Here is a 41289-nt window from a genome sequence, read left to right on the forward strand (position 1 = left end):
ATCGAAGCCAGCATCCAGCACACTCCCTACCCGAAGAATAAGCAGAATAGCAATTACCGGCAGGATCGAAGGAATGGTGATAAATAACGTTTGTTTCCAGCGATTAGCACCGTCCAGAACTGCAGCTTCGTACATTTGGGAATCGATGCTTGCTAATGCAGCTAAGTATATAATCGTTCCCCAGCCGATTTCCTTCCATATTCCTGACATAACGAGCGTAAAGCGGAAATATTTCTCGCTGCCTAAAAAGTAAATGGGATCAAAGCCGAGCCACTGAATAATATAATTGACCACACCCGAATTCGGAGATAACAAAGTGATCAATATCCCTCCAATAACGATCCAGGATAAGAAATGGGGTAAATAGGATATCGTCTGTGCAACCTTCTTGAAGAAGGAAAACCTAAGTTCGTTAAATAACAGCGCCAATATAATCGGTGCAGGAAAACCAAAAATGATATGGTAAAAACTGATAATAAGCGTGTTCTTAATAATTTTCCAAAAGTCGGGTGAAGCTGTGAACAAATATTCGAAATGCTTAAAGCCGACCCAAGGACTTCCCCAAATTCCATCACGAATAAAATAATCTTTAAAAGCCAGTTGAATGCCATACATCGGGCCATAAGCAAATACGGTATACCAGATGATCACGGGAGCTAGTAATAAGAATAAATATTTGTTTTTTTTGTATTGGCGCCAAGTATGTGTCCACCTCGAGACTTTCGGCTTAAGATTCTCTCCCTGTTTTTGAATGCCAGCAGTGCTTGCCGGGTTCATAGTTGTTTTCTCCTTCCGAATACGATTTTGCGTTAAGACTGTGTCTGAACACCCCTTACGTTAGGGCATTGTAAGCGCTTTTTCTATTGTAAATTCATTAAAATCAGTAAATTATCTTCGTATTGGGGCTATAATTTTTCGAACAAAAGAAAAGACAATCGCGAGACGATTGCCTTTTCCACATGGATTAGAGAATTATGCACTTGAATGACTCGATTTGTTTGCATTGCCTGCGTTCCTATACTGGACCGGTGTAACTCCGTAACGTGTTTTGAATTTGTTGTGAAAATATTGCGGGTTACGATAACCCACCTGAGCAGAAATCTCAGCCACGGACAGCTGCTTATTTTCTCTTAATAAATCAGCCGCCTTTTCCAACCGCACTCGGGTTACATATTCAGTGAATGATTCATTCATAACGGTTCCGAACAAGGTAGAAATATACGAGGGCGCCAACGAAGCAACCTCAGATAATTTATTTAGCGATAAATCCTCTTGAATATTATCATCGATAAAGATTTTTAATTTATGAATGATCTCTGTATGTGCGTGATTACCTGACTCTTGAATATAAGCTGTAATTTGTGCTGATAAATCACGAATGGAATCAAGTGTTTCGGCCAACGTCTCCTTTTTGAACTCATCGAACAGACTGGAAGGTGAAACGATTTGTTGCAGATCAAGCTCAATAATGGTCTGATACAGGACCGTAACCAACTGAAGCAGGCCTAACTCAACCGTCTCCAATTGGACATCACCTTTCTCCATGACCCTCTGGAAATCATCCATAAACCTGTTCATCGTAACGTCATTGCCTGCCTTTAATGCATTTTTATAAAGATCAAAAGAGAATAAGTGTGGCGTAACATCATTAAGCGGGATATGTGAATACAGCACAATAGCTTCCGAACCATAGATAAACCGATATCGATAGGCATGTAAGGCATTTTGATACGAAAAGGGGATTTCTTCAGGTGCCTGAACCTTCGATCCAAGCGCCGCTCCAAAGTGTATTTGCTCGGGTAACCCATTTTTTATAAGCTCCAGCTCCTTCAATAATAAAAGCTCCAGCTCATCGTGATCCTTATTCAACTCACTGAAATAGATAAGCGCCGCTTCCTGGGTATTTAAGCTGACGAATTTATAAAAGCTATAGGCAGCATGCTGTTCATAAAAAGCCCTGAATTGCTCGCAATCTCCCTTGGTTATACGAATATAGCTAGTCATATAATGACATTGCAAAGGTAAATAATCGTAGTAATCCGAGCCAATGCCTGCACCTAATACCAGATTTTTTAGTTCATTCACTTTAGCTTTAGATTCTAAGGTTTCGATTTTTTGACCTAGCTTTGAGATAGTACTATCAATAATAGCGAACTCATTTTGCTCATAGTTTACGGTGCCTGGATGATAAAAGCTGCGAACATTGTTTACAAGCTTCTTCATCGGAACATATACACGTTTGGAGATCAAATAAGCGAATAGAAGCCCAATTAACAATACTAGAATACAGCTGACAAATATTTGACTCTTCAGCTGCTTTGATGAGGATACAAATGAATTCATAGGCCGTATTAATACGTATTTCCATTGATTATTCGAGGTTTGGTCATTTTTAAAAGACAACACATATTTGTCGCGTTTATTATAATGAATTTCCTTATTGTTCCCCGCTGACTCCATCCATTGCTTAGCAGTCTTAAGCCCCTCTTCGACGTTCGAGCCCGTATGGATAATAGGGCTGCCCTTTTCATCAAAAGCATACAGCTTTTCCATCGGCGAGCTCATCGTGCTGGAAATCATTTTATTGATGTATTCTAAGCTAACGTCAATATACATAGTGCCGGTTGATGACTTTGATAAAGCACCATAGGGAAGGGCGATTGCGTAAGTCAATACCTCTTCTTCATCTGATAACGTTCTATAAGTCCAGCGGTTTAAGGCTGGTGCCACTGAAGTTTTCAAGAAGGAAGCATCTGGAGAATTGTCCAGCTTCGAATAAAATTGGCTGTTATCGATGATATAATTTCCTTTCTCGAAGTATGCGGATATTTTGTAAACGCCTTCATTAGTAAGCTTGAAAATTTCGAGATCCTTGCGAAAAGCTAATATTCTGCTCGTATTTCCTTCCCATTCACTGTCCAGTAAATAATTCAGCATAGACTGATTCTCTAACGACAAGGTAGACACTGCGCGGTTGCGGATACTATTTTCGTATTTTTGCAGCAGCGTATTCTCCACAAAATCACTTGAGGTCATCAGTCGTTGCTTACTGTCTCTGGCAATCTCATCCACCATTAAGCGATTAGCCTGAACATACAGATAACTGCCCACAAGTCCGATTAAAACAACGGCTAATAATGTGAATGAAAAAATCAGATGGGTAAACCATGTGCCTCCATTTCTTAGTCTGCCGCCGATCTTCATCACAAGCCCCCCTTTAGTTCATAACCCTATCTCTGTAACGTTCTAAATTGAAAGCATTTATAATTAAAGATACTAAAATGCACCAACTTTAGCCATTATAAAATCTTCTGTTTAAAGATAACGCATCTTATAAAACCGAAAAAAAACAGGCTTCCCCGAAATTAATCGCTGGAAACCTGTTTATTAAACCTATACGAAACATCTATCACGATGAAGTAAGTAACTTCAATGCCCCCGCTCTCTTTTTAAATATTCCTTCACCCATGCAATCCATTCTAACCTGTGCGTATATACTAGGATCACAAAGCTCCCAAGCCATACCCACAGGATAGGAGCAGACCACTTACTGATGCACAAATAGACAAAAAGGAGCAGCATTCCGCTAACCACTTGCACACCATCCGAGACAGGTGAATTTCCTCTGCTTTTGTACCCGCTGCTGAGCACTTTCAACACTGCCAGGATGACTGCTAACGCTAAAGAGGCTTTGAATCCTGTCAACGCACTCCATACCCCAAAGGTTACGGCGATCGCCTTCCCTCCTTTTCCTTTAAGAAATGGGGAGAAGGCATGACCGGCAATAGGAGCTAAGGCTAGCGGAATAATGAAATAACCCTGACTATAATGACTTTCCATTACCCATAAAAGAGGCAGATATCCTTTTAAAAAATCCAACAACACCCCAAAAATTCCGAATTTATAGCCAGATGACTTCCATAGATTCAAAGCCCCCGGATTACCATCGCCTATGACCTTTAAATTCTTTTTACGCGCCAGCCCAAGCCAATAGGAAAACATAAGAGATCCCGACAAGAATAAACCCGCGACCCACAATATGATCATTAGTCCCTATGGCCTCCCACCTGGATTTGCCTTCCTTTCCAGCTTACATGCCTCAGAAAAACGACCTGATATATCGAATAAAGCATAATCAAGATAAAGAAAAGAGTAGCAACCACGTGAAATACTGGAATGACGATGCCAAAAACCCCTACATATTTAATAAAATAAAAGAGCTGGAACATATAAAGGAGATAACCAAAAAGTAACGGCAATCCCCAGGAAGTATTCGCAAAAATAAACACGGTTTCTGAGATGATGAGCCCGACCACCCAAAGTGCAATTGGAATAATCGTCCGCGGGCTTAACGTTGAGGTGCTTAAGACAGCCCCTTTACTGAAGCCTTCAATTTCACTTTTTATCCCCTTCGGATACATACGAAAAGATACTAAGCCATAACCGATAAAATTTCTAATGGGAACACCTGCCGCGATAAACTTCTCTCCTAAAGACAAATCATCCAGCACTTCAGATCTAATGCTTTGATGGCCATTAACCTTTTCATAATCCTGCCTTAAAGCTAGAATACACGAACCGTATAAACCTTTTTTGGCGTTATTCTTTTCAAAAACAGAGGTGAATGTGAAGATCCCCAGCATATTCATGATTAAGGCAAGTTTCTCAAACAGCTTTTCTGTATGATGAAAAGGAACTACCGAAATGACGCCTTTCGCTAGCTCCCTTGCTTTTAATAATGAGGCCAGAGCGTTAGGTTTTAACCGGATATCTGCATCCAGAAAAGCAAAAATATCGCCCGAGGCTTGTAAATACCCATTCCATACTGCCCAGCTCTTGCCCGTCCATCCCTCAGGGAGACTGCTGTTCGCAATAACCTTAACTCCATAGCTTTCGGCAATTTCCTTGGTCCGATCCTCTGAGAAGTCATCCACAACAATAATTTCATAGGGAGTAACGGTTTGGAGCTGGAGTGAGTCGAGCAGAAAACGCAGATTATATTCTTCATTTCTTGCGGGGATGATGATGGACAATTTCTCCGGTCCTTGAAAATGTTCGTGATCAGCGGCCAATATATTCTTTCTAAACAATATAAAACCGGAGAGACATCCAACACCTATAATAATTAACAACCACATTTACAGCTCCCCCCTCCTATAGCTATATATATGAAGGGTTAGTCCGTAATATATTCAATTCAAATTTAACCGACATTTACTTTTGCTGAGTATTGATTAAGCTTTTCTGTACACAAGAGCATAACGATGGCGAAAAAAACGATCATCGCAGGAAAAATACCGAGCGTGAATTTCGAAGCTAATAAGCCGATAAAAGGCGGCATCAGCGTGGTGCCGGTATAAGCAGTTGCCATCTGAAAGCCCATAATCGACTGAGCATGTTTCTTCCCGAATCGTACAGGGGTTTCATGTAGCATACACGGAAAAATGGGGGCTAACCCTAAACCTATGATCATAAATCCTACAAGTGAAACTATAGTTGGAAGCGGCAATACTAACAGCACCGTACCAATTAAAGCAATGAGCTGACCATATCGAATTAGCTGTTTATTACTCATTTTAAAAGTAATGAAACCCGTCACCATTCTACCAAAGGTAATCCCTAGATAAAAAAACGATACCCATGTCGCTGCAGTTGATGCAGGAATGTCTTTAATGTTTACAAGAAAGCTGCTCCCCCATAACCCCATACTCGTTTCGATGGCAGAATAAAATAAAAAGGTTAACATTGCTAGCTTTACCCCTCTTAATTTCCATGGTTTTGTGTTCTCTGCGACATGCTCTTGCTCCGGATGATTGAACTCAAGATCACTTTCAGCATGCTGGTGGTTATTACTCCCAGCCACTCTATCCCATAAAGGCAGTGTAACGAATAGAATAATAACTAAGCTCAATTGTATGTAAGCAACCGTAAGATAACCTTGCCGCCATAGCCCTTCTCCAGAGATAAAAGAGCCCATAATAATAGGACCCAGCGTGGCGCCCACTCCCCAGAAGCAGTGTAACCAACTCATATGATGGGCTTTATAGTGCGTAGCCACATAACTATTTAATCCGGCATCTACAGATCCCGCACCTAAACCGAGTGGAATTGCAGCAATAATTAACCAGACTAACGAAGGTGACCCTGCAAAACCAAACAACGCTACAGCTGTCATGATACAACTAATAAGAGTCACTTTCCCTGTACCAAAACGTTTAAGGATAACACCACTCATTAAACTGGAAACAATTGTCCCTACTGCAATAACCATCGAAAGAATTCCAGCCGTACCTAATGAAGCATTTAAGTCCATTCTCATCACTGGCCAAGCGGAGCCAAGCAATGAATCCGGCAATCCCAAGCTAATAAATGCTAAATAAATAATAATAAGAAAAAAAGTTGCCATAGTTATCTCCTTAATTGTTCTCATCTATTTGTTGTGAAACTAATAAGCCTAATCCAAGACTTTGTAATCCATTCAGATAATCACGCTTCAAGTGACTTACCGCTAACGCTGGAAGATGCTCCTTCGGAACGTATGTGGCACTTCGTTCATAGATTTGATTAAGCATGGCTGGAGCTAATTCATCCTCACAAAAAATAATATAATGCGGATTCAAAATAGAAGTCATAGTAGCCACTAATCGACTAATCGCATCCACACTATGATTCGATTGCATATTTGATCCACTAGAATCTTCAGTTAATGCCTCTATGAAATTTTTATGATCATACTGTGGCAAAAATTGAACTTCTCCTGAAAAAAACGTCTTTCCTCGCACGATTTCACCATTGACCGCGATCCCAGCCCCCGGACCATTTTTCCCTAAATACAGATACATTAGAGATATATTTTCTTTCAAATTTCGTTGCGTCATATAGCCGATTACAGCAGCATTCATATCATTTTCCACGATTGTCGGAATAGATAGTTGATCTTCTATGTGTCTTTTCAAATCTAAATTCTGATATTTCTCATAACCCGGAATCAGAAAAATCTGCCCATGATTCACCGCACCTGGAACTCCAATAGCCACAGAATGAATTTTAGGATTGGCCTTTTTTTCATCTTCAATAAGCATGACCAGTTTACTAACATCTTCCTCAAGAATACTGGGCAAACTCCCTTCTTTGATTACCTCACCAATGCAATTATAGATGGTATAATTGGTTTCATTTTTTTCCAAAAAAATAGCCATCCCTAACCGATAATTCGGATTATAGGTGTATCTTATTGCCCTTCTTCCCCCACTTGACTCATCCAGACCGCTGACCGTTATTTCCCCTGCCTCTTCCATCTGCATTAGAAATTTACTTATCGTTGGGAAACTGTATTGCAATTTATGGCTTAACTCTGCCTTCGTTGCTTTTCCTAGTTCTACTAATGCTGTTCGAATATTTCGGATAATTTCAGATTTCATTTGCTGTGAAGGAAGTCGTTTCTCACTCGCCATGGCTCTCCCACCTCTCACCTATAGTCATACTGACTTATTAAACGCGTTTAATAAGTCAGTATGACTATAGCAGCAATTAAACCAACCGACAAGTTAATTCTTGAATCAAGTTTCTTCCGTAGGTGCCAGAATGAAATAAGGAGGCGTATAGCCCCCCTAATCCCTAGCATTTATCATTATCAAAATCAAAGCCTTTGTAGGATTCGTTCCCACCTTCCAGGATGACTATCGTCTAAGTACACCGGCTGAAATCCTAATTTCAAATAAATACGGATGGCGGGCAGTCTGAAATCATCGGTTTCTAAAGAGGCTGCCGCTCCACCTGATTCTCTTATTTTGTGCAAAACAGCAAGACTTACAGCATAACCGAGACCTTTGCCAGAATATTCCGGAAGCACTCCAACCATATGCAAGTACCAGCTCTTATGGTCTCCACTGCTTAATTCCCAGGCCGTAGCTGTCGCTACAGGCTGATCCCCGCGGCAAATGAACAACAAGCGATCAGAATAAAACGGCACATGAGCACTGATTTTATCTGCAAATTTAACTTCTCTTGTAAAAGAATGACGGATAAGATCCTCCCAATTTCGCTCATCCTCCGGCTGGAAGGACGTAAGTTGATACCCGGCAGGACATTGAAAAGCAGGCAAGTCCGACAGTGTTTCTTTTTTCATTACAAGTTTGGAAAGCGCCTGTTCCACCGTCAAATTCTCACCTTCGATCTAAAATCAGGAAAAGCTACAACTTTCCCACCCATCTCTACTGATTCCATAGACAATGTAAACACAGAGCTCCAAGTAACGGCATCATATACGTCCACCGAAGGGGTTCGATCCTCCTGAATCGCGGAAATGAATTCTTCAAGCACCATAAAATCACCTCCGCCATGTTTCGTCCCAGCAGCGTATTCGCCCCATTTTTTCCATGTTGGATGATCATAAAGTGGCTGATAGCTGCTTAGCGGCTCCCACAATTCCTCTCCATCTTCTATATTTTTGGGCGAAAGATTCCTGAACCAGATCAAATCTTCTTCTTGCTGATGGCGGCCCGTATTATACGCCCCTTCAGTTCCTTGCAGCAAATAATGAGTTTTGTTATGAGGTCGTACAGAGCTCCAATCTACACGCAGCTCAATCAGTACACCCTTTTCCGTTTGGATGACCGCAACCGCACTGTCACCTTGCCGCCAGAAACCTTCACGCGCTGCCGGATGATCTTTTCCATAATGCTCTCCAAAATAATATTGTAAAGATCTTGATTTAGAAACAAAAGTCGAGATGCTCTTTAACCGATCTCCATCAGGCTTATTGAGATTAATCCATTGGGCAACTGGACCTATAGAATGCGTCGGATAATTGATCCCGTTATACTGCTGATGTAATTGCCCCCGCCAAGTCAGAGATCCATCCGGATGATGAGTCAAATGACGCAAATCATGGATGTATCCGCCTTCCAGATAAGTAATTTCACCGAACATGCCTTGATCCGCCATATGTTTAATCGTCAGATTGGAGCGCGAGAAGCAGTAATTTTCAGACATCATATATTTAAGTCCAGTTTGTTCAACAGTTTCGATAAGCTCCCAAGCTTCCTCTAAAGATTGGATCGAAATCACTTCGCTTAGGACATGCTTACCCGCTTTTAAAGCATCAATAGATTGTCTGGCATGCAAATGCATGGGGCTTAAGATAAACACCGCATCGATTGCCGAATCTTTTAACATTTCATGATAATCCCGATATGTTCGGATGTCCGGAAATTTCTCTTTCCATTGATTAAGAACCCACTCATTCAAGTCACAAGTGGCGGTCAGATGTATCCGATCCGATAGAGAGTATAGTGCATTCATAAAACTGGCCCCACGATTCCCGCCTACGATAGCTAATCTTACTGGCTGGCGATTCATTGCTGGTCCACCTGCTTTCTGTCCCTTTGAAGTCGATTTATGATTAGTTCCTGATCTCTCGCCTCCCCTTCAGCCTGCGGATATTTTTCATAATCAAAAATGCTGAAGGTAAATAATGAAGACCATTTACTCAATTGCTCACTCGCCAGACTCACCATTTCTAACCGGATCTCATCTTCAAGCACAGTGAGAATTCGAGCAGCAGGAATATCCAGAATGGAGGCCGTTTGAATGAAATGCCAGTTGTCTTGTCTAACGATGGAATGTACGTGATTATGGCCGTTAAAATAAAAACCCACACCTTGCCACTGCTTCAATATCGGCCAAATATCCAAACTGGGATCCAGTGACATCATCGGTTCGGTTGATCTAGCGGTCGTATTATACAGGGGATGATGGCCAAAGACGAATAGTGGCTTATCTGTAGTCCGCTTCATTTGTGCTTCGAGCCAGGCTAGCTGTTCATCATCAAGTGTTCCGCTCCAATCGTCACGATTTTCCCGTGCGGTATCCAGCAAAATAATGATCGCATTCGTCTCTTCAATAACACTGTATCGCTGCTGCCGGGTGACGGAAAGGATTTCTTGCTTAGGATAAGTGTACGTATCATGATTGCCAAGAACATGTAGAAACCGCCTAGGATACTTGCTGTCCTTAATCTTACCCAGAATATAATTAAATTCGCTAAATTCTCCTGCATGCACCATATCTCCTACAGAAATATGATAATCGGCTGGGATGGACAAAAACAGATTCATAAATTGCTCATAAAAAGCATCTCGTGCTTCTTTAATCAAAACCTTGTTGTTTAACAATTCGTCCGGATAATGTAAGTCTCCGATAATCGCCAGCCTCATAAATGCCTCCTCCTAACCTTTAATGCCAGAGCTCATAAAACTTCCTATCACTTGCCGCTGGAACAATAAGAATCCAATCATTAAGGGTGCCGAAACAATTAGCGTAGCCGCGCAGACATCCGACCACTGTGCACCAGCTTCCGTGGCTTTTGCGAACATCGCCAAACCTACGGTTAATAAGCGATTCTCCTCCGAATTGGTTACAATAAGGGGCCACAAGAAATCATTCCAATGAAAGCTGACCGACACGATAGCAAAGGACACATAAATCGGGCGTGACAGTGGGACATAGATTCTGGAAAGAATATGCAGCCGTGAGGCGCCTTCCACCCGGGCAGCTTCATCGAGCTCATAGGGTAATTGCTTAAAGGATTGTCTTAAGAGAAACACTCCAAAGGAGGAAGCAAAGTAAGGCAGCATAATCCCTAGCTTGGTATCCAGCAGACCCATTTCATTCAACACCTGATAGTTGGAAAAGATAAGAACATCCGGTGGCACCATAATTTGCACTAAAAATAACATGAATAGCAGATCTTTTCCGAAGAAACGTACCCGCGCGAACGCATAAGCAGCCATCGTCATCGTAACCAGCTGCACAGCAAGAACAACACCGCACACCAGCAATGTATTCATTAAAAACCGTCCAAAAGGTGCTCCATTCCAGACATGAATCAGATTCTCAAACGTCCAGCTCCAAGACCAGCCCGAACCGATAGCAACGTCTTTGGGTAAAAAGGCCGTTCTGACCACCCATAGGAAGGGAATGATCCAGACCGCGGCAAAAGTAAATCCAACCGCATGCCACAGTATCTGCTGGATTCGGCGCTTCGTTTTTTCTGAGTTCAACATGCGCTCCTCTTCTATAGCTTTACGTGTATTCTGCCTTAATACTAAGGGCAGCTTTAATGGATTATCCTCCACGGATTCCACCTCCTATTCATAATGAATTTTCCGATCCCAGCCAAAAAACTGCAAAGAGGAAATCAGAAGCAACAGCACAATCATGATTACCGTCATCGATGCAGCCATTCCTTGATCGTAGAAATTAAAGGTTGTCTCGTAGATATAATAAAGCAACAGGTTGCTTGCATTGTTCGGGCCGCCTTTTGTCATAATCCAGAGATGGTCAACCAGCTTAAAGGAATTCGTTATCGCCACAACAGCCACGAACAATGTAGTCGGCATCGTGAGTGGAATTGTGATTCTACGAATGGAAGTAAACGTACCGACTCCGCTTACAGCAGCCGCTTCATATAAATCCTTAGGAATCTGCTGCATTCCTGCTAAATAAAAAATCATAAAATATCCGGCTTCTTTCCAAATCATCATGATCACTAATGCGCCCATCACCGTATCAGGTGTTCCCAGTAAATTCACAGGCTGATCTGCAATCCAAGAAGCCAATCTGGCGAAAAGCCCAAAATGAGGGGTATACAGAAACAACCAAATGTTCGCCACCGCGATCATTGGGATCATATTCGGATAGAAAAAGGAAAGACGTGCCAGTCCCCGCCCTTTTATCGCCTTGTCGGCAAACAGTGCCATCAAGAAAGCCAAAACTATTGAGGTTGGTACTGTACCAAGGGCGAACCATATATTATTACTGAACACCTTCAAAAAAACATGGTCATGCAATAGATTAGCGTAATTGTCAAAACCTACGAACAAAGGCTCAGGAGTCGCTAAGTTTTTCTCATAAAAGCTGAGCCAAAGGGATTTAAACATAGGGTAATAAGTAAACAAGCAAAGAAAGAGCAGCGAAGGCAACACAAGTCCCCAGCCGAATCCGTTTCGTCTAAGCCTCTCAGTCCATCCGGCATTCATACCATTCAATCCTTCCCTGTTAAAGGTTGTTACGATTATTGAATAAAGGAATGACGCCAGAACAAGTTACCAGTCTGTTCTGGCGTACCCTATACCTTAATAATTACTTATTGAAGGGAGCTAATGCCTGATCTGCTTCTGCTTGCGCTTTTTTGAGCGCACCCGCTGCATCAATCTCTCCTGCCAATGCCGCTTGAATTTGATTCGTTATTGCCGTCGATACTTTACCATGATTATGAGTGGATAATTCCCGGAAAGCATATTCCAGCTGGTCTCTTGCAACCAATGCTTGCGGGAAATCCGCCGTATATTTCTTCATTTCATCTGTATCATAAGCGGACTTTCTTACGCCAACATAACCGGATGAGCTGCTGAAGAGGGCCGCCTGTTCCGAAGCCGTCATGTATTTGGCGAATTCCCAAGCTGCTGCTTGTTTTTCAGGAGATGTGTCCTTGAAAATATACAGATTGCCGCCACCAGTGGGTGATCCATATTGCTTTTGTGCAGGTGGGAACGCTACGCCGAATTCGAATTTCGCATTATTTTTTACGTTGGTTAAGTTGCCGCTTGTATGCATCATCATGGCTGTTTTACCTTGAATGAAATCCGTTGGAACCGTGGCCCAATCAATAACACCTTCCGGCATCGCCCTATATTTATGGGACAAATCCAACCAGAATTGCAATGCCTCCACATTCTCCGGTGTATCAAACATCGCTTTTTTGCCATCGGAGGACATTATGTTTTGCTTCGGATCAGACGCATTTTGCCGAGCAAGCATTTGAAACATCCAATACGAATCATCATTGCCCGGAATTTCCAGCCCCACGTGACCGTCTTTGTTCAGCTTCTCAGCATAAGTTACAAGCTCATCCCATGTAGCAGGTGGCTTCTCTGGATCAAGTCCTGCGGCTTTGAACATTTCTTTGTTGTAATACATAACAATCGTGCTTCGCTGAAAGGGCAGGCTGTACGTTTTACCTTCAGACTGAGTATCCTCCACAAAGGCGGGATAAAAGTCTTCCATTTGAATGTCCTTGTCCTTCGCAATATAATCATCCAGCGGAATAATCGCATTCATATCGAGCATGCTGTATAGCTCTGTTGACATCATGACCGCTACATCCGGTGGCTGCTTAGCTTGTACACCCGCTTGAATTTTTACGGTATTATCACCGTAATTGCCTGTGTACACGGGATTAACTTTAATCTCTGGGTGCTGTTCCATGAATGTATTAGCCATCCCATCGATTACTTTAGTAAGAGGACCACCCACATTAACCGGATAATAAAATGTAATCTCCACCGGCTTAGTAGCTGGAGTCTCGGTGGATTCAGGAGTTGCTGCGATTGCTGTAGGCTGAGCGTTATTAGCTTCCGCTTTGGCTTCAACTGAACTGTTATTAGCTTGACCGCAGCCCGCTACTGCCAGCATAGAAACGGATAATAACGTTAGAATGGTTTTGGATTGCTTTAGCATTTCTGTTAGCCCCTTTTTTCGCTTGGATTTGAATTAGAATGCATAATGGCGAAAGTTCACACTAATACGATTTGAGCCTACATCAAGAATATGAAGCTGTGCACCATCTGCGGTGGGCAATACAGCAATTCCTTGAGCTTCAGTACCACTAGGCAGATTGCGATCAAAGGCCACAGATACGTTTCCAGTCTCCGGATCAATCCGGTAAACCGTTTGGGTCGCGTTATCCGTAGAGGCATATAGAACACCGTTGTACACTTCGGCACCTTGAATTCGATCAATGCTTTGGGAAAGTGGAACGGTTGTGATTACATGCATATCGTCGAGGCTAAGCACATTCAAGACGCTGGCATTACTCCACTGAGCTGTATAAACCTGACCGCGAGCGGCATCCACCGCTACCCATGGTACACCGCCAATATGCAAATTCAGCGGCAAAGCATAGGATGTGCCCGTATATTTCAAAGTGTTCACATCATAAAGGGCGATGTAAGGATGCTGATAGTTTTTGCCGTCTTCAATAGGAGCGTATATTTTACCGTTATAGTAGGAAATATCACCGATATGGTCTCCACCTTGGGAAGCAATCTCCAGAGGAATAGCCAATTCATTCCGTGCTTTTACGGATTTGCCATCAAGTCCAGTCCGCAAGAGTCCGTACGAGGAACTAAAGATCCAAGAATTTCCGTCTGTAGCCACCCCTTGTCCTCTTTCAAGAGCATCAAGTAACCAAAAGGTTTGCTTGGAAACTTCATGCCATCCAGCAGTGATCCCTGAAGCTGAAGTTGACTCTGCACTGGATTCTACCTCGGTGTTTACTAGGTTATCCGGTCCGACAGGTGTGGCAGATGCTACTAAAGATAAAGAACTGGTCGTAAGTACCCCCGCGCAAATCAGACTGAATAATCTTTTTAATCTCATGTTTTCTCTCCTCCTAATAAGGTTGTAGTCCGGCATTTGTTCGCCTTACTTCAACCTTATTATAGAAGCTGGCTCCAGCTCACTAATTGAACAAAACACTTCATTCCTTGAATAAAACTCTCATTTACAAGAATAAAATTAATAAACCATATGATTAGGCTTGGAGGAGCTTTGATTCGCATACAGCTTTGGGGTTAGGCCAGTTTCTCGTTTGAACAATCTAGTAAAATGTCCTTGATCGGCGAAACCCACCTGAGATGCAATTTCCTTCAACCCAATTTTCCCGGAACGAATAAGAAATTTAGAGCGTTCGATTCGCAGCCGGATTAAATAGTTATGGGGGGTATATCCTGTCTGTTGTTTAAAAATCCGAATAAAATGTGATTGGCTCATATTAGCCATAGTTGCGAGATCAGTCAGTTGAATCTCATCTTCCAACCGTTCACGCATAAATTGGATGACCTGAAATATCTCTTGGTTGGCGGGAGTTTTACTATTTGAGTGCTGGGGGATCACAGAAGAATAGTGTTGTAACAAGTGAATAATTAACATATTCGATAAAGAGTCGCTGTATATTTTCCCTTTGGCACCGCCATTCTGCAATTCCTCTAGCATCCAAAGTCCTAATTGCAGCAGCTTGGAATCCTTCACATGAAATTTGCGGTCCAATTGGATATGGCCTTCCTTCAGATAACCTGATTCACGAGCAATCTCTTCGATGACCGCTGGTGTAATTTCAATTTTCAAAAAATAGAGCGAGGTTCTGCCCCAAGGGCAAAGAAGGCTCTCATTACAAGGGGTAATATGAATGGTGTAATAGTTTTCGTAGTAGGCTGTGCAGTGAATCCCAATTAAATATTTTGACTCCGAGGACGGGGTGAAAGCTTGCTGCGGACTATACCATTGTGAAACCTGAAGCTTATCCCAACCATAAGTATCGCTTGCAAGAACAGGCTGGGTAGCGGTAAAGGACGATTCTTCCATTTCTCTCATATTTCATCCCCCTTTTCCCCTCAATATAACAAGCCTATATACGCTCCGCGTCAATGAGCTGTAAAAGCTATATTAATTTCCTCTCAGATTCGAAAGTTTTATACGTCGAAACAGCAAAAAAGAGGGGTAGCCCCCCTCTTAGTATTTTTGCATATTCCGTTTCTACTTATTGAAATTATCTACTCTTATTTCTCATCCAACCACAAAATCGCTGTAACGCCACGCGGATAATATTTACTGCCTGTGATCTCACCGGAAATAATCTGATCGCTCCAGCTCCAAATCGACAACTCCGGATGGGTAAGCCAAGCTACGTGAGCACGATCCGCTGCTGCTCCACGTTCCTCCCATTCCAGTCCCAGAATGCAACGAGCGATGAATTGGGAGAGATAGATTTTACTGAGCCAGCTATTATTGCTGGTTGAAGAGATTTTCCAGCCTCCGTCTTCGAATAAACACACTCCCGGCTGTAATACCGCATGCAAGTGCTTGTCGAGTGCACCAATATAGGCGGCGAACCGCCCACTACGATCAAGTGCTTCCTTGCAGCCTGTAAAGTAAGGGAACACAAGGCCTTCGATAGCCGGAATGATCTTGGAGTCATTGCCTTCTCCAATGACAGCCGGAATATACCCGTCTGCTGTAACACTTGCCACCATTGTTGCGGCGCATTTTTCAGCCTGATCACCTGCTGTTTTGGACTGTTCCGCACGCCCATGCTCTGCAAATATTTTCTCCATAGCCAAGTAAGCAGCCCAGCATTTTCCTGCCAGATAAATATTGTTACGAGCCTGACCTAAAGACACATCCAGACTGTCATACGTAGTAATTTCTGCTCCGCCCATCGTACGTGAGCTATCAAGCCCCATGACACCATTTCTTTGTTCAGGATCTGGATGATCACGATTTACCATGCTATCCAGGCATTTCTCCATAATACTGAGATTACGTTCCATCCAGCCCCGGTCGCCTGTATGCTCTACATAAGTTGCTGCACTCAGCACCCAGTTAACCAATTGTTCATGTGTCATATGTGAGAAACAACCATCAATGCCATAGACCTCATAAGCAGAATATCCCGGGCGTGAAACTACATTGGCTACCCCCATATCATGTGTGAAGCTAATTCCACCTGGATACTCTGTATCCTCACCCGGGAAACGCACCGTATCTTCGTAGCTGAATCTTTCCACGAACATATCTAGTTCATTACGTACCGTCCAAGGATTCAAACGCAGCTCATAAAATAACTGATCGACGGTAAGATCAAAGGTATTCATCATCCGGTATTCGCCTTCGTTGACGATCCAAAATGGCTTATTCTTGTAGTCCAGTAATTGCGTGGAGCCGTAATAACTACGAATCGCATGCGCTAACATAAAGGTTTGATCTGCGGATAGGTCATCATGAGTAAATCTATCGTTAGCTTGCTCCGCTTCTTGCTTAAGGATATCAAATCTGGATAATGCATATTCAGCCACTGCCTCTATATTGTTGAAATAATGATTGTAGTAATAGGAAGCATCAATTCCTGAGGTGACATAACCTGAACGGTGAAAACAAATAGCAAAACGGTAAGTTTCTTTTACTCCGGCTGGAACATCCATGATCAAAGCGCCGACGCGCCCCAGTCCAAAGGTCCAATTCTCCTGCAGCTCCTCCGTTAGAATATCCTCCATCGTAAAATGCAGTGCGGACTTTGCAGTTCCTTTTTCCGCAGCAATCGCAATAAATCTCCCTTGGCCAACGCCTGTAATCTCCGATGATACATCATCCAGTCTTCTCATTCCGCTATACACATCTGTTCCCTGAAAACCAAAGAATGCACGGCGCGAGGTGGCGGATGAGGTATTGTCCACTTCGAGTTCAACCAGCACTGCAGGCAGCAGCACATCCTTCATTTCTTCTATAGAAGCAGTTTCTGGATCCGGTACAGAACGAACGGGGGACAGAATCCGGAAGGTCAAATCACCCGCACTCCAGCTGTCTGTGGTTACATGAAAATCTCTGGAAATCTCACGCTCTTGAAAAGGGAACAGAATATTCTCCTTGTCAGGATTAGGATCCGGATTCTCAATATCATAACGTTTACTTTCGTCCTCTCCCCCGATTTCATGAAATGGCAGGGTATCATATCCCTTTCCGTCAGCACGTTCTAATCCTATGAATATATTTTGTCTAGGTGGTTTTCCAATCTCCAGATCGAAACCTCCACTAGCTCCTTTGAATCCTAAAGTGAAACTCGCAAATGCACCAATCGGTGAATGATGGGCATTAAAAAATTGATTATGCGCCATAAATAATAACACTCCTTCCAGCATGGTCCCGGATACCTCCGGGCTATATCTCCATGTTATCGATCTTTCCGGAAGTACAACAGGGTTAAAGCCTTCTTTTATTTGGGCAAATCAAACATCGATAAAAACCTATGTTATAATGAAGCCAAACTTTACAGTAAAAGAGGATTGAAATGATCTCGAATGATCCCGCTTTTCATAATTCTATTGATGGCCAGATGTCTCCAGACATCCAAGCGGCTTTCCATATCTTCGCCGCGCATTGGAGAAAAGTAAATCCGGATTGGCAATATCCCGTACACACTCATCCCATGTTTGAGATTAACGTTGTACTGCAGGGTGAGCAACATATGACGGTCGGCAATAAATCTTTTATCCAGCAAAGCGGTGATATTTTGTTTATTCGTCCCGGTGTAGAACATAGCAGCCTCGGTTCGAATGCTAGTCGTGACATGACTTATTACTGCCTGCATTTCGATATTGATGATCTGATTTTACGGCGAGCTTTACTAACAGCAGACGCTGTTAGTCTAAGTGGGAATACCCCGGAGCTGCGAGCCATTCGTTCCGCTCTAGATGTAATCATAAATTCTTCCATCTTGTCAGAGTCAAAGGACACACACAGAAATCGCCTGATTACATTGCATGCTTCGCTGCAACTTCTAACCGCACTCAGCGGCTGGGTACTTTCGGAAATGCCCCTCCTGGCAGATACAGAAGCTACGGAAAATACCGTCGCCTTAGCTAACGCCATCGAAGGATTGCTGCAGGAATCTGTCGCCTCCGCTGCAAGCACAGGCGAAAGAGGCGGCGGTATTGAGCACATTGCGGCAAAACTCGGATACAGTACAACTCACTGCAATCGTGTTTTCCACCAAATTTATGGCATGTCGCCAAGACAATATTTATCCCGCTTGATCATTCGTCACGCCAAACTGCTGCTAATGGATAATAGTCTATCTGTCGAATCGGTCGCCCACCGGCTAGGATACCGGGATGTGTCCCATTTCAGCAAGCAATTCAAACGCTGGACAGGTCTCCCGCCAATGGGCTACCGCCGTTTAACCGCGAATCCAAATACGCTTTAGTGATTGTTTCGCTTACAAAAAAAGGGATGTACCCTGCAGCCCACTAAGTGGTTACAGGATATATCCCTTTTTATGAATTAACCCTTCGTTGCACCAGACGCAATCCCCTTAACAAAATACTTCTGCAAGGCAATAAACACAATCAGCACAGGCACAACCGACATTGCTGTTCCTGCAAAAATCATATCCCAACGTGAGGAGAATTCTCCGATATAACGGTAAATTTCCACGACCATAGTTTTAGCCTGTCCAGAAGGCAATACCAGCATCGGCATCAGGAAATCGTTCCAGATTCCAAGTCCGTTTAAGACCACCATACTGGCTGTGACGGGTCCTAGCAGCGGGAAAACAATTTTCCAGAATATCGCATAACGAGAACATCCGTCGATCTCCGCCGCTTCTTCAATTTCTCTAGGAATGCCTTTGACAAAGCTTGTATACAACAGGCATCCAAAGCCCACCGCACCGGCTACATAAATTAGAATTGGACCGGCAAGGCTGCCGTATAACCCCAGCATTCTAAGCTCTTTAAATAGAGGAATCATATACGCCTGAAAAGGGATCATCATTCCTGCTAAAAAATAAACGAACATGAACCGAGTCCATCTGGCATTTCTGCGTTCAATTGCGTAGCCCGCCATCGGAATAATCAAGACCTGTGCCGCAATAGAAAATGCTGTCAAAATCAGACTATTCAGAATAGCCCGTGGAAACTCTGTTTCGGTTAACAGATATTTGAAGCTGTCCAGATAAAGAGTTTTCGGAAAAGCGATGGCATCCTTCATAATCTCTGCATTACTCTTGAAGGCTGACATTAAATTAAAGAATATAGGAAAGAAAAAGATAATAGCTACTAATAATGTAACAATGAAAAGTGCGATTTGCCCAACTCTTTTACGTGTCTGCATCGTCATTTTAGAGCTGCACCTCCCGCTTCTGGAGAACCTTCACTTGGAAGACTGTAATGATGAGTATGATTAAGAACAAGACCATCGCCAGTGCAGTACCAAAACCTTGTCTTAATTCACCAAACCCGACCTTATAAATAATATAAGTTAATGTCTCCGTCTCAAAGCCCGGACCACCATCGGTCATGACAGCAATCTGATCAAAAATCTTCAAGGCGCTGATCATCGATAATACCATACATACTGTCATTGACCCCGCAAGCAGCGGAAAGGTAATATGCCGAAACTGTTGCCAGCCCCCTGCTCCATCAATACTGGCCGCCTCATTCAATTCCTGCGGAATACCTTGCAATCCAGCGAGATAAATGATCATATAATAACCCGCGCCTTTCCAAACGGTAGACAAAATAATCGACAGCATTGCATATTTAGGATTGCCCAACCAATCCACAATCCAGGTTCCAAGCCCAACAGACTCCAGAATCTGATTAAATACACCAAAGTTGTAATTCAGGATCATCGCCCAGACGAAACCCATTACGATCCCACTAAGCAACGTAGGGAAATAAAATACACTTCTGAATAAATTCCGGAACCAGCGTACCTTATCGACCATCATAGCCATTGCAATTGCTGCAATATTCTCTAAAACAACAAGTGAAATGGTCATGATCATCGTATTTTTCAGTGCGTTATGCACCCTTGGACTATTCCAGATTTCCACAAAGTTAGCGAAGCCGATATACCTTACGTTGTCGCTAATGCCATCCCATGAGGTGAAGCTTAAATAGACACTGCCCACTGTAGGGACGATAACGAACAAGGTGTACAAAATAAATGATGGTAATATGAACAGCAGAGCGTAGGACTGCCATTTTTTCTTTTTCTTTTTGTGCTGCACAGTGCCTATCAATGACTTGTCAGCATTTACTGCGGATGTAGCCATGGCTACTCTCCCTCCCTTCAAAGACCGCGCTTGTTAAAAAGAGAACCTCTGCAGCAGCAGAGGTTCCTCGATCAGGCGCTGCTCTTACATCTGATTAGCTTTCACTTGGTTGTCATACTCTGTATCCGCATCTTTCATGTACTTCGCTACATCTCCATCTTTTACCACGAGATCCTGCAACAGCTTGTAGTACCAGTTACGGAACTGTGGAGGGATCAGATTGTCTCCCCACCAGTTATTGATCGCCAACGATTTCACTACATTCGGGTCAGCAATAAGATCCAAAGCCACTTGCATTTGTTCACTTGTGTCATAGGTTACTTTCTCTTTTGTTGAAGGAATCGCATTTATGGTTGCTAAATAGTTCGAATACTGTTCTGGGGCGAAGAAGAAACGGATAAAGTCTTTAATGGCTTCTGTTTTGTCTGCATCCTTAGCGGCTTCAGCCGATAAAGACCAGCCTGCTGGTGACGGAAGACCAATGACATTGATTTTCCCTTTACGGTCAGGAAGAGCGTAGAAGCCAAATTCAAAGTTCGGGTCCGCTTCAGCGATTTGTGTAAACATCCACGTACCGGAGTACAATTGTGCTGCTTTGCCAGAAACAAGAATCGAAGCGGTCTGATTGTCGCCCGTGCTGAGCCAACCTTTATCAACATAATTCTTGAACAATTCTTTGAAGTCCGTTATGCCTTGAACTACATTAGCATCCGTGAAGCTGACCGTTTTAGCGGTACGTTTGGAGTTCCAATCTGCATCTTTCGAGTAGACCTCATCAATCAGGAATTTATTAACCCAGAAGCCCATATGGAAAATATCTTTTCCGCCTACTACAATCGGAGTAATGCCCGATGTTTTCAATTTTTCTTGGATGGCGATGAATTCGTCATAGGTTTTTGGAAGCTCGGTGATCCCTGCATCCGCATATGCTTTTTTGCTGTAGATAATTCCTTGGGGAGCGTTCACTTGCAGCGGTGCATTCCACACCTTACCATCCACTTGTGGAGGGGCTTCGAACAAATCTAGCAGATCGGAAGGCAGCTCTACAATCTTACCCGCATCGGCAAAAACTTCTGTATCCCGCATTTCCACCAGGTCCGGGAATTCACCCACAGCATCCTTTGTTTTCAGCCAGTCAAGATAGGCAGCGGATGAAGTTTCGCTTAAATCTTTAATAGTGACATTCGGATTAGCTTCAGTAAATTTTTTGACCGTATCTGAGATAGCTTTTTTGGTGGCCGGATCTCCGGAGGCGTAACCTATCGTAAAGCTAACCTCTTTTTTGGTCTCTTGCGGTGTATTTGAAGGCGTCTCGGATGCTGGCGTATTAGTTGCCTTACTTCCTGCATTATTATTATTTCCACCGCAAGCAGTCAAAACTGTTGTTGTGGCGAGTAACAATACGGATAGTTTCATCATTGTTTTTTTGTACATAGCATAATAGCCTCCCCTTTTAGTGAACCGTGGAAACTGAAGCAAGATGTGCGCATCATCTCTCGAAAGCGTTTCCGTTGCTAATAGAATAGCATTCCTTATAAATAGTTAGAATGAACTTTTTTAAGCGGGATATGCGGTGAATTTAAGAAGTAAGTAAAAAAAGAACGAAAGACCGCAGTCTTCCGTTCATCGTCCATCCTTTACGTATTCTCTGAATCTGAGATTTTATACGGGTCCTCTACTATCGGAAGCAACAATAGAATCGATGTCCCAATATGCTCCCGGCTGCTGATAGATACCCCGTATTCTGCACCGTACACAGTACGAATTCGTTCATGTACATTTTTTAGTCCAACATTTTTGCTAGGCGAACTAGGCTCTTCCAAGTTTTCAGTCAACTGCTGCACCTTTTCCTTGCTCATACCGATTCCATCATCATAGATCGTAACCAACAGCATTTCATCTTTCTTTTCTATCGTCAATCCAACTGTCCCTCTGCCTTGACTGCGCAAGCCATGCTGGATAGCATTTTCAACTATCGGCTGAAGTGACAATTTCAGAATGTACCAGTTCAGATCCACTTCGGGTGAGAGATCGACAACAAGCTCAAATTTATTCTCATACCGCACAGAGATAATATAGAAATAATCCCGTAGATGCTCCAGCTCCTGTCGTATGCTTACCCTATCCTCTCCATAGTCGATTACATATTTCAACTGGTTAGAGAGCGATAAAATCATATCTGCGACCTCATCATTATCTTTATCCACCGCATTCATTCGAATGACTTCCAGGGTGTTGTATAAATAATGCGGACGAATCTGACTTTTCAGAGCATTTAACTCCGTTTGCTTCTGCTTGATCTGGGCAACGTAAGCTTCATCGATATAGGCTTGTAAACGCTCGACCATTCGGTTAAAACCATGACTAAGTCTACCCATTTCATCATTGCTGTTCACGACCATCTGGGTATCCAAATTACCGGATTCTACGATAGCCATTTGCTTAATTAAGTTCCGAATCGGAGCAGCCAGCCGCCTAGAGAACCAGACGCCCATGATGATCATTGCAATCGCACAAATAAACATCGCTATAAACACCGTCGTACGGGCTGAAAAAAGCTGATCGAATAAATTCGCCCGATGAATTCTGGCAGTCACCGTGCCTTTAAGAAAAGGAATCTCTTCACTGAGAACGATCATCTCCTCGTCCTTTTTAGCCCGAAAAGCCTCTCCATTCGTTGACCTTGTCTCATTCGTGAAATATACATTTCCGTCCCCATCCAGCAGAAATAATTCATCCTGTCCCCCCAGATTTAATTCTCTGAAGAACTGATTAAATAACGAAACATCCACGTCCATAAACAAAGTCCCGACAATCTTGGGATCTTTGGTGACACGCCCAGAAATATCAATTAAAGTACGGCCGATAGTGAACACACTGCGCTTTGAACCTGTGTAATATTCTTCGGAATGGGTAGGGAAAATTGCCACTTGTGAAGGGTTTGGAGCCATTTTAGTTAACCACTCTTGATAAGGCAGCAAATCAAAATTGACCCCTCTGTTTTCTTTTTCCTGATAGTAGAGCTTATCGTCTGACGCCCTATGAAAATAAACACTGGTGATGTAGGAATCACTGTAGAGAACTGTTTTTAGAAAGGTTTCAATAGGAATCGTATTGATCTGCTCCAGCTCATTTACATTATAGGTTTGATTCTGCGAATAACTCTCGATAAAACCTTCATATCGCCCTGTATACATCAGCTTAGAGACCTCATTGTACTGATTGAAGGCAGAATTCAGGTTATAGCTCATATATAGAACCATTTGCTGCAAATTACTTGTAGTGTAACGCTCGACATATCCAGAAAAAGTCTGTACAGAAATGTAACTAAGTGCAAAAAGCGGAATTAAGCCGACTAATAAAAAGGAAGCGGAGAATTTAACAAATATACTTTTGGATCTTCGGCCCCAGATAAACATGAATGAAGGCATCCCCTTTGCTATCCATCTGACTATTGGCTTTTGAAGGATTGCTTATATTCTTGTGGCAGCTTGCCATATTTCTTCTTAAACATATCGCTAAAATGCCGGGCATTGTTGTAGCCTACACTATCGGCAATCTCATAAACCATCATATCGCTTTGCAGCAATAAACGAAGGGCATGATTCATCCTCACCTCAGTGACATAATTCTTAAAGTTCTGTCCGGTATGTTTTTTGAAAAAGCTGCTGAAATAATAGGAATTCATAAACATCATCCCTGCCATAGATTCCAGTGTAATATTTTCTGGATAATGCTCCTCAATATATGCCTTCACCTGGGAAAGCTGCTTCAGCTCCTTATTGCCCATGCGACTGCCAATTTGCCCGGACATTTTGCTCAAAAGCACACGGAAATCTTCCTCCACCTCTTGGAAGGTAGAATAATTGGCCAATCGTTCAAGAATCGGATTTGTATCCTGAAGTGATGGACCTGCTTCCACACCGAATTGAATAAGCTCCTGTTCAAGCTGCAAAAAGGTATTGTATACGGTAGAAACGGCTTGGTTTCTATTCCCGCCTGCCATCTGCCGGATCGTCTGAAATAATCGCAGGCACTCCTGCTCAATTTGTTCTTTGTGTTGTGATTTCATGGCAATCCCAAGGGCGGACTGGATTTCATGCAGCGGAGTTTGAATCAATGATTCACTCTCATACCTGCTCTCTTTAACAGGAATAACACGATTAGGCCCTGTAAAATATTTATAATTTAGCGCTTTCAAAGCTTGGCGATAAGATTCATCAGCATCATCCATACTGTCAACAGGATTGCCTACTCCAAGGGTCACCTTTAATTTCAGAAAACTTGTGATTTTGTCATGGAGATCTAAGGCAATTCCCGCTGGTTCCTCAGCATGCTCATGCTGGAGCAGGATACAAAAACGTTCCCCTTTACGGAACATATAACTATTATCGCTTTGCTCCACGGTTTCTTTAATAATGTTAGACAGTGCAAAATCAATCAGCTTACGTTCGCGTTCTTCCCATCTGGAAGGCTGCCCCGACGATTCGTCCGTCTCTACCAAACAAATACTGACGTAGCGACTTAGCGCAATAATCCCCATATCAAGCAAGGTGTCTGCTGTTCCCTTATTGCCGTCCGTCAGCTTATCGAGCAATTCTTCGATCGTTAATCTGCGGTTTCTCTGTTCATAATGGTTCAGCTTCTCTTTGTTGCGCTCGCCTTCTGTTTCTTGACGAATAAGGGAAACGGCTTTGCTCACAACCTGTTCCAGCTGGTTTTTGTTCACGGGCTTCACCAAATAATCCAGCGCACCATATTGCAGTGCTTGACGGGCATACGTAAACTCTTGATAAGCGCTTATAAAAATAACCTTCACCGCTCTGCCAGCTTCATGAATTTCACGGATGATATCAATCCCTGTATATCCTGGCATGCTTATATCACTAATAATCAGATCAGGATCACAATCCTCGATCTGTTGTTTCAGCTCTATTCCATCACTGGCCTCTCCAACAATGGTGAGTCCAAGCTTCTCCCATGAAATCAGTTTTTTTAGACCTCGCAAAATCACCGGTTCATCATCGGCGAGCAGTACCCGGATACTCTTCATTATGCAGTCCTCCTACCTTCGAGAAATCATCCCACAGCTGTCCAATCATCTTAATCTTATGATAACAGACAAACAATCTTTGGTGCAGCTTCAAGCGGATGAACTTTCTTAAGAAGAAACCGCAGTTTCTTAAGATTATTTTATCTAAGCTTAAAAAGGTGGCGGGCGTAACTGCCGGGAATGTTTGGACTTCCGCCGTTACTGCTCACCTGTTATTTTTATCTAAAGTTCAATAAAACAAACTATCCTCTACTTTAATATTGTTGAAATAGAAACAAAAAATCAATATAATTTGTTAAGGTAAGAGCGCTGGGAGGACAGGCCATGAACAAAGAAGATCAGGTCATGATGGGTTTCAGGGACGTATATAACAAGATGGTTTGGCTTAATAAGGATAAGATGGAAGACAGTCTTAAGGGTTATAAACCTTCTGAAGTACATTGCATCGAATACATTGAAAAAAATGCAGATTCCAACGTCACAAAACTTGCAGAGTCCTTTTATATGACTCGCGGTGCCATAAGTAAATTAACTAAGAAGCTCATCCAAAAGGGCCTCATCGAAAGCTACCAAAAATCGGATAACAAAAAAGAAATCTATTTTAGGCTTACTGAGCAAGGGAAAGTAATTTATAACATCCATGAGGACCTGCACAAAGAGTTCCAAGAGCGGGATAAAGCCGTATTTGAGCAGGTAACTGAGGAGCAATTTGACAGTATGCTTAGCTTCGTAGAAAAGTATAGTAGGCATTTGGATGCAGAAATAAAGAAACAGGGTATAGATTTTAATCCGAATAAATTCGAATAATGAAAATGAAACTCCATGCAGCCGGGCTCTTATGAGAAAGGCTGCATTTTTATGTTCATTATTTTGTTGACACGGAAACAAAATCGTGATAAAAATGGTGATGTATCAAATTTGTTTCCAAGGAATCAAAATACCAGCTTTGAGGAGAGAATTTAATGTTCAAATTCAGATCACATAATGAACAGAACACAGAACAAACCGTAGATAAACACGCTCTAATCTTCGGTTTGATCTCTGTGTTTCTGTGCGGAATAGGCTTCAGTATCATCATGCCCGTTGTCCCATTTTTAGTGCAGCCTTATATAAGCAATCCGGGAGAACAGGCTATAGTTGTCACGCTGCTAACCTCTGTTTATGCAGTCTGCGTATTTTTTGCAGCCCCTGCACTTGGAGCTTTGAGTGACAAATATGGGCGTCGTCCATTACTTTTGGTATGCCTTTTGGGTTCCGCAATTGGATACTTAGTTTTTGGGATAGGAGGAGCGTTATGGGTTCTCTTTGTTGGACGTTTAATAGAAGGTATAACCGGCGGAAGCATAGGTACTATCTTCGCTTATTTTGCTGACATCATTCCTCCAGAACAGAGAACCAAATACTTTGGCTGGGTGAGTGCGGTTGTAGGTGTAGGCACCGTCATTGGTCCAACGCTAGGCGGTTTACTTGCCAAGTTTGGTTATTCTGTACCTATGTATTTCGGAGCCATAATTACCTTATTAAATGTTGTTTACGGATTCTTTTTTATGCCTGAGAGCCTTGACAAGAACAATAGACTGAAAGAGATTACCTTGGTAAGACTGAATCCATTTACACAGCTTGCAAGCATATTGTCCATAAAAAACTTAAAAAGACTACTGGTCTCAGCATTCTTACTCTGGATACCCAACGGATCTTTACAGGCTGTTTTTTCACAATTCACAATGGATACTTTCAGCTGGAAGCCTGCACTAATCGGACTGATGTTTTCAATTATGGGCTTCCAAGACATCATTTCACAGGGTTTCATCATGCCTAAGCTTTTGCTGAAATTTAGTGATAAACAGATCGCAATTCTTGGAATGGTTTCGGAGATTATAGGCTACAGTCTTATTGCACTATCTGCTTTGTTCTCATACTATCCGCTTTTTATCGCTGGAATGTTTATATTTGGTTTTGGGGATTCGATCTTTGGGCCTTCATTCAATGGGATGCTTTCCAAGTCTGTCGATTCTAGTGAACAAGGGAGGATTCAAGGAGGTAGCCAATCTATTCAGGCTTTAGCAAGAATGATTGGGCCTGTCATTGGCGGTCAAATATATGTATCACTTGGCCATGCTGCACCCGCTTTTATGGGGATGATCCTGATAGCTGCGGCAATATCCGTTTTGTATAAGGATACGCATGTAAATATGTAATCTTGCAATCTCATGTTACAATACAACCTGAACTTATATTTTTAGAAGGCGGTTGATACTGTTGATTTACATCATCAAATTTGTATACAGCTTTGTGCTTCCTCCCGGCCTGTTTATCGTGCTTCTGCTAGGTTTAGTCATTTGGTTGTGGAAAAAAAACCGCCGGCCAGCACTTGTTCTACTCGGGGTTACACTATTAATGTATTTCTCCATGACACCCTTAGTCAGCGATGCGCTGATCGGCAGTCTAGAACGGAAATATCCGCAGCCGGAAACTTTGCAAGGAGATGTCATCGTCGTACTCGGCGGGGGCGCCAGCTCTGGCACACCGGATATAGATGGCGAAGGCAATTTATACGGATCAGCAGCAAATCGCCTGCTTACTGCTGTTCGCCTCCATCGGCAGACAGGTCTGCCAATCTTATTTTCTGGCGGACAAGTATTCTCCGACAGTGGTAATGAAGCGGATATCGCGCAAAGACAACTACTGGGCCTCGGCATACCCGAGGAGGATATCCTGATCGAGAATCAATCCCTCAACACGGAGCAAAACGCTGTAAATACCGCAGCCATCCTGCAACAAACCGGACTTAAAAAACCTATACTAGTTACTTCAGGTTTTCATATGTCCCGAGCGATGTTGCACTTTAAGAATGCGGGGCTAACAGTGCAAGCCTATCCTACGGATTATATCGCCAGCGCTGATTTTTCACTACAGCCCGCCAAGTTCAGTCCCTCCCCAGGAGCGATCTCCACAACAGGGTTAGCATTAAAGGAATATTTAGGCCAGCTTGCTGCTCGTCTATTTGATTAGTTCTGTAAACTTCGCATGCACAACCTCAGCGAGTAACTGTGGGGCTACATCCATTTGCTGGCCAATCTTCCCAGCGCTGACAGCCATCGTTTCCAGCCCTTCTGCGCTGCTGTCAATGAACGTGGGGTACAGCTTTTTCATTCCAACAGGTGAACAACCCCCGCGGATATACCCAGTCCATTTCTGCAGATCCTTCACTGGCAGCATCTCAATTTTTTTCTCTCCGGCGGCTTTGGCCGCCTTTTTGAGATCCAGCTCTTCGGCAACTGGGATAACAAAAACATAAAGATTTGCGCCGCTATGAGCGACCAACGTTTTAAAAACTGTCTCTGCCGCCTTTCCAATCTTCTCAGCCACAGCCGTGCCGTGGATTAGTCCATCTTCATTGTCATAGGCGAACACTTCATACCCAATTTTTTTGGCATCCAGCATTCGCATCGCGTTGGTTTTAGTTACTTGCATTGTTGACCTACCTTTCTATATCCTCTATTCCTTACCTTTATGATCAAAGAGGCCCCAAAGCTATGATAGCTTTCAGGACCTCCTGTTGCTGCCGTGCCCATTAATCTCTGGGATAATTAACCTGCATGATATCCATAAAAGGAACTTTTATGATTTCTTCATGGTTACTGAGGTGTACTTTCCCGGTTCGCGAATCCATTTCCACGATCATGCCGCGTACCTCTTCTTCTTTTCCCCATACGGTCAATAAAATCTCAGAACCTTCTTGCTTAGCTTCAACTAACTGATTACCTAACTCCTCAAGCACAAATTCATCTCTTGTGGGCCGCTTGGCCACCTTTGCTTTTGCCACACTAATCCTCCAATAAGCTATTACGGATATTAAGTATATTAAATACTAAGTATGAATGCTCTCATTTATTATACCATGTTTCAGATTAAGGCTCGAACCCATTCTGGCTCAAGAATAGCTCCTCTTCGGAAAAAACTTGCTGAAGTCCTTCATAAACTCTGCGATAGGCTGCAGGATCATACCAATCTTCCAGTTGCAGCTCTTCATATAGGGAATAAATCCCTAATCTCCGTGTGCGTTTACCGCCGCTGCCGTCGCCCATAAAATAGTCATCCACACAGACTCTATCCACCAAAGCCCTTAAGGTCGCTGGAAAAGTTGGACTGCTTGGCAGTACTGGCGCTATAGTAGCTTGAACAGGGATGCCAGCTTCACGTAGAAGCTGTAACGTCTTCAGTCTTGCAGCAATGGGTGGGGCGCTTGGTGTGATTTTTTGGCGAATATCTTCACGGTCTGTTTCTACAGTTATACTTACACGAACCTTATCCTCTAAACGTAATAATAAATCTATATCTCTGCGAACCAGCGGACTACGCGTCTGCACGAATAGGAAATCGGGCGGATCTTGAACCATAACCTCCAGTAAAGATCTCGTCACCTCTTCCTTGTGCTCTACCGGTTGATAGGGATCTGTGCTTGACGACATAAAAATAGAGACGGGACCTTTCGCCTTCGCTTTGTGCAGTTCTTTTTGTAAAATTGCAGCCGCTTCTTGTTTAACATCTACCCACGTCCCCCACTCCTCTTTGCGGAACAGCGAGACAGGCATTTGGCGTACATAACAATAGGAACAGCCATAAGTGCAGCCCGTATATGGATTTAAGGAATGACTGTAGCCTGACAGATAACCTGTTCCTTTATTCAGCAAGGTTTTTGGGGAGGTGTAATTGGACTCTATTTTCATATATCTGCTGTATACTCTCCTCTCTCCAACTGAAGTAGTTTGGTCTTCATATCCAAACCACCCCGGTATCCTGTTAATGTCCCATTCTTACCAATAACCCGGTGGCAGGGCACCGTAATCAGAATCGGATTCGCACCAATGGCAGTCCCTACCGCACGCACCGCAGCTGGTTTTTGAATATGTGTAGCAATATCCGAATAGGACCAGGTTTGCCCATATGGAATTTCACATAACGCCTTCCACACCGCAAGCTGAAAAGGAGTACCCTGATAATCAAAAGGAATGCCGAAGCTCTGCCGGTTCCCTTGCAAATATTCACCAAGCTCCTTTACATAAGGCGCCATCTTTTCATCGTTCTGTACCAGTTCACTCCCCGGAAAACGACGTCTAACCCATTCGCTTAATTCCTCAAAGGGTTGCTGCTGCGAACCCACATAACTTAACCCCTTCTCTGTGGCTGCAATATAAAAACTCCAGTCCTTATCGGTTAATAATGTCCAGTATAGAATAGCATTTGTTTTATTCTCCATGATTCGGTCCCTCCAAAATAAAATCAGAAGCCAACGTTACTTTCTGTTTGTTAAGCTGACGAAACTGTGTGGGCGTATACCCCGTTTTTTTCTTATATAAAGTAATAAAATATGCTGTATTGGGCAAACCCACGCGAAATGCAATCTCAGCAACTGTCTGCACTGTAGTAAGCAAATACTCAGATGCCTTAGCGATTCTCTTTTGCTGTATATAATCCACAGGAGTGATTCCTGTTACTTTTTTAAAGGTTCGATGTAAATGATAAGGACTGCCATGACATACCTCAGCTAACGTTTCAAGGGAGAGGGGGGCCATATAATTATGATCAATGTATTCCGTCATCACAGCTACCCATTCCTTATCAGGAAGACGCTCACCTGTCGGTTTACATCTTTTGCAAGGACGAAATCCGGCAGCCAGCGCTTGTTCAGCATTCTGAAAAACACACGCATTCTCCCGATTGGGTGCTTTGGATTTGCAGGAGGGTCGACAAAAAATCCCTGTAGTCTTCACCGCATAAAAAAATATGTCGTTATAAGCAACATCGTTTTGCAAAATAGCCTGCCATTGCTCCTCAGTCATTTGTTCCTCATCTTCAATCCTGTTCATCGCCTTCACCTCTAATGCAATTATACCCCTGAGCAGGCTCATCTGTACTCAATTTGGAATGGAAAAGCAAGATAGTGAAATCCAAAAGAGTGAGATTGCTCGTAATTACACTTTGTTTAGCGAATACGCACTACCTTTGTCAACCGTGCAGGGAGCCGCTGCTGGACAACGAATATTACTCCTAACATGACTACGTGAACTGGAGGAATCGAAATGGATATTTTAAAAACAAAAGATGCCGCAGAGCTGCTGTCAGTTAGTCTAACCACAATTAAACGTTGGGCTGCCATGTTCCCTGATTTTTTTCCAAAAGACCGATTTGGCCATTATGTGTTCTCAGAGCAGCAAATCGACCTGCTCAATCATATTAAAGACCGTATTAATCACGGAGAAGCCTTGGAATGTATACAACTTACACTCACGAATGAGCAGCAAATTTCCACATCACAACAGAAAAATCCACTACAGCACACAGATGCTGAGCCTATGAAGGATATCTTGTCTCGCATCAACAATGTTGAACGTGCACTCGATCAAAAAGCCGATGAAGTAGTATTGATACAACTGCTACAGCAGCGTGAGGAGCTTGAGGATCTACGATTAATGATCAAGCAAATAGCGGCATCCATAGAGCCGTTGCAAGTGTCTAACGGCAAACCGCTCACCTCTTATGAAAATTCCCAGTCCACTGCCACTACCAGACTAACGGCTCCGCCAAGAAAACGCGGCCTGTTACGTTCTTTATTTTTCTTTTAAGCGTGAAATGTAAAAAAAGAACCTACTTCAGACAATCCCGAAGTAGATTCATATAAGTATAAACATATTTAAGATCTCCCCCTGTCACCCTAAACGGTGGCGGGGGTTGCTTTTTCCTAATAAAAAACTCGATCCTCCGAAACATTCTACTCTTTATGCAATAAAGCTGCTCCTGCAATTCCCGGGTGTGTCATTTCGTAAGGGTCCAGGATCAGATTAAGCTCTTCTTCGGTTAGCACATTATATTTAATGCACAATTCCCGAACAGATTCCCCAGTCAAAATCGCCTCTCTAGCAATCCGCGATACCACTTCATATCCCAGATGCGGGTTCACAGCCGTAATGATTCCGACACTCCGCTCCACGTCCCGCTCAAGCTTTTCCTTATTGGCTTCAATCCCAGCCAGACAGAAGTCTGTGAAGACTTGGAAGGAATTGTTCATGATGCTGATGGACTGAATGAGATTGAACACAAGCACAGGCTCCATAACATTCAGCTCCAGTTGACCCGCTTGGGAAGCCAGACAGATCGTATGATCGTTCCCTATGACTTGAAAAGCCACCTGATTAATGACCTCTGCCATAACCGGATTAACTTTGCCCGGCATAATTGAAGATCCAGGTTGGCGAGCAGGCAATGAAATCTCATTAAACCCAGTCCGCGGACCGGAGGCCATCAACCGCAGATCATTAGCGATCTTGGACATGTTCATCATGCACACTTTTAGGGCAGCAGACACTTCTGTATAGGCGTCCGTATTTTGGGTGGCATCGACTAGATGATCTGCCGTTACGAGCGGCAATTCACTGATCTCAGCTAAGTGCTCTACCACCAATTCAATATAACGAGGATCAGCATTTAATCCTGTACCCACTGCTGTTGCCCCCATATTGACTTCATACAAATGATGGCGTGTATGCTCAATACGTTTGATATCTCTTTCCAGCACTCTGCGATAAGCCTCGAATTCTTGACCCAGACGAATCGGCACTGCATCTTGAAGATGTGTCCGGCCCATTTTTATCACAGGATCGAATTCATCCGCCTTTACCGCAAACACATCATGCATTCTGTGCATCGTTACAAGCAGCTGCTCCAGCAGTGAAAGTGTGGCAATATGAATTGCCGTCGGAAACGCATCATTTGTAGACTGCGCCATATTTACATGTGAATTGGGACTTAAGTGACGATAGTCCCCCTTTTCATGGCCAAGCAGTTCTAAGGCACGGTTAGCAATAACCTCATTCGCATTCATGTTTAACGAGGTACCCGCACCACCCTGAATAGGGTCTACAATAAATTGCTCATGCCACTGACCCTCGATGATTTCTTCTGCTGCTTTCACTACAACTTCTCCAAGCCCTCGATAGAGACGGCCAACTTCCATATTTGCAAGCGCAGCGGCTTTTTTTACAATCCCCATCGCTTTGATTAACTCTTTGTGAACCCGATAGCCCGTAATAGGAAAGTTCTCGACTGCGCGTAGTGTCTGAATCCCATAATAAGCGTTCTTCTCTACCTGTTTACTGCCTAGAAAGTCATTTTCTACACGAAATTCAGTTTCAATCACTGTTATATCCCTCGCATTCATTATGATTAGGTTTATTAGAAAATAAGTAAGCGCAATCATTTCTATCTCACTTAGATATTAACCTTTATTGTGACAAATGTCTCTCAGAAAAATAGGGTATAATGTAATTAATTACTATTTAGTAACCTAACACCGCTATTCTTTGCTTTGGGAGGATTGAATTACCAAATCGTTAGGCCTAGTTTATCCAGATAAATCGTCACTCACCCCAATTATAAGTATTTTGGACAAAATCACGTTTACGGATACTTAGGTATCTATTGCGGGCTGTACAAAGGGACATCACATCCTTTCATGTACCTCCTTATTAAAGAAGCCGGCCAAAAAAGGCCGACTCCGATTACTATTTATCACAGCAATTGTGTATTTTTTATACTGAATAATGATCTAATGAGATCTGGATTCCATTAAGCTGAGCTTGCGGTAATTCTGACTCCCTGCTAATACTCAAAACTAAGCTTTCACCATCCATGTTGGTATAATTCGCTACTAATACCTCTCCCACTTCAAAATTCCTTTCTTTATGAGCCATAGCTGCGGCAAAAGCCTCTAAACCAATAATACCACATTCGGCAGCTTTCTTAATGCCCAATGCTTCAACGATTACACCGCCCGGCATCCCTGCGACGGATACCTCTATGAATCCGGACCGTTCCTGCAGCTGATAGGGGTGAGATAAATAAATAACAAAATACGTCTCACCAACCTGCCCGTACAATGTGTTAGGCTCTTGTTTCCATTCCCCTTGGGGAAGTACACCAATGATCGTATTCTTTTCACCCTGGGGGATTGGGAATAAAGAAATAATGACATTCTTGTGATAGAGAACCTCCATATAACGGCTTTGATGGCGGGGATCTCCCTCATTGTAGCCTTGTCCCGGGTGGAAGAAATATAGCTGATTTGCGCCTCCCTTTCCACTCACAGGTAACGAAAAAGCCCAGCGAAGCTGCTCATTATCGAATTCCTCAACCCGCTCCCACATCCCGCCTGCTGCAAACTCCGCTGTAATATAAGCATAGGAATGAAGCAAAGGCTGCGGCTGTGGATCCGTTGGGACAACCTTCTGAGTAATCTTCCTTACTTCCATTGGTGTCTGGCGATTCATGGCTGCGGCTAATATTTCATCGGATGCTTGATAGAATAATAAACCGGCATACTCCGTGCGTGGCATCATCTCAGGCAGCTGGAAATCTCCAAACTGAACATAATCATGAAGCACATTAGCATCGCCGGGAACATCATGCGGCCAACCTCTAGAATGCGCTCCAACCCAAGCGCCACGCAGATAGAATTCAGCTCGTACATTCCATAAATGGTCAAGCATTTCTTTAAGGCTCGTAGTAAGCTCCGTATCCTCAGGCGGGACAAGTTCCAAGGCACAGGTGAATGCCTGCACCCAATGCCAAAACCACGGAAGACTGCCGTATTCAGGCATCCCTTTAGTTCGAATATATGCCAGCGTATCCTTCAGACTCTGCCGGCCATCCTCAAGCAATATTTCATCCGCAAACATGGTGCCAAAAATCAGCTTAGCAGCTGTATATTTAGCTTCATGATGCCCAAAAGTAACCACCGGCTTACGGTAGAAATCACTGCGATAAATATGTCCAAACGCTGTATTCAGAACTATGCGAAGTTGAGCATTTAATGCTCCTCCGTATCTTTTGCAAAAATACGCCAGCAGGTTGCCCATAAGCTCCACTGGTAACTCATGTGGTGACGCATCTCGTGGAACCGGATTCAAACCGAGCGGCCAATGACCGTATAACTCCGTGCCGGGCTGTCGGTTCTGAAGCATTAAGATCTCCAGCAACACATCCTGTGCTTTCTGTTTTGCTTGCTCACGATCAAAAGGCAACTCAAAAGAATCATCAACAGCCGCTGCAAAAAGATACGAAGCATAATAAAAGTTATTTCGCACATCATCATGGAACCAGAGTCCACTTTCCAATAAAGGGCGTTGCTCCGCTTCCAGTGCTATTTTAAAAATAATTTCTTGCTGACGTTCCTTATAAGTACTCTGGATATTTTTCAACCCCGGCATTACTTTTCAACCTCCATCATTTCAGTTTTATATCCTCTTCAGGCATTCATGAAAATCGAGCATAATAGCTCTATTGTGCACACTTTCCGTTCATTTTGCAATTGGAAAAACCAATAAATAAACATAAATAAACGAAATAAAAAAGATTAGTACTTGTAAAATGAACTTAAATATACTAAAGTGTACCTATACGAACGATAATATGTACACAAAGGAGATTGAACATTCAATGGAAAGACGTTTCGCATCCCATCCTAATGAAGTAAAACAATTTGACACTGAGCGCCTCCGTAAGGAATTCCACATTCCCGTTATTTTTGCTCCTGATGAGCTAAAGCTTGTCCTTACCCATGAAGATCGTATGATCGTTGGTGGAGCTAATCCTGTAAAAGAAGAGGTTGCGCTTACTACTGACCTTAAAGAACTTGGGGTTACTTATTTCTTGGAACGCCGTGAACTGGGCATCATTAATGTGGGTGGTAAAGGCTCCGTGGTTGTAGATGGCACAGAATATGAAGTAGATTTCAAAGAATGTCTTTATGTAGGTCAAGGCTCTAAAGATGTAGTCTTCAAAAGTGCAGACGCTTCCAAGCCTGCTAAATTCTATTTGAATTCTGCTCCTGCCCATCAGTCCTACCCTACTACCAAAACCACACTGGCCGATTCTGAATCCGGTGCAATGGGTGGTCTGGAGAACTCTAACGAACGGACAATCCACCGCTTCATTCACACAAATGGGGTGCAAAGTGCCCAACTGGTTATGGGTATGACCCAACTGAAACCAGGCAGCATGTGGAACACAATGCCAGCACATACCCATCCACGCCGGATGGAAGCTTATTTCTATTTTGATCTTCCGGACGATTCCGTTGTGTTCCACCTGATGGGAGAACCTGACGAAACCCGCCATATCGTAATGCATAACGAACAAGCGGTTATTTCTCCAAGCTGGTCCATCCACAGTGGTGTCGGCACTCATAACTATACTTTTATCTGGAGTATGGCTGGCGATAATAAAAGATATGATGATATGGACCCCGTATCCATGAAAGAATTACAATAGAGATAAATCAATTACGGAAAGATGAGGCAGGCGGATGAACCCGATACGACGACACGAGATGATTATGGAAGTTATGCTGAACCAAAAAGATGTAACGGTGAATGAACTGAGCGATAAGCTTCAGGTTACTGGAAAAACAATACGCGAGGATTTAAGCAGGCTGGAGGAACAAGGACTGATCGTACGTGTACATGGCGGAGCTGTGCTGGCACAAAGCGACCAGTTTGGTATTTTGCCCTCCAAGGACCCGCTGGATAAATACTCTGACGAGAAGACGGAGATTGCCTTGCGTGCGCTTGCTCATATTGAACCGGACGATATTATCGCTCTTGACGGCGGTAGCACTACGCTTGAAATTGCTCGGCGTCTGGACAATATGCCACTAACGGTAGTCACCAATGATGTATACATCATCAGCGAACTGGTTCCCAAAGATAACATCCGTCTGGTCGTTCCCGGTGGTTATCGTGTCCGTAATATGTTGGCTGGTCCTGAAGCCGTCTCCTATGTACAAAAGCTTAATATTCAAAAAGCGTTCCTTTCATCGACTGCTATTCATATAGAGCATGGGCTCTCCATTTATACCGGAGATTTAATTGAGTTCAAGCAAGCCCTTGTATCTACAGCCCGTAAGGTATTCGCGGTTGTAGATCATCATAAATTCGGCCATACTGCACTGCGTACCTTCGCTTCCCTACAAGAAGTTGACGTGATCCTGACGGACAACGGGCTCTCCCCCGAAACGGCAGAACAGTTCCGCAGTGCAGGCGTTACAATTGAATGCGGGTAAAAACCCGGAATAACAATCCATTTACAATAAAGGGGCGTAATTTATATGTCATCATTATTCAGCTTGGCAGGTAAAACAGCTATTGTAACAGGCGCAGCTCAAGGTCTTGGACAAGGAATCGCGCTTGCATTTGCAGAAGCCGGTGCAGATGTTGCATCAGTCTCCCTTAATTCGAGTGAAGAAACTGTAAATGCAGCAAAAGCTTTTGGAGTAAAAGCAGTTAGTATCGAATCTGACTTAAGTGATCATAGCAAGCTGCAAAGCACTTTTGACCAAGCGCTAGAGCTGACCGGACATGTTGACATTCTCGTAAACTGCGCAGGAATGATCCGCCGTGCACCGGCTAAAGATCATAGTGAAAAAGACTGGTTTGATGTAATCAATTTGAACCTGAACACAGTGTTCCTTCTGTCGCAAATCGCAGGCCGCCACTTCCTGGAAAGAGGATCCGGCAAAATCATTAACATCGCCTCCATGCTCTCCTATCAAGGCGGAATCAATGTCCCTGGTTACACTGCGAGTAAACACGGGGTTGCTGGTCTTACTAAAGCTTTTGCCAATGAATGGGCAGGCTCCGGTCTGAACATCAATGCCATCGCACCAGGCTATATGGCTACTGAAAATACCGCTCCAATCCGTGCCGACCAAAGTCGTTCGGACTCTATCTTAGACCGTATCCCTGCAGCACGTTGGGGAACGCCTGATGATGTTAAAGGTCCTGCCGTATTCTTGGCTTCCGCAGCATCTGACTACCTGAACGGTCACGTTCTTAATGTGGATGGCGGATGGATGGCTAGATAATCCATACAAAAAAGGGGGTCCCATAGGGGCTCCCATTTTTATGTGGATATGAAACACTATCGGACTCAGCTGACCGATCTACATACGCAACACCTAAAGGACTCAGCTGACCTTATACACCGTTTTATCCGCTATTTGGATAGCTATCGGACCTCATAGCCGCTATTGGCGCAAAAAACACCAATTATAAGCTCTTACATGAGCAATAGCGACGCTGGAGTCCGAAAATCTGCTCAAAAGACGATAAATTCGCAAATAGGGGCATCTGGGTCCGAAAATCTCAGTATCCGTGGTTGTGGATCGTTGTGCATCATTTAAATAAGCTTGCAATGGAATTCACATCAAAATCACTAGTCATTCTAAAGTTTCCTGAACTGTATTTGTCCTTCTTATCAAGATCCGTCACATACAGGAAGTTAGTATCCGTAAGATTCATGCCAAACCTCAAGCTGTTATTCACAATAATACTTATCCAGTAAGTCTCCGTAGATTTGTCCAAAGCACTACTTCTTCTCAATTTTACATCTGAAAAAGCATAAATGATCTTTTCAATTTCCTTCGGATCTTCAATAACTACCTTTTCATCTACTAAAGATTTCTCAATCTCGATAGAGGTGATTTCTGTTTCGTCGATTTGATCCAGCACTAAATTCTCAAATGAATTATAACTATGGTAGAGATTAATGATTACTGGGATTTCGATTAATAAAAAAATGAGTACGAGAAATACATAACTTTTCTTCATATTCATAATTATGAACACCCTATTTCTACAAACTCCTCTGGATGAGTGCGAATATAATTGCCGATAATTCTATGCGTATTTGGTGTCAGGTTCTTATAACGTTCGAATAACTCACTAATTACTTCTAACAGCTGAGGGTCTCGATCCAAATCCGTGATGGCCGCATCTGCCCACTCTTTACCCAGGCGATGATTTCTTTCCTCGAGAAATGTCTTTGTTTCCTGAAGCAAAAGAATCATGGGTGAATCGTCAAAAAATCGTATGCCTCCTATCACCCCTGTCCAATACCCTGGCAGGTCTTGCATGTAGGAAATCCAAGCATAATACTCCCCTTCGGAATTACAGCTGTGACCATATAGCACTCTGTACATACATAATGCTTGTTGCCCCTCTGTGAGCTTCGAGATCACTTCTGATTTGGTCGAAGGCGATTTTCCGCGAATCAGCTGAAAGGTAGGCTCCATACAGGCCCATCCTAACCTTTCATCACTTAAAGTGTCCAAGTCTTCCTGCTTCATGGCTACTAAATTCATTTAACTCCTCCTTTGATTAACATCCAAAAATATACATATATTTCTTAACGATGTCAATAAAAATCACTAGGCACATTAAGCAATTCGATCGTTTTTATGATAGGCTTTAAGCAGTAGATATTTTCACAAAGGAGCTTTTCTATGCATAATGAGATACTTACTATATTTGATGAGGCGGGTCACCAAATCGGCACAGCTCCACGGGCAGAAGTACATCGGTTAGGGCATTGGCACGAGACCTTCCACTGCTGGTTTATAAGCACAACCCAAGAAATCCCCTATATTTATTTACAGCTTCGTAGTGAGCAGAAACAAGATTATGCAGGATTGCTGGACATCACGGCCGCTGGACATTTGCTGACACACGAAACGGTAGAGGACGGGGTTCGCGAGGTTCAAGAAGAACTCGGTTTGGAGCTAGCTTTTGATGAGCTGATTTCCTTAGGTACAATTCCTTACTGTATGATCAAAGAAAATCTTATCGATAAAGAACGAGCGCATGTTTTTGTTTATAACAATCCTTATCCTCTGGATGATTTTAAGCTGCAAGAAGAAGAGGTTGCAGGAATAGTTATCACAAAGTTTGCCGACTTCCGAAGCTTTTGGCAGGGAGAAATACATAGTCTACAAATCGATGGTTTCAAAGTGGATTCAAACGGGCAAAAAATCAACATTCAACAAAGTGTGGATCGGACTCATTTTGTGCCTCATGAAGCAGCTTATTTCACTCGGATCATTGAGGGCATCGAAGCGATAATTCTAACATCACCCATCGTCACAGAGGACATATGATCATTAATCCTCAAACATTTACAGTGAATGGAATCCAATACACGATTAGATCTGCAGCCTCTCATGATGCTAAATTATTATCTGAATTAAGAGTGCGGATCGATGGAGAAACTGAGAATTTAGATCGGGAACCAGGCGAAGCCTTTATTGATGAAAAAGGGTTTGAACAGCTTATTCAAGCCGATTCAGAGAAAAATAATAACCTTTTTCTAGTCGCAGTAGTTGATAAACAAATCGTTGCGTTCTCCAGATGCGAAGGTTATTCCTTAAAAAGATTTGCTCATAAAGTAGAATTTGGAGTATGTGTGCTGCAGGATTATTGGGGATATGGTATTGGAAAAAATCTTCTCGCCGAATCGATTGCCTGGGCTGACACTAACGGTATTCAAAAGATCACCCTAAATGTGCTGGAAACGAACACCAACGCTATTAAGCTATATCAAAAGCTTGGCTTTGAAATCGAAGGGATTTTAAAGAAAGATAAACTTCTATCGGACGGTAAATTGTATAACACCATTATGATGGGAAGAGTTAAGAACTGATTTTATTCAAAAAAAAGGCAGAACCTGAAAC

39 protein-coding genes (1 of these 39 only partly in view) are annotated in these 41289 nt (G+C 43.0%); 10 read left to right on the top strand and 29 right to left on the bottom strand.

The genetic code is table 11. From position 1 onward, the window contains the following. The 15 genes from MHH60_RS15610 to MHH60_RS15680 form a co-directional block, all read right to left on the bottom strand. A protein-coding gene (locus MHH60_RS15610) for an ABC transporter permease (protein WP_036688267.1) crosses the window boundary here: on the bottom strand, window positions 1-777 show its 5' portion. Its footprint begins 198 nt before the window's first position; only the first 777 of its 975 coding nucleotides appear in the window; it begins with the start codon at window positions 775-777; the stop codon falls past the left edge of the window. Window positions 778-972: 195 nt separating this feature from the next. After that, a complete protein-coding gene (locus tag MHH60_RS15615) occupies window positions 973-3204 on the bottom strand; it encodes an AraC family transcriptional regulator (protein WP_076138514.1) in 2232 nt (743 codons plus the stop codon). A gap of 225 nt (window positions 3205-3429) precedes the next feature. Continuing rightward, window positions 3430-4047 carry a glycerol-3-phosphate acyltransferase gene (locus tag MHH60_RS15620; protein WP_076138515.1) on the bottom strand — a complete coding sequence of 206 codons (618 nt, stop codon included), beginning with the start codon at window positions 4045-4047 and terminating at the stop codon, window positions 3430-3432. Further along, window positions 4047-5138, bottom strand: a complete 1092-nt coding sequence (locus MHH60_RS15625; protein ID WP_076138516.1) for a glycosyltransferase — start codon at window positions 5136-5138, stop codon at window positions 4047-4049. The genes MHH60_RS15620 and MHH60_RS15625 overlap by 1 nt, the downstream gene beginning before the upstream one ends. 65 nt (window positions 5139-5203) lie before the next feature. Further along, window positions 5204-6406, bottom strand: coding sequence for an MFS transporter (locus tag MHH60_RS15630; RefSeq protein WP_076138517.1), 1203 nt, complete (start codon window positions 6404-6406; stop codon window positions 5204-5206). Window positions 6407-6416: 10 nt separating this feature from the next. Then, window positions 6417-7454 carry an ROK family transcriptional regulator gene (locus tag MHH60_RS15635; protein WP_076138518.1) on the bottom strand — a complete coding sequence of 346 codons (1038 nt, stop codon included), beginning with the start codon at window positions 7452-7454 and terminating at the stop codon, window positions 6417-6419. A gap of 185 nt (window positions 7455-7639) precedes the next feature. Next, window positions 7640-8128: a GNAT family N-acetyltransferase gene (locus MHH60_RS15640; RefSeq protein ID WP_143766783.1), complete on the bottom strand. Its 489-nt coding sequence runs from the start codon at window positions 8126-8128 to the stop codon at window positions 7640-7642. 29 nt (window positions 8129-8157) lie between these two features. Next, the gene (locus MHH60_RS15645) at window positions 8158-9360 is read right to left on the bottom strand and encodes a Gfo/Idh/MocA family protein (protein ID WP_076138520.1); all 1203 of its coding nucleotides are present in this window, start codon (window positions 9358-9360) and stop codon (window positions 8158-8160) included. After that, on the bottom strand, window positions 9357-10217 hold the full coding sequence (locus MHH60_RS15650) for a metallophosphoesterase family protein (RefSeq protein WP_076138521.1): 861 nt from the start codon (window positions 10215-10217) through the stop codon (window positions 9357-9359). The genes MHH60_RS15645 and MHH60_RS15650 overlap by 4 nt, the downstream gene beginning before the upstream one ends. 12 nt (window positions 10218-10229) lie before the next feature. Next, window positions 10230-11066 (bottom strand): carbohydrate ABC transporter permease, encoded by an 837-nt coding sequence (locus MHH60_RS15655; RefSeq protein WP_076138544.1) that lies wholly within the window; start codon window positions 11064-11066, stop codon window positions 10230-10232. A gap of 84 nt (window positions 11067-11150) precedes the next feature. Then, complete coding sequence (locus tag MHH60_RS15660) at window positions 11151-12041, bottom strand: carbohydrate ABC transporter permease (protein WP_076138522.1); 891 nt, start codon at window positions 12039-12041, stop codon at window positions 11151-11153. A 103-nt stretch (window positions 12042-12144) separates the two neighbouring features. Then, a complete protein-coding gene (locus tag MHH60_RS15665; RefSeq protein WP_076138523.1) occupies window positions 12145-13521 on the bottom strand; it encodes an ABC transporter substrate-binding protein in 1377 nt (458 codons plus the stop codon). 33 nt (window positions 13522-13554) lie between these two features. After that, window positions 13555-14442 (bottom strand): YncE family protein, encoded by an 888-nt coding sequence (locus MHH60_RS15670; RefSeq protein ID WP_076138524.1) that lies wholly within the window; start codon window positions 14440-14442, stop codon window positions 13555-13557. Window positions 14443-14580: 138 nt separating this feature from the next. Continuing rightward, window positions 14581-15435: an AraC family transcriptional regulator gene (locus MHH60_RS15675; RefSeq protein ID WP_076138525.1), complete on the bottom strand. Its 855-nt coding sequence runs from the start codon at window positions 15433-15435 to the stop codon at window positions 14581-14583. Between the two features lie 185 nt (window positions 15436-15620). Continuing rightward, window positions 15621-17732, bottom strand: coding sequence for a glycoside hydrolase family 52 protein (locus MHH60_RS15680; protein WP_076138545.1), 2112 nt, complete (start codon window positions 17730-17732; stop codon window positions 15621-15623). 173 nt (window positions 17733-17905) lie between these two features. On the opposite strand from MHH60_RS15680, the gene MHH60_RS15685 reads away from it, so the two are divergent. Beyond that, window positions 17906-18820, top strand: coding sequence for a helix-turn-helix domain-containing protein (locus tag MHH60_RS15685; protein ID WP_076138526.1), 915 nt, complete (start codon window positions 17906-17908; stop codon window positions 18818-18820). Between the two features lie 77 nt (window positions 18821-18897). Here MHH60_RS15685 and MHH60_RS15690 read toward each other — a convergent pair whose 3' ends face one another. From MHH60_RS15690 to MHH60_RS15710, 5 genes are all read right to left on the bottom strand, one after another. Then, window positions 18898-19734, bottom strand: coding sequence for a carbohydrate ABC transporter permease (locus MHH60_RS15690; RefSeq protein ID WP_175619013.1), 837 nt, complete (start codon window positions 19732-19734; stop codon window positions 18898-18900). A 1-nt stretch (window position 19735) separates the two neighbouring features. Beyond that, window positions 19736-20674: a carbohydrate ABC transporter permease gene (locus tag MHH60_RS15695; RefSeq protein WP_076129834.1), complete on the bottom strand. Its 939-nt coding sequence runs from the start codon at window positions 20672-20674 to the stop codon at window positions 19736-19738. Window positions 20675-20758: 84 nt separating this feature from the next. After that, a complete protein-coding gene (locus MHH60_RS15700; protein ID WP_076138527.1) occupies window positions 20759-22108 on the bottom strand; it encodes an ABC transporter substrate-binding protein in 1350 nt (449 codons plus the stop codon). A 203-nt stretch (window positions 22109-22311) separates the two neighbouring features. After that, entirely contained in the window at window positions 22312-24093 is a 1782-nt protein-coding gene (locus tag MHH60_RS15705) for a cache domain-containing sensor histidine kinase (protein WP_076138528.1), read from the bottom strand. Between the two features lie 32 nt (window positions 24094-24125). Then, the gene (locus tag MHH60_RS15710) at window positions 24126-25727 is read right to left on the bottom strand and encodes a response regulator (RefSeq protein ID WP_076138529.1); all 1602 of its coding nucleotides are present in this window, start codon (window positions 25725-25727) and stop codon (window positions 24126-24128) included. Window positions 25728-26051: 324 nt separating this feature from the next. Between MHH60_RS15710 and MHH60_RS15715 the strand changes: the two genes are divergently transcribed. The 3 genes from MHH60_RS15715 (at window position 26052) to MHH60_RS15725 (ending at window position 28739) form a co-directional block, all read left to right on the top strand. Further along, window positions 26052-26534, top strand: a complete 483-nt coding sequence (locus MHH60_RS15715; RefSeq protein WP_076138530.1) for a MarR family transcriptional regulator — start codon at window positions 26052-26054, stop codon at window positions 26532-26534. 155 nt (window positions 26535-26689) lie between these two features. Then, on the top strand, window positions 26690-27925 hold the full coding sequence (locus MHH60_RS15720) for an MFS transporter (protein WP_076138531.1): 1236 nt from the start codon (window positions 26690-26692) through the stop codon (window positions 27923-27925). A 61-nt stretch (window positions 27926-27986) separates the two neighbouring features. Next, window positions 27987-28739: a YdcF family protein gene (locus tag MHH60_RS15725; RefSeq protein WP_076138532.1), complete on the top strand. Its 753-nt coding sequence runs from the start codon at window positions 27987-27989 to the stop codon at window positions 28737-28739. Here MHH60_RS15725 and ybaK read toward each other — a convergent pair. The 5 genes from ybaK to MHH60_RS15750 form a co-directional block, all read right to left on the bottom strand. Then, complete coding sequence (ybaK, locus tag MHH60_RS15730; protein ID WP_076138533.1) at window positions 28728-29201, bottom strand: Cys-tRNA(Pro) deacylase; 474 nt, start codon at window positions 29199-29201, stop codon at window positions 28728-28730. The genes MHH60_RS15725 and ybaK overlap by 12 nt on opposite strands. A 100-nt stretch (window positions 29202-29301) precedes the next feature. Then, window positions 29302-29553, bottom strand: coding sequence for a YolD-like family protein (locus MHH60_RS15735; RefSeq protein ID WP_036688306.1), 252 nt, complete (start codon window positions 29551-29553; stop codon window positions 29302-29304). Between the two features lie 85 nt (window positions 29554-29638). Next, complete coding sequence (locus MHH60_RS15740) at window positions 29639-30457, bottom strand: SPL family radical SAM protein (protein WP_076138534.1); 819 nt, start codon at window positions 30455-30457, stop codon at window positions 29639-29641. Next, window positions 30454-30987 carry a methylated-DNA--[protein]-cysteine S-methyltransferase gene (locus MHH60_RS15745; protein ID WP_076138535.1) on the bottom strand — a complete coding sequence of 178 codons (534 nt, stop codon included), beginning with the start codon at window positions 30985-30987 and terminating at the stop codon, window positions 30454-30456. The genes MHH60_RS15740 and MHH60_RS15745 overlap by 4 nt, the downstream gene beginning before the upstream one ends. Beyond that, the gene (locus MHH60_RS15750) at window positions 30977-31597 is read right to left on the bottom strand and encodes a bifunctional transcriptional activator/DNA repair enzyme AdaA (RefSeq protein WP_076138536.1); all 621 of its coding nucleotides are present in this window, start codon (window positions 31595-31597) and stop codon (window positions 30977-30979) included. The genes MHH60_RS15745 and MHH60_RS15750 overlap by 11 nt, the downstream gene beginning before the upstream one ends. Window positions 31598-31810: 213 nt before the next feature. Between MHH60_RS15750 and MHH60_RS15755 the strand changes: the two genes are divergently transcribed. Next, window positions 31811-32353, top strand: a complete 543-nt coding sequence (locus tag MHH60_RS15755; RefSeq protein ID WP_076138537.1) for a MerR family transcriptional regulator — start codon at window positions 31811-31813, stop codon at window positions 32351-32353. A gap of 146 nt (window positions 32354-32499) precedes the next feature. Here MHH60_RS15755 and aspA read toward each other — a convergent pair whose 3' ends face one another. Together aspA and MHH60_RS15765 are read right to left on the bottom strand one after the other, a co-directional pair. After that, the gene (aspA, locus tag MHH60_RS15760) at window positions 32500-33924 is read right to left on the bottom strand and encodes an aspartate ammonia-lyase (RefSeq protein WP_370511154.1); all 1425 of its coding nucleotides are present in this window, start codon (window positions 33922-33924) and stop codon (window positions 32500-32502) included. Between the two features lie 391 nt (window positions 33925-34315). Further along, window positions 34316-35992 carry a hypothetical protein gene (locus MHH60_RS15765; RefSeq protein ID WP_076138538.1) on the bottom strand — a complete coding sequence of 559 codons (1677 nt, stop codon included), beginning with the start codon at window positions 35990-35992 and terminating at the stop codon, window positions 34316-34318. Between the two features lie 229 nt (window positions 35993-36221). Between MHH60_RS15765 and kduI the strand changes: the two genes are divergently transcribed. The 3 genes from kduI to kduD are packed head-to-tail and all read left to right on the top strand — an operon-like array spanning window position 36222 to window position 38646. Then, the gene (kduI, locus tag MHH60_RS15770; RefSeq protein WP_036688322.1) at window positions 36222-37055 is read left to right on the top strand and encodes a 5-dehydro-4-deoxy-D-glucuronate isomerase; all 834 of its coding nucleotides are present in this window, start codon (window positions 36222-36224) and stop codon (window positions 37053-37055) included. Between the two features lie 34 nt (window positions 37056-37089). Beyond that, window positions 37090-37845 (top strand): DeoR/GlpR family DNA-binding transcription regulator, encoded by a 756-nt coding sequence (locus MHH60_RS15775; RefSeq protein ID WP_036688324.1) that lies wholly within the window; start codon window positions 37090-37092, stop codon window positions 37843-37845. A 45-nt stretch (window positions 37846-37890) separates the two neighbouring features. Beyond that, window positions 37891-38646, top strand: coding sequence for a 2-dehydro-3-deoxy-D-gluconate 5-dehydrogenase KduD (gene kduD, locus MHH60_RS15780; protein ID WP_036688326.1), 756 nt, complete (start codon window positions 37891-37893; stop codon window positions 38644-38646). A 310-nt stretch (window positions 38647-38956) separates the two neighbouring features. Here the strand turns inward: kduD and MHH60_RS15785 are convergent, their stop codons facing one another. Further along, entirely contained in the window at window positions 38957-39397 is a 441-nt protein-coding gene (locus MHH60_RS15785; RefSeq protein ID WP_076138539.1) for a hypothetical protein, read from the bottom strand. A gap of 2 nt (window positions 39398-39399) precedes the next feature. Then, window positions 39400-39924, bottom strand: a complete 525-nt coding sequence (locus tag MHH60_RS15790; RefSeq protein WP_076138540.1) for a hypothetical protein — start codon at window positions 39922-39924, stop codon at window positions 39400-39402. Window positions 39925-40065: 141 nt separating this feature from the next. On the opposite strand from MHH60_RS15790, the gene MHH60_RS15795 reads away from it, so the two are divergent. Next, window positions 40066-40716 (top strand): NUDIX hydrolase, encoded by a 651-nt coding sequence (locus MHH60_RS15795; protein ID WP_076138541.1) that lies wholly within the window; start codon window positions 40066-40068, stop codon window positions 40714-40716. Beyond that, window positions 40713-41258, top strand: coding sequence for a GNAT family N-acetyltransferase (locus MHH60_RS15800; protein ID WP_076138542.1), 546 nt, complete (start codon window positions 40713-40715; stop codon window positions 41256-41258). Before MHH60_RS15795 ends, MHH60_RS15800 begins: the two co-directional genes overlap by 4 nt. The last annotated feature ends 31 nt before the right edge of the window (window positions 41259-41289 follow it).

The organism is Paenibacillus sp. FSL H7-0716, from assembly GCF_038002705.1.
In the GTDB taxonomy this organism is placed as follows: Bacteria; Bacillota; Bacilli; order Paenibacillales; family Paenibacillaceae; genus Paenibacillus_AQ; species Paenibacillus_AQ odorifer.

What these genes read in the sequence shown, in the direction of transcription:
- MHH60_RS15615 (WP_076138514.1), bottom strand. Translation starts at nt 3,204, where the DNA reads ATGAAGATCGGCGGCAGACTAAGAAATGGAGGCACATGGTTTACCCAT.
- MHH60_RS15620 (WP_076138515.1), bottom strand. Translation starts at nt 4,047, where the DNA reads ATGATCATATTGTGGGTCGCGGGTTTATTCTTGTCGGGATCTCTTATG.
- MHH60_RS15625 (WP_076138516.1), bottom strand. Translation starts at nt 5,138, where the DNA reads ATGTGGTTGTTAATTATTATAGGTGTTGGATGTCTCTCCGGTTTTATA.
- MHH60_RS15630 (WP_076138517.1), bottom strand. Translation starts at nt 6,406, where the DNA reads ATGGCAACTTTTTTTCTTATTATTATTTATTTAGCATTTATTAGCTTG.
- MHH60_RS15635 (WP_076138518.1), bottom strand. Translation starts at nt 7,454, where the DNA reads ATGGCGAGTGAGAAACGACTTCCTTCACAGCAAATGAAATCTGAAATT.
- MHH60_RS15640 (WP_143766783.1), bottom strand. Translation starts at nt 8,128, where the DNA reads ATGAAAAAAGAAACACTGTCGGACTTGCCTGCTTTTCAATGTCCTGCC.
- MHH60_RS15645 (WP_076138520.1), bottom strand. Translation starts at nt 9,360, where the DNA reads ATGAATCGCCAGCCAGTAAGATTAGCTATCGTAGGCGGGAATCGTGGG.
- MHH60_RS15650 (WP_076138521.1), bottom strand. Translation starts at nt 10,217, where the DNA reads ATGAGGCTGGCGATTATCGGAGACTTACATTATCCGGACGAATTGTTA.
- MHH60_RS15655 (WP_076138544.1), bottom strand. Translation starts at nt 11,066, where the DNA reads ATGTTGAACTCAGAAAAAACGAAGCGCCGAATCCAGCAGATACTGTGG.
- MHH60_RS15660 (WP_076138522.1), bottom strand. Translation starts at nt 12,041, where the DNA reads ATGAATGCCGGATGGACTGAGAGGCTTAGACGAAACGGATTCGGCTGG.
- MHH60_RS15665 (WP_076138523.1), bottom strand. Translation starts at nt 13,521, where the DNA reads ATGCTAAAGCAATCCAAAACCATTCTAACGTTATTATCCGTTTCTATG.
- MHH60_RS15670 (WP_076138524.1), bottom strand. Translation starts at nt 14,442, where the DNA reads ATGAGATTAAAAAGATTATTCAGTCTGATTTGCGCGGGGGTACTTACG.
- MHH60_RS15675 (WP_076138525.1), bottom strand. Translation starts at nt 15,435, where the DNA reads ATGAGAGAAATGGAAGAATCGTCCTTTACCGCTACCCAGCCTGTTCTT.
- MHH60_RS15680 (WP_076138545.1), bottom strand. Translation starts at nt 17,732, where the DNA reads ATGGCGCATAATCAATTTTTTAATGCCCATCATTCACCGATTGGTGCA.
- MHH60_RS15685 (WP_076138526.1), top strand. Translation starts at nt 17,906, where the DNA reads ATGATCTCGAATGATCCCGCTTTTCATAATTCTATTGATGGCCAGATG.
- MHH60_RS15690 (WP_175619013.1), bottom strand. Translation starts at nt 19,734, where the DNA reads ATGACGATGCAGACACGTAAAAGAGTTGGGCAAATCGCACTTTTCATT.
- MHH60_RS15695 (WP_076129834.1), bottom strand. Translation starts at nt 20,674, where the DNA reads ATGGCTACATCCGCAGTAAATGCTGACAAGTCATTGATAGGCACTGTG.
- MHH60_RS15700 (WP_076138527.1), bottom strand. Translation starts at nt 22,108, where the DNA reads ATGTACAAAAAAACAATGATGAAACTATCCGTATTGTTACTCGCCACA.
- MHH60_RS15705 (WP_076138528.1), bottom strand. Translation starts at nt 24,093, where the DNA reads ATGTTTATCTGGGGCCGAAGATCCAAAAGTATATTTGTTAAATTCTCC.
- MHH60_RS15710 (WP_076138529.1), bottom strand. Translation starts at nt 25,727, where the DNA reads ATGAAGAGTATCCGGGTACTGCTCGCCGATGATGAACCGGTGATTTTG.
- MHH60_RS15715 (WP_076138530.1), top strand. Translation starts at nt 26,052, where the DNA reads ATGAACAAAGAAGATCAGGTCATGATGGGTTTCAGGGACGTATATAAC.
- MHH60_RS15720 (WP_076138531.1), top strand. Translation starts at nt 26,690, where the DNA reads ATGTTCAAATTCAGATCACATAATGAACAGAACACAGAACAAACCGTA.
- ybaK (WP_076138533.1), bottom strand. Translation starts at nt 29,201, where the DNA reads ATGCAAGTAACTAAAACCAACGCGATGCGAATGCTGGATGCCAAAAAA.
- MHH60_RS15740 (WP_076138534.1), bottom strand. Translation starts at nt 30,457, where the DNA reads ATGAAAATAGAGTCCAATTACACCTCCCCAAAAACCTTGCTGAATAAA.
- MHH60_RS15745 (WP_076138535.1), bottom strand. Translation starts at nt 30,987, where the DNA reads ATGGAGAATAAAACAAATGCTATTCTATACTGGACATTATTAACCGAT.
- MHH60_RS15750 (WP_076138536.1), bottom strand. Translation starts at nt 31,597, where the DNA reads ATGAACAGGATTGAAGATGAGGAACAAATGACTGAGGAGCAATGGCAG.
- MHH60_RS15755 (WP_076138537.1), top strand. Translation starts at nt 31,811, where the DNA reads ATGGATATTTTAAAAACAAAAGATGCCGCAGAGCTGCTGTCAGTTAGT.
- MHH60_RS15765 (WP_076138538.1), bottom strand. Translation starts at nt 35,992, where the DNA reads ATGCCGGGGTTGAAAAATATCCAGAGTACTTATAAGGAACGTCAGCAA.
- kduI (WP_036688322.1), top strand. Translation starts at nt 36,222, where the DNA reads ATGGAAAGACGTTTCGCATCCCATCCTAATGAAGTAAAACAATTTGAC.
- MHH60_RS15775 (WP_036688324.1), top strand. Translation starts at nt 37,090, where the DNA reads ATGAACCCGATACGACGACACGAGATGATTATGGAAGTTATGCTGAAC.
- kduD (WP_036688326.1), top strand. Translation starts at nt 37,891, where the DNA reads ATGTCATCATTATTCAGCTTGGCAGGTAAAACAGCTATTGTAACAGGC.
- MHH60_RS15785 (WP_076138539.1), bottom strand. Translation starts at nt 39,397, where the DNA reads ATGAATATGAAGAAAAGTTATGTATTTCTCGTACTCATTTTTTTATTA.
- MHH60_RS15790 (WP_076138540.1), bottom strand. Translation starts at nt 39,924, where the DNA reads ATGAATTTAGTAGCCATGAAGCAGGAAGACTTGGACACTTTAAGTGAT.
- MHH60_RS15795 (WP_076138541.1), top strand. Translation starts at nt 40,066, where the DNA reads ATGCATAATGAGATACTTACTATATTTGATGAGGCGGGTCACCAAATC.
- MHH60_RS15800 (WP_076138542.1), top strand. Translation starts at nt 40,713, where the DNA reads ATGATCATTAATCCTCAAACATTTACAGTGAATGGAATCCAATACACG.